The sequence below is a fragment of the Pedobacter sp. B4419 genome (assembly GCF_059693725.1).
In genome coordinates this window covers 1,050,024-1,107,694 of record NZ_JCASSL010000002.1, presented here as the reverse complement: position 1 = coordinate 1,107,694, position 57,671 = coordinate 1,050,024, and the positions used below count along the sequence as shown (strand labels likewise).

The window sequence follows — 57,671 nt, the reverse complement described above, 5'->3', positions numbered from 1 at the left end:
AATATGCAAATGGCAAATGGATGAAGGCCACGGTGATTCCCGACGACCAAAGTGGTTGGGGAAGTTTCTATACCTTGTATGAAGATAACCTCAAAAAACTGCGAGACATTGTAGAAGAAGCCGAAAAATCAACTTCGCCAAAAGGAAGCATCAAACAAAAAGTTGGCGATTATTATGCCAGTGGCATGGATACGGTAACCATCGAAAAACTAGGTGCCGAACCTTTAAAGCCTGTGTTGGCTAAAATAGAAGCTGCAAAAGACTATAAAGAATTGGTAAGCCTGCTAGCCGAATTGTCAAAAACCGACGAAGCAGGCATTTTGGGAATGGGCGTTGGTGCAGATGAAAAGAACAGCGTAAAAAATATCCTATCTTTTCGTCAATCGGGATTGTCGCTGCCAGAAAAAGAATACTATTTTAAAACAGACAGCACTACTAAAGTGGCAAGAGCTGGCTTTATAACCTTTGCTGCTAAACTGTTCAGCTTAACGGGCGTAGATACTGCCACTGCGACTAAAAATGCAAATGCCGTTTTGGCCCTCGAAACTGAGTTGGCGAAATCTCACCGTAGCCCAGAAGCGCTGAGAGATCCACAAAAGAACTATAACAAAATGACCGTTGCCCAATTGGGAGCTTTGGCGCCGAACCTTAATGTGCCATCGCTTTTTGCGGCCATGCAACTTAAAACCGATAGCGTTAACATTGGCCAGCCGGATTATTTTAAGACGCTAAGCGCCTTATTGGCAAGCCAGCCTTTAGCAGTTTGGAAAACCAAATTCAAATACGATTACATGGCCAGAAATGCAGGCTTGTTGAGCAAGGCTTTTGTTGATGCCTCTTTTGATTTCAATAAGATTTTTAATGGACAAAAGAAACAATCGGAGCGTTGGAAAAGATTGGTTAGTGGCATTGATGCCAACCTCGGCGATCTGCTGGGACAGCTTTATGTAGAAAAATATTTTACGCCAGAAGCCAAGCAAAGAATGGACGAATTGGTGAACAACCTGCAAAAGGTATTCGCCTCCAGAATTTCAAAACTCGATTGGATGAGTGCCGAAACCAAGACCAAAGCAACTCAAAAACTGAATGTCTTTTTGAAGAAAATAGGTTATACCAGCAAATGGAAAAGCTTTGACGATGTAGCCATTAACAAAGGCGATTACCTGGGCAATGCACGCAATGCCAGAATCCATGCCTACAATGAGGAGCTCAGTAAAATTGGCAAGCAGGTTGATAAAACCGAATGGGAGATGACGCCACCTACGGTAAATGCCTATTACAATGCAACGTTTAACGAAATTGTTTTTCCAGCGGGGATATTGCAATTCCCTTTCTTTGATGCCAAGGCAGATGACGCCATTAATTATGGTGCCATTGGTGCGGTAATCGGTCACGAAATGACCCACGGTTTTGACGACGAAGGCCGTCAGTACGATGCTGCAGGCAACATGAAAGACTGGTGGACTAAAGCGGATGCCGATCAGTTTAAAGCGAGGTCGGGCAAGGTAGAGGCATTATATAACGGCTTTACCTTGTTGGGCAATGAGCATGTAAACGGCAAGCTTACCTTGGGCGAAAACCTGGCCGATATTGGAGGCTTGGCTATTGCTTACGATGCCTTTAAATTGACCAAGCAAGGCAAGGAAGGAACCGAAAAAATTGATGGGTTTACCCCAGATCAGCGCTTCTTTTTAAGCTTTGCCCAAGTGTGGCGAATTAAAGACAGAGATGAAAACATGCGCGTTCGGATCAAAACAGATCCGCACTCTCCAGAAATGTTTAGGGTTAACGGTCCGGTTTATAATATGGAAGCATTTTATAAGGCTTTTAACATCCCTAAAACCGCTAAAATGTATGTAGCGCCTGAAAACAGGTTAGGTGTTTGGTAGGTAATCGATTGCGATATTATACAAAGAGCAGCATCATTCATTTGGTGCTGCTTTTTTTTGAAACATAAGCGGAGCAGCTTTGTTGTTAGGGTACAAGTTTTACCTTATGAACGTAAAAAGAATTTTTGGAACGATATTGACCATTTTAGGTATTATCGGACTGGTTTATGCAGGCATAGGCTTTGTAAACCATAGTGCTGGCTCACGTGGGTTAATCGTTTATGGTGTGATCGGAATAATCTTTTTTGTGTCTGGCATCGGACTGATCAAGAATACAAGAGACGAATCCTAGCTATTTGAGCTTGCGCTTGTGCCTGATAATCATAAATTGACTGGTGCCAACAAATAATCCGGCAAATGCAACAATCAGTTTAGAGTTGAGGTTGTCATCAGGGGCGGTAGCAATCATATAGCCTGCTGCAATGGCCAATGCAATCCCGGCAACGAATAGCATATAATGAACGATTAGGCCTTTCTTCATAGTGTTAGTTTTTTAACCTGATTTGATTATTTTCAAAGATAAGGTTATGCCCGGCAAAATCGATATCGGTCAGGGTCTTCATTTTGTCAAATGCGGTATGGTTCTCATCTACCGTCAATCTGTTTACCTTATCCTGCTTTACCGAAACGACATCGGCATATAAGAAATCGCCTTTGCTGTTAATTTTAAGCTGCAATAAAGGCGCAAAGCCATTCGGTCCTTTGAGACTGAACATGCCGTAGGTACAGAAATTACCCAGGCTATAGGCTATAAATTTGTTTTGGTATACCTCAACGGCGCGTGTTACATGCGGACCATGGCCCAGCACTACATCAGCACCTGCATCTATTACGCCATGGGCGAAGGCATAAACATTGCCTCTGTTTTCCTTAAAGAAGATTTCTGTTTTACGGGTTACGTGCTCAAAACGCGCTCCCTCGCCACCGCCGTGAAAAGATACGATCACAATATCAGCCTGCTTTTTCAGCTCTGCAACCAGTGCTTTGGCACTATCGATGTTTTTGATGGATACCGTATTCTCGTTAGGGGCAAAAGCACAAAAAGCATATTTAACGCTGTCTATTTCAAAGAGCTCGAAAGGCTTGTTCAATTGGCCGGCATAATGGATCTGCAACGAGTCTAATATTTTGGCGGTATTCTTGCGTCCTTTGGCATCGAAATCGCCTACGTGGTTATTGGCTATGCTCAACACGTTAAAACCTGCTTTTTGATAAATGCCGGCATAGCGATCAGGCATCCTGAAAGCAAAGCAGTTGTTAGGGTTAATGCCTTTGCATTTGTTAGAGTTTCCCGAATTGAGAAAACAGCCTTCCAAATTGCCAAATACGATATCGCCTTTTAAAAAAGTGTCTACCGCAGCAAAACTGTTTACCGCATCATCGGGTGGCAAATTGAGTTTGCTGGGAAAGGCAGATCCCAGCATCATATCGCCAACGGCCACAATGCTGAGGGTGTCTTTTATTTTTTTGGCTTTTAGGGTATCGGGTTTTTCCTGTTTTACTTCTGCCAGAGTTTTGCTTTGACAACTCATCAATACATAAGCGGCCAAGAGTGCTAAAAAAGCAATGCTGAGGAGTTTCTTCATGGGTATCTACAAAAAATCCCTCCCGACTTATCGGGAAGGATTGAATATTTTTAATCGGATGCCTAAGGCTATTCTTCGATAAATTCTTTGTTTGCCGGATCTAAAATCCGTCCGCCCTTATAAAAATAGCGGCTGTAATAAGGTTCGTTCAAATTGCTGATGCGTACGCCTTTTACCGAGGCATGTGCAAAACGGTTATCGCCCAAATAAACGCCTACGTGCGAAATGCTGCGGCTTTTGATTTTGAAGAAAACCAAGTCGCCTTCTTTCAGCTCGTCTCTCGATAAAGGATCAACCATGCTAAAAATATCACGCGAGTTGCGCAAGATGGTAGTATTAAAAACTTTATCGTAAATGGCTTTGGTAAAGGCTGAGCAATCGATTCCTTTTTTGGTATTTCCGCCGTAACGGTATGGGGTTCCGATCCACTCGTAGATAAATTTATACAATTTCAAGTTTGATGTCGCATCTACTGCTACACCCATTACCTGCGAGAAATATTGTGAGGCTAAGTTATCAGGATCTTCTAGTTTGGCTTCTTTTGGCTTATTGTTTTGTGCGAATGTGGCTGTAAAGCTGCTGAGGACGATAAGGCTAGAAAACAAAATCTTTTTAATCATGTTATACTGTTAAGTTTGGGTAAACGGGGACTTACACTTAAACGTACACCACATGGGCTTATTGTTAGGGTAGCAAAAATATGTCTTTTGCAAATGTTATCCAAATGTATTTCAGTTAAATGTAAAAGTTATTAACATTTCCTTTGTTTATCAGCGATGAAGCCACTTTCTTTAGGCCACTTTTGTTGATAATTCGTTTATGTTAAGCTAATTACTGCTCTTTTAGGTAACAATGCTGTAACATGTGGATAACCTAAAAGGGGCCAAAACGATAAAAGGGCTGGGTTTTATAAAATTTATGGCGAATCTTCTGGTTATTAATCGGCAACCGAATATTATTTTTTCATTTTTGATAATCGAGCATCAAAAAATAGGGTGAAAATCTCGACAGAAAAATATTAATGTCCCATTAAGCTAACTGGCAGTCTATATAAGTGTAATTCAGACACTAAAATGTTGCAAAATCCTTTATGTTTAGGGCTCGGCACAGATAATTTTACACTCGATGATGAGAGAAAATATAATAAAAAAATTAAATTTGCTCTCGTAAATAAAAATCAATACCCAAACATGAGTGCAGTAGAAATAAATAAGGATACCTATTTGAAGTGGTTTGAGTCGATGTTGCTGATGCGCAAGTTCGAAGAGAAGACCGGACAACTTTACGGACAGCAAAAAATACGCGGATTTTGTCACCTTTACATTGGCCAGGAAGCAGTAGTTGCCGGTGCCATTTCAGCAATGGAAAAAGGCGACTCAATGGTAACTGCTTATCGCGACCATGCCCATGCCTTGGCTTTAGGCGTTAGCGCCGATAGCATTATGGCCGAAATGTATGGCAAAGCTACAGGCTGCTCAAAAGGTAAAGGCGGTTCTATGCACATGTTCAGTAAAGAACATCATTTTTATGGTGGTCACGGTATCGTAGGTGGTCAAATTCCACTTGGAGCCGGTATCGCTTTTGCAGAAAAATACAAAGGTACTAAGCACGTAAATATCTGCTATATGGGCGATGGAGCCGTTCGTCAAGGTGCCTTGAACGAAGCCTTCAACATGGCTATGCTATGGAAATTGCCTGTAATTTTTGTTTGCGAAAACAATGGTTATGCCATGGGAACTTCGGTAGAACGTACCACCAACATGACAGATATCTATAAAATTGGTTTAGGTTTCGATATGCCATGTGCACCAGTTGATGGAATGGATCCTGTTGCAGTTCACAATGCGATGGACGAAGCTATCCAACGTGCTCGTGCAGGTGAAGGCCCAACCTTTTTGGAAATGAGAACTTACCGTTACCGCGGACACTCGATGTCTGATCCGGCAAAATACCGTACCAAAGACGAATTAGAAGAATATAAAGCTAAAGATCCAATCGAAAGCGTAAGAGAAGCTATTTTGAAAGAAAAATATGCCGATGAAAACTGGATCAACGAAATTGAAGAGAAAGTAAAAGGCATTGTAGAAGCATCTGTAAAATTTGCTGAAGACTCTCCATGGCCAGATGCATCGGAGCTTTACACAGATGTGTATGTGCAAACCGATTATCCTTACGTAAAAGATTAATTTTTAGAACGCATTTCATTAGATTTATATAGATGGCTGATATAGTAAGAATGCCTAAGATGAGCGACACCATGACCGAAGGGGTAATGGCGAAGTGGCATAAAAAAGTAGGCGATAAAGTAAAAAGCGGCGATGTTTTGGCCGAAGTGGAAACCGATAAGGCAACCATGGACTTAGAATCCTATTGGGATGGAACAATTCTGCACATCGGAGTTGAAGAAGGCAAAGCCGTTCCAATTGATGCCGTAATTGCCGTAATTGGTAAAGAGGGCGAAGACTATAAAGCTGCCTTGGCTGCAGAAGGTGGCGAGGCAAAAGCCGATGCGCCCAAAGCTGAGGCTCCAAAAGAAGAAGCAAAAGCGGAAGCCCCTGCACAAGGTGGTGGCCTAAGCGAAGAAGAGCTGAGCAAAAAAGGAGTAACGGTGATCCGTATGCCTTTGCTGAGCGATACCATGACCGAAGGCGTAATTGCCGAATGGCATAAAAAAGTAGGTGATAAAGTAAAAGACGACGATATCCTTGCCGACGTAGAAACCGATAAGGCTACGATGGAGGTAATGGGCTACGCTACGGGTACTTTGTTGCACATTGGTGTAAATAAAGGCGAAGCAGCCAAAGTTAATGGCATTATTGCCATTGTTGGTCCAGAAGGAACTGATATCTCTGGAATTTTGTCACAGGGCGATGCGCCACAAAAGGCGGAAAGTTCAAAATCAGAAAGTCCAAAGGCTGAAAGCTCAAAAGAGGCTGATGCACCGCAAAGCGAAGAAAAAGCACAAACAGTTTCGAATGCAAACGGAGGCCGTATCATTGCCTCGCCTTTGGCTAAGAAAATTGCACAAGAAAAAGGAATAGATTTAAGCCAGGTTTCGGGTAGTGCCGAAGGTGGCCGTATCATTAAAAAGGATATCGAAAACTTTAAAGCTTCGGCTGCGCCACAGGCAGAGGGTCAGAAGTCTGAAAGTTCGGCAGTAAAAGCAGCTCCAGCCATTCCTTCATTTGTTGGCGAAGAGAAGTTTAGCGAAAGACCAGTTACCCAAATGCGTAAGGCAATTAGCAGACGTTTATCTGAAAGCTTGTTCACTGCGCCGCATTTCTATGTAACCATGAGCATCGACATGGATCAAGCCATTGCTGCTCGTGCTAAAATGAACGATTTTGCTCCAGTTAAGATTTCCTTCAACGATTTAGTGGTAAAAGCAGTAGCGATTGCCTTGAAACAACATCCAGCTATTAATTCATCTTTCCAAGGCGATACCATCCGTACCAACGAACACGTACACGTAGGGGTGGCTGTAGCGGTTGACGAAGGCTTGTTGGTTCCGGTAATCCGTTTCGCTGATGGCAAATCATTGAGCCATATCTCTGCAGAAGTAAAAGACTTCGCCGGAAAAGCAAAATCTAAAAAACTGCAGCCAGCAGAAATGGAAGGTTCTACCTTTACCATCTCTAACTTGGGTATGTTTGGTGTTGACGAGTTTACGGCCATCATCAATACACCAAATGCCTGTATCTTGGCCGTAAGTGGCATTGCACAAGTACCAGTAGTTAAAAATGGCGCAGTGGTACCAGGAAATGTAATGAAAGTAACCCTAAGCTGCGATCACCGTGTGGTTGATGGCGCTACTGGTGCAGCTTTCTTGCAAACCCTAAAAGCATTGCTAGAAGAGCCAGTAAGGTTATTGGTTTAATCAAATTTGTCATCCTGAGCTTGTCGAAGGACGACGACAAGATAATAAAAAGGCTACCTGAAAAGGTGGCCTTTTTTGTTGGAAAAGACTTAAAAGCTAAGCGGATTTGTTATTTTTAGGTATGCCAAGTTATACCTAGCCTGTGTTGCCATGAATACCGATCTGTTTTTTCAAAAAATCCGTACTTATTACAATATTTCTGAGCAAACAGAACTGGCTTGTAAACATCTTTTGCGTCTTAAGAAATATAATAAAAACGAAAATTTTGTTACGGTTGGACAGCAGCCCAAAAAAATAGCTTTCGTGGTGGAAGGACTTCTTTCTCAAAATTACATGAGTGATGAAGGCAATGTGGTGATTAAATATTTTTTTCCAGAAGGACGAATCGCCGCCTCTTTAAGTGCAATGCTGGCTAACAAACCAAGCCAGTTTTACATCACCGCAATTGAAGATACCACAGTGCTGGAGTATGACTTTTTTGAATTTAAAAAGCTATTTGACCAGTTTCCAGATCTTGCCTTGTTTTATATCCGATATACCGAACTGCATTGGATTATAGAAAAGGAACCTTTGGAAGTGGCCTTCCGTACAGAAACCGCGGCCAAGCGCTATGACGATTTTCTTCAAAAATATCCCCAGTTGGTCAAAAGGCTGAAGAAGCATCACATCGCTTCGTATTTGGGTATCACGCCAACCCAATTGAGCCGAATATTTTTAGCCAATAAATAATTTTTCATTTCCTCAACATATGTAAAAGTTTAGTTTAAACAGGTGCCCCATCTTTGTGTCATCATTAACAATTTAAACTTAAAAAAAATGGCTACGAAAATTTTCATCAATCTTCCGGTAAGAGATCTGAACAAATCAATTTCTTTCTTTACCGAACTTGGGTTTAACTTCAACCCTCAATTTACCGACGATAAGGCAGGCTGTATGGTAGTAAGCGATAATATATTTGTAATGCTCTTAACCGAAAGCTATTTTCAGACGTTTACACCAAAGCAAGTTAGCGATGCGAAAAAAGCTACAGAAGTTTTAATCGCCCTCGATTCGAATTCGAAAGAAGAGCTGCAGCAATTGGTAGAAAAGGCAAAAGAACTGGGCGCTGCGATTAATACCGAAGCACAAGATCATGGCTGGATGTACCAACATGGCTTTGCTGATTTAGATGGACATCAATGGGAATTGGCCTATATGGATATGAACCAGCTTCCCAGCGAGTAATTTTTAAACCTAAAAAGATCAAAATGTCATTATACAATCCAAAATTCGATGAATATATTGCAAAGTCGGCCGATTTTGCGAAACCAATTATGGAATATTTGCGAGAACTCATCCATGAAACATGTCCAGCTGTTGAAGAAGTGATCAAATGGGGCATTCCACATTTCGATTATAATGGCGATATGATGTGTATCCTGGCAGGCTATAAGAATCATTGTTCGTTTAGCCTTTACAAAGCAGAACTGATGACTCATCCAAAGCTAAAGGAGAACCTTAAGCCTGAACAAAAGATGGGGAATATGGATAAATTAAAATCCCTTTCCGATTTGCCAGCCAAAGCAGTATTGGTAGCCTATCTACAGGAAGCGATGGCCTTGAATGACAACGGAGTAAAGAAGGTAAAGCCAAAAGCCGAAACTCCAAAGGTAATCGAGGTGCCCGATTATTTTAAGGAATGTTTGGATGCCCATCCATTGGCAAAAGAAGTTTTTGAAAGTAAATCTCCATCTTTTCGAAAAGACTATCTCGTTTGGATCATAGATGCAAAGACGGAAGCTACAAGGCAAAAAAGAATAGAGCAATCGCTAGAATGGATCGCAGCAGGAAAAGGCAGGTTCTGGCAATATAACAAGTGATTGGGTTGCTCTCATCCAACACTTCATGCCGGACTTGATTCAGCATCTTATCTTGAGATGAGATCCCGGATCAGGTCTGGGATGACGATTGAAGATAGGTTGGGGTTTTGTTTGCCGAAAAATACTAACTTTAGGTAAACCAACCCTATCTGATGATGAACGAATTAGCTACCCAACCCATCCAGCTCAATCAACGCACCGTAATTGTCGACATCTTAAGAGGCTGGGCGCTTTTTGGCGTAGTGCTCATGAACTATTACGATTTCTTTACGTTGGGCAGAAACTGGGAAACTTTTAAGCCCGACCTGCCCACTAATATCTTAATGTATACAGTAAGCTTTGTGTTCGCCGCCAAATCATGGACCATGCTCAGCATGCTTTTTGGCTATGGCTTTGCCGTGCTCATGAACAATGTAAGGAACAAAGGGCACAATCCTTACGGTTTTTTTGCTGGACGGATGTTCTGGCTCCTGGTATTGGCCTTGGTTAACAGTGCGATTTTCTTCGGTGATATTTTAAAGGATTATGCATTGTTGGGCCTGTTGTTGCTTTTCTTTTATCGAAGCTCCGCTAAAACGACCTTTATCGTCAGCATCATTTTGTTATTGTCTATTCCTGCCATAAGCTCTTTTATTTCCTCGTTAGGCGATACGGGTTGGAAGCGAATGACCGAACTCTTCCCTTTATACCGAAGCAACAACCTGTTGGATGTACTGTATTTCGGTCTCAAAGGCACCTGGTTTGCGCAAATTATCAGCAAGCCCTACCTATACACCGTACACGTGGTGATGTTCTGCTGTTTTTTATGGGGCTTTACCTTATATAAGATCAACTTTTTTGACCAGTTGGCCAGCAAGGTAAAATACATCAAAAGAACTTTTTGGATTTCACTAGGCATCGCCCTATTGCTTACCGCCTTCTTTATGGTAAGCCAGCACTTTAAATGGCAAGGCATTGGCAAATATTATAACATGCGTTATTGGGTAGTACTCAGCACCATGCTGTTCATCAGTTCGGCTATTTGCTGGCTCTATGTTGCAGGCAACTGTAAGCGGTTCTTTGCCAGCATGGCCATTATGGGCAAAATGACATTGACCAATTACATGACACAAAACCTGATTGGCTTATTTGTTTTTTCTGGTTTCGGATTGGGCATTTGGAACACGAGACCAATCTGGTTTTACCTGTTGCTGGCCATTGTAGTTTATACCTTGCAGGTTTATTTTAGCAAATGGTGGCTCGCTCGCTATAACTACGGCCCTATCGAATGGATTTGGCGCCAGCTCAGCTACAGAAAACGCTTGCCGTTAAGGAAATAATCCCTATCGGCGAAAAACACCTACAATAACGTTAATGGATAAAGAAGACTAAAACAGTAAATTAGTTATAAATAACCAACACCAAATAAACAGATGAAAAGACTAACCTTTGCCCTTATGGCGGTTGTTGCTTTGAGCAGCTGCAAGCAATCGGGCCAATCGGGTACCACAACCGAGAATAAGAATTTCGCAACGCTTTGCGAGCAATATTATGAAGATGGTTTAAAACTGGCACCATTAAATGCCACTTTTGCTGGCGATAACCGTTACAACGATCTCTTGCCAAACGATGGATCGCAGGCTTACATCGCAGAATCTAAAAAATTCAACGAACGCTTTCTGGATAGCTTAACCCATTATGATCGAGAAAAACTAAGTGACAATGATAAGCTGTCTTTCGATTTTATGAAAGACCAATTAGAAATAAACATAGAAGGCTTTAAATACCATTCAGAGTACCTGCCTTTTAACCAGATGGTGGCGCTGCCGCTAGTCATTGGTCAGTTGGGTTCGGGTACAGGTGCCCAACCATTTAAAACTGTTAAAGATTATGCCGATTGGCTCAAAAGGGTTTCGGCCTTTTCAATTTGGGCAGATACAGCTATTGGGAATTTTAAAAAAGGAATGCAGGCAGGTGTGGTATTGCCAAAGGCCCTTGTGGTTAAAATGATCCCGCAGATGCAGGGAATGGTGGTAAGCAATCCAGAACAAAGTCTTTTTTACGGACCGGTAAAACTGACGCCAAAAGATTTTAGCGATGCCGACAAAAAGAAAATTACCGATGAATATAAAAATGCCATCACCACTGTAATTATACCTGCCTACAAAAAACTGGGCGATTTTCTGCAAAACGAATACCTGCCAAAAACAAGGGCTACCTCGGGATTTTCTGCCTTGCCAAATGGTGCCGAATGGTACGCTTATTTGGTTAAACAGCAAACAACCACCACCAAAACGCCTGAAGAAATTTATCAGACTGGCTTAAAAGAAGTGGCCAGGATAAAAGGACAGATGGACAGCATTAAGAACCAGACGGGCTTTAAGGGCGATTTGAAGGCTTTCTTCGAGTACATGAAGACCGATCCAAAATTCATGCCTTACAAAACGCCTCATGAGGTTTTGGCTGCTTTTGAAAACATTCACGAACGCATGAAGCCGAACCTGAAAAAAATGTTTGATCATGAACCTAAAACACCTTTCGAGATCAGGCAAACCGAGGCATTTAGAGCCGCTTCTGCCAGTGCCGAATACAACCAGGGTTCTGCCGATGGCAAGCGTCCGGGTATTTTTTATGTGCCTATTTTAGATGCCAAAAAATTTAACATTACCTCTGGCATGGAATCGCTTTTCTTGCACGAGGCTATTCCAGGTCATCATTACCAGATTTCGTTAACCCAAGAAAATACTTCATTGCCAAAGTTCCGCAGGTTTGGCTTCCATAATGCCTATGTAGAAGGCTGGGCTTTGTACTGTGAGTCGCTGGGCAAGGAATTGGGCCTTTACCAAGATCCTTACCAACATATGGGGGCCTTGGGCGATGAAATGCACCGTGCCATCCGTTTAGTAGTTGATGTGGCCATCCATACCAAAAACATGAGCCGCGAAGAGGCCATCAAATACATGATGGACAATGAAGCCATTAGCGAAGAAGGAGCTACGGCAGAAATCGAGCGTTACATGGGCATGCCGGCACAAGCCTTGGGCTATAAAACCGGTGCCATGAAAATAAGAGAATTGAGAACCAAATATGAAAAGGAATTGGGTGCCAAGTTCAAGCTGTCGGCCTTCCATACCGAAGTGCTTAAAGATGGTTCCTTGCCATTAAGCGTTTTCGAGGCCAAGATGAATGCTTGGGCTGCTAAACAGTAAGTTAGTTAGCAGTTGGCAGTTACAGTTTACAGTCACTTGCGAGGTTTTTAAAACTTCGCAAGTGTTTTTTGATCGTTCATTAGGCATTGGTTCATTGGCTGATTAGAGGGTTGGTCAAATCCAATTCCATCTTCCATTTTACCTCTTCCATCTCACACCCCTTCGCTATAGACTTCAGACTTCGGACTTAAGACTATTGACTTTTTTTGTACTTTTGTGCCATGTCTATTACCAAGCCAAGTCTGCCAAGTGGCACCAGAGATTTTTCGCCGCAAGAAATGGTGAAACGCAACTATATTTTTGATACCATTAAAACCGTATTCAGAAAATATGGCTATGCCGAAATACAAACCCCGAGCATGGAACAACTGACTACTTTAACCGGTAAGTATGGCGATGAAGGTGATAAACTAATCTTTAAAATTCTGAAGAGTGGAGATTTTTTGAAAAAAGTCGACGAAAAGCTCTGGGCAGCTAAAAACTCTTTGCTAACCATTCCAAAGATTTCCGAAAAAGCCCTTCGCTATGATTTAACTGTTCCTTTTGCGCGTTACGTGGTGATGCACCAAAACGATATCGCTTTCCCTTTTAAGCGCTTTCAGGTACAGCCGGTTTGGCGCGCAGATAAGCCACAAAGAGGACGTTACCGCGAGTTTTATCAGTGCGATGCCGATGTAGTTGGCTCTCCGTCTTTGTTAAACGAGGCAGAGTTTGTGCTCATCTACCACGAAGCATTGAGCAATTTAGGGCTGAAGGATTTTAACATTAAAATCAATAACCGCAAGATCCTTTCGGGCATTGCCGAAATAATTGGCAAGCCAGAACTGATCGTGGATATGACCGTAGCCATTGACAAGCTAGACAAGATCGGTTTGGATGGCGTAAGCAAAGAATTGCTGGTGCGTGGCTTTACCGAAGCTGATATCGAGCAATTGAAACCAGTTATTTTGTTGCAAGGTTCTAATGTGGAGAAGTTGGAAAGCTTGAAATCAGTCTTGGCCAATTCGGCTACAGGCTTAAAAGGCATTGAAGAGATCGAAACCGTTTTCAGTTACGTCTCCAAACTCCAAGCTGCAAACTCCAAAGTTAGCACTCAACTCGAGCTTGATATCACCCTGGCAAGGGGCCTTAACTACTATACTGGCTGTATTTTCGAGGTGAAAACCAACGAAGTAGCGATGGGCAGCATTGGTGGCGGTGGCCGTTATGATGATTTAACCGGTATGTTCGGCCTGAAAGATCTAACGGGTGTGGGCATCTCATTTGGTGCCGACCGCATTTACGATGTACTCGAAGAACTGAACCTCTTCCCTGCAACAGCTGCACAAGGAACCAAGGTATTAATTAGTAATTTTGATGAAGTTGCAGAATTGTATGCTTTGCCTATTTTGCAACAATTAAGAGCCTCTGGTATTGCAACGGAACTTTACCCGGCATCGGCCAAGCTTAAAAAACAATTGGGCTATGCCGATTCGAAAAATATTCCTTTTGTGATCCTAATTGGGGCCGATGAAATGCAACACGGTAAACTGACCCTGAAAGACATGAATAGTGGGGAACAGCAACAATTGGATGTGGCATCGATTATTGAGAAACTGACCTAAGAATGCGTCATGCTGGATATCGATCCCGGCATCTATCCCGAACACTTTGCTTCCGCCTCCTAGCCGGCGGGGCCAGTCCTTTTGTCTTGAAACAAAAGTGACCAAAAATTCAAGGCTTCAAACCTTTGTCGCAAATCCTAAACCTCCGCTTTGATGGTGCAAGGTCAAGTCGTGTGAAAGTCATTGGTTAGCTTGTGTTACTACAGCACTTCTGCGTCCTTGCTTATTTTTAGCAAAGTGTGAGGTAGTGCAATGCTTCGGTTTGCCTTTTCTTCCAAAGCTTTGCATGCCACATAGCGAAGTGATAATGGTTGTGCGATAACATAAAAGCCCGTTCATAGTAGCATAGATAGCCCTGTTCCAAACCCGATTGACAGCGGTAGTTTTGAGCGAAGCGAAAAAACTTTAGCAAAAAGCGGGACTGTCGATCAAATGAAATGCTTCCTTTGCTTTTCCATAACAGTTCAACCCATATGGACGGGATCAAAATTACCACCTTAGACGTTTAAGAATGGCTAATGATTACCCATAAACTCAGATGGCCTAAGATGTCTTAGGTGGTGAAAAACGTCTATGCCTTATTTGTTCGCCATAAATTTATTGAGGTTGTCCATGGCTTGGTCTTTCACTTTTTGGTGTACATAGCTTGTCCAGCCCAGCAACCAGCCACTTAAGCCCAAAGCCTGTCTGGCCCATGTGTAAAAGCCAAACTTGTCGGTATGCTTTACAATTTTGCCGTTTGCCAATTCGAAGCTGGCATCAATGCGGTTCACTACTTTGTTGCCGGTAGCAGAAAAAATATAATAGGCATCCCAATGGGCCTTGCCTTGGTGTTCATCGGCACTTACTTGGCTAAATTCTATGCTGAAATCTTTTGCCTTCGAGAGGAGCATCTCCCACATGGCCTTTACCTGTTCGGCGTTGAGGTTTTGAAATACAGGATCGCTAAAAGTAGCATTATCGGCATAACAAGCCTGCATGCCTTTGTAATCCTTGTTCTTAAAACAAGTATAAAAATGCTCGATTAATTGTTGGTTGGGATTCATATACCTAAAGTTACGGAAAATGAATCAGCGAAAAAACTAATAGGTTTTGCCGGCCAAAATGCCTTCGATCTTGTCTAAAAGGTCGTCGATGTCAAAAGGCTTAGCCAAAAATCCATTCGGTTTATAAGGGCCATGCTGAATGGTTTTGTCGGTATACTTGGCCGAAATCATCAAAACGGGAATAGCTTCCGTCTTTTCGTTGGTGCGTAACTGCTGCAATAATTCCCTCCCGTCGGCATCAGGTAACATAATGTCGAGGATCATGAGGTCTGGCTGAAAGGCATTGATATGCTCCATCATATTTGCGCTTTTGCTCAAGCCCGAAACTTTATAGGCCTCGCTCTGCAGAATTAAAGTAATCACGTCTAAAATGGCATGATTATCTTCTATAACCAGTACTTTCTTGTATTGTTTATGGCTTTTTGTCAACGTTTAATTAGGGATAATGATGATTTAACAAAGATATTAATGTGCCACAGATTTTCAGCATAAATTTTTGTAGAAAATATGGTAAATTTATTGTCAGATCAGCAAGGCTGGCAAACATTTAAGCGCGAAATCATCTTTATTAAAAAAACAATTTATATGAAAAGAAATGCAACAGCCGTTTGGAATGGCACTGGAAAAGACGGAAAAGGTACGTTGACTACGCAAAGCGGAACCTTAAACCAAACCCAATATTCTTTTAAAAGCCGTTTTGAAGAAGGGGTAGGAACCAATCCCGAGGAGTTGGTAGCAGCGGCACATTCGGGGTGTTTTACCATGAAACTGAGTTTCAACATCTCTGCAGAAGGTATTACTCCCGACGAAATTACCACCAAGGCTACCGTAGATCTTAACCCCGAAAAAGGCGAAATCGTAAACATCCATTTAGCGGTACAGGTAAAAGCTGAAGGTTTATCGAAAGAGAAGTTTGATGAGCTGGTTGCCGATGCCAAAGCCAACTGTCCGATTTCTAAATTATTGAACACAGATATTACGATTGAAGCCGTTTTGCTTTAAGGTAAATCAACCTGATATTGAAGCCAATCCCTTAATCCGGATTGGCTTTTTTGTTAAAGAACGTTAAATTTTAGTGACGGTAACTAAAAATGCAGGTGCTCGTTAGGAAGCGAGGCAAATATTGCTAACTTTGGTTCTACGCGAATTTAATTATGAAGAAAATTTTTACTCTTTCCCTCTTTTTATTGTTCAGTACTGTGGCCTTTTCACAAAATGTGATTAGCCTTTTTGGCAAAGCCGGACAGTTTTTTGAATTGCTAGAGGCCGAAAAATATACCGAAGCACACCAGTTTTTTGCCGAAACCGAACAGGCCAAAATCTCGGCAGATAACCTTAAAGAACTTTGGGCAAACATTAAGCTTAAATTTGGTGCAGTAAAATCGGTTGATCCGGTTCGCAGCAAGGTACAGGGCGAATATTATGCGGTAAGCTGCGATGGCGAGTTCGAAAAGGACAAACAAGAGTTTATGTTGGTGTTTAACAAGGCCGAGAAGCTGGTTGGAATTTTTATGCCACCAAAAGCAGCGGCTTATGTGTTGCCAACCTATGCAGCCGATACCACTTTATATCAGGAAAAACAGGTCTACCTAGAAACAGGAAAGCACCAATTGGCAGCTATTGTAACCGTTCCAAAAAAAGCAAGCAATTTCCCAATCGTAGTATTGGTGCACGGTTCTGGACCAAGCGATATGGATGAAACCGTTGGGCCAAATAAACCATTAAAAGACATTGCTTTGGGCTTAGCCGCTAAAGGCATAGCCTCGGTACGTTATGTTAAGCGGACGCTGATTTATTCGGGTGAATTTAATGGTGCCTTTACCGTAAAAGAAGAAGTAACCGATGATGCCTTATCTGCCATTGCTTTGGCCAAAACAGTTAAAGGAGCAGACCTTAAAAATATCTACTTGTTGGGACACAGCCTTGGTGGCATGCTGGCACCGCGCTTAAGTACCTTGGCACCTGATGTAAAGGGCTTGATTATGTTGGCTGCGCCATCGAGAAAGCTAACAGATGTAATTGTAGAGCAAAATAATTACATGTATACACTTTCTAAAGATACCACCGAAGCCGGTAAAAAAGGCATGCAGGAAGTACAGAAAATGTTGGCGCAAACTAGGTTGACCAAACTGGATAAAATGAAGCCAGATTCGCTGATCCTTGGCTTGCCAGCCTCTTATTGGATAGACCTGAACAATTACGACCAGGTGGCTACAGCTAAAAAACTAACCAAGCGCCTTTTTATAGCACAAGGTGGAAACGATTTTCAGGTTACCCAAAACGATTACAATTTGTGGAACGTGAGTTTGGGCAAAAAGCCAAATGTACATATCAAACTCTACCCAGAACTGAACCATTTGCTGAGCGTGCAAACGGCTAAGGGAGATCTTTCGCAATACCAAACACCAGCCAATGTTTCAGAACAATTGGTTACGGATATTGCCACTTGGATTAAGGGTAAGTAGAAGAAATTTGCGTATAGCGCTAGGCGTTTCATGTAAAGCGTTTACCTAGCGCTATACGCAGTACTACTAGAATCTGTAGTCTCTATACGCTATTCGCAATACGCTGTACTAATAAATCTCATCAAGCATCTTTATTGTCCATTGTTCCCAATTGGCTACTTTAAAAGCATAGTTTAATTTGGTGGGCAGGTTAATGCTTTCTACTTGTTTCCAAGCCAGCTTTTCATTCAAAAATTCTGGGATAGCCATGCCGTTAACCAAACAGGCCTTGGTATAAAATTCAGCCCTGCTGGGATGGAACGGCGACACCGCATGATAGGTATGGCCAAAAGCCTTTTGCCTAATCAATTCTAAACTGATTTGGATACAGTCATCAAGATGGATTAAATTAATCGGCGCATCACCATTGGTAATTTCCTTCCGGCCGGCAAAATGTTTGGACAGGTTTCTATTGGGGCCAAATAGTCCTCCAAAACGGATAATGGTGGTTGTAAAAGCTGGATTTTGTTTGAGCAGTTCCTCTGCCCCCAACAAGGCATTCCCTGCCGGACTATTGGGTTGTGGAACGATGGTTTCGTCTACCACAAAATTGCCATCTTGATAAATTCCTGTAGAACCGATGAAGACGACTTGTTTAACAGTTGATTTCGCAACAGTTTGACCAATGGCATCTATTTTATGAAGGTAGTCTTCAGGCTGCGGCAAATTGCGCTTGGGCGGGATGCTGATGAAGAGGATGTCGCTTTGAAAGAAATCATCGATAGAAACGTTGTTTGCCGAATCAAAATTAATTAGGTAAGGTTCAATTCCAGCTTCGCTTAAAAGATCGAGCTTTGCCGGGCTTGTGGTAGAGCCTTTCACTTCATAACCTTGGTTACTTAAGTTTTTGGCCAAGGCAAGGCCGTACCAGCCACAGCCTAAAATACTGATTTTTTCTTGCTTCATTCGGGATTTATCCATCGCTCGGTAAAGGTAAGGCATTAATTTCGGCTGTGCATAGGGCAACTATTTTTTATTGAATTTCCGCTGACAAAGATTTGCAGACAGACCATCGCTTTGTGTAAGGATATGTTTAATTTTAACGAGAAAACTTAAAACAAAAAAAGATGAAATTTACAATCAAATCAATGCTATTGCTTTTCGTGGCAGTAGGTCTGTGTACGCAATTGCAAGCACAGGGCCTTAAATTGCCACAGGCCAGTAGCGGCCAAACCATTGTCCAAGACTTTGGTTTAGGTAAAATTACCCTCACTTATTCGAGGCCAAATACTAAAGGCCGTAAAATTTTTGGTGCACTAGAACCTTTTAATGTAGTTTGGCGTACAGGTGCAAACAGTGCTACGACCATTAAATTTACCGATGCCGTAAAAATCGAGGGCAAAGACATCCCGGCAGGAGAGTACGGTGTATTTACCATTCCCGGCAAAACAGAGTGGACTTTTATCCTAAACAAAACTTCGAAACAGTGGGGCGCCTATGAGTACAAAGAAGCTGACGATATTTTGCGTGTAAAAGTAAAACCGATGCAGTTGAAAGATAAGGTAGAAACTTTCACCATGCAGTTTGCCGATGTTACTCCAACTGCCGGCCAATTGCACATCATGTGGGAAAATACAGCCTTGGCCATCAACATTACCACCTCGATCGATGCGCAGGTAATGGCCAATATTGCAGAGGCGATGAAAGGCGAGAAAAAACCTTATATGCCGGCGGCCTTATATTACTATGATAACGGTAAAGATTTGGCAACTGCACTCAACTGGATGAACGAAGCTGAGAAAGCCGACGGAAAAGCACCATGGGTTAAACTTTGGAAAGGTCGTATCCAATTGAAAATGGGCGATAAAGCTGGCGCGCAGGCTACTGCACAAGCGGGAATTACTGCGGCAACAGAAATGAAAAACGACGAGTATATTCGCTTAAACTCAGAACTCCTAGCGCTAGCGAAGAAATAGTCTAGTCATTACTTTATATAACGAATACCTACGAATTTTTTAAAAATCGTAGGTATTTTTCTTAACCATAAACTGGATCAAATAAGCCAGGATCACCACCAACAAACAGCCGATTAGGTTGAGCCATAAATAGGCCACAACCTCTTTAAAGCCTAAAATACAAACTACGATCTCGGCTAAAATAGCGGCGATGAAAACGGCTCTTCCTCCTACTTTTTTCAAGTAAAAAGCCACTAGGAATACGCCTAGAATAGTTCCATAGATGTAAGAGCCTAAGATGTTTACAGCTTCTATCAGGTTGCCGATCTTGCTGGTGTACAAGGCCATGGCTATACAAACTACTCCCCAGCCTATAGTGGCCCAACGCGAAGCCTTTACATACTGCTGATCGTTGGCATTTTTATTCATCAGTCTTTTGTAGATGTCGACCACGCTGGTGGAAGCTAAAGAGTTAAGTGCACTGGCCGTCGAACCCATCGAGGCCAAGAAAATAATGGCGATGAGCAAACCAATCAAGCCTTTGGGCAGGTATTGGGTTACAAAACTCAAAAAGATATAGTTATTGTCGTTGGTGCTTGCTTTTTCGTCGTTCTTCAGCATCAGGGTCTTTAAATCTTCGCGGATTTTCTTGCTTTCGTCATCGGCTTTTTTTACCGCAATGCGTTGCTCATCAATAGCTGCCTGATCTTTATTCGCTAAGGCCTTGTCAAGTTTTTCAACCTCAATTCTCTTGCTTTTAAAAGTTTGGTCGTAAGCCGATTGGATTTGTTGCAATTCTCCCTTGTAAGGACTTTCTTTCAATTTGTTTAGCTCATAGCTGTTGAAAAACAAAGGTGCCTTGTTGTATTGATAAAAGGTGAAAACCAAGATGCCAATGAGCAAAATCAAGAACTGCATCGGAATTTTAACCAAGCCATTCATCAGCAGGCCTAGGCGGCTTTGCCCAACAGACGATCCTGTGAGGTAACGCCCTACCTGGCTCTGATCGGTACCGAAGTAAGACAGCTGCAGAAAGAAGCCACCAATTAGTCCGCTCCACACATTATATTGGTTGTTCCAGTCGAAATGAAAATCTATAGCGTTTGTTCGGCCCATTTTGCCCGCAATAGAAATAGCCTTGCCAAATCCAACGCTATCTGGCAATAAATGCACTACCATTACTCCTGCTATGAATAAGCCACAAAAGATAATGCTCATCTGCAACAATTGCGTGTAAGATACGGCTTTGGTGCCTCCGTAAACGGTATAAAAAATCACCAGTCCGCCAATAAACAAGGTGGTGTAAGTGGTGTCGATATCGAGAATGGTGGACAGGATAATAGAAGGTGCGTAAATGGTAATCCCTGTTGAGAGTCCGCGTTGCACCAAGAATAGGAAAGCCGTTAAAGCCCGTGTTTTAAGGTCGAAACGCTGTTCGAGGTATTCGTAGGCCGTATATACCTTTAGCCGATGGAAAATAGGCACAAAGGTAATACAGAGCACAATCATGGCTAATGGCAAGCCAAAATAGAATTGCACAAAGCTCATCCCTGATGAATAGGCCAAGCCGGGTGCCGAGAGAAAAGTAATGGCACTGGCTTGTGTGGCCATTACCGAAAGGCATACGGTGTACCAAGGCAGGCTCTGGTTGCCCAACAAATAGGCTTGCATGCTTTGTGGACCACGGCTTTTATAAACCCCGTAACCTACAATGAGCAGCAAAGTGCCCAATAATACCGACCAATCAATTGCGCTCATTTAAAATATTGGGTAAAGGCGTAAAACAAGGCAATGAGCAAAACGAGCCAAACCACCAACAGGATATAGAATTGTTTCCAGGTTTTAACAAAGGGAGGAAGGTCGTTGTGTTCTTCTTTCATGTTAAGGCTGTTTTGGAGCTAATAAATTGGCAAATAAGCGATAGGCACCCGGTACACCAGCAGGCAGTTCTCTAAAGAAAACCAATGAAGTGTAAACGAATTTTCCCTTGCCATAATCGGTTACTAACAAAGAACCGTCGCTGGCACTTTCGCCAGGATCGTTCATGCTTAAAATGGCAGCATATTTAGGATCGATGTCGGTGGCGAAATAAATACCCCTTTCTTGTACCCATCCTTCAAAATCCTTGCTGGTTATTTTATTGGGATAATTCAATGCCGGATGATTTGGCAGAATGAATTTCACAGCCGCATTTTCATCGGTTACCCGCTTGTTGGCCAGTTTAAATGGGTAAGGTCCTAAATTGCCGATCTTTAAATTGGTATTTACATTGTACTGGGCCACCAAGGTTCCGCCATTTTGCACATAAGCCATCAATTTAGGCTGTAAGGTTTTGGCATCGTCGTTAATGTTGTATAAACGTACCCCCGTTACAATCGCATCGAAACCTGAAAGATCGCTGTTGAGCACCTGTGCCGTACTGAGATGGGTTACTTCATAACCAATCTGTTTCAACGCATCGGCCACTAAATCGCCGGCACCATCAATATAGGCAATACGTTTGCCTACAATTTTAAGGTCTACTTTTTCTAAACGCGCACTGGCCTCAGGGAAAATGGTGATGTTTGGAATATGCTCGTAGCTAATCGTCTTCAAGCCTCTGCCTGTGCTGTTGTTTACTTGAAGCAAGAACTGGCCGCTGGTGGTTGCGCCATCTGGCGTAATGACGAAACTGATCAGCTGTTCGTCTCCTTTTTTATCCAGCTTAAAGTTAATGGCTTGCGGATTGCTTTTCCAGCCGGTAGGCAATTCGGGCTTAATAGTACCTGTATTATTGTTTCTAAAGCTCTTCAGCAATACCGAAATGGTTCGTGGGGTATTTCCGTTAAAGAGATATGCTTTTTCGCTCAGCGTGGCGGTAACAGTCGGCGCAATCACCAGGTTTTGATACACTTCTCCGCGAATAGGGTCGGTAGATTTAAAAGTAACAGGTATACTTAGGTTGATTTTTTCGCCATCGATGTCAATTACGGCATTTACACGAAGCCTTTTTCTGTTTTCTGGATAACCCACATCTTCTTGAGAAGCGATGCGGTATTGCCCAATCGGGTGGTTTTCGGCAAGCCAATAAGGTTGCGTAATATCGTCGTTGCTGCTGGCCAGTTTAAAGCTGAAATTCGAGTTTTTGTTGGGTTGCAGCTGACGTGTTCCCTGATCGGCCGTGTTAACCGTTATTTTGATAGGCATTGTTGTATTGCCCCTATAAATTGCACTGTAATTTACGGTGATGCTATCGCCAGCTGCGTAAGCGTTTTCTGTGGCATTGGCATCGGCCCAAAAGCCTGCGCAAGCTAAGATCAGCTCATCAAGCAACTGATGGTTAAACGATTTGTCTTTTGTCAGTTTTCTGAGCTTAATCAATTCAGGTAGCGATTTAAAAGGTGCATCAACCTGATAGTTCTTCTGGAGTTGCGCTAATACATCCACAATGGCCTTGTCTTGTACCTTAATATCGATGCCATCAAATAAATCAGTTTTGGCTGGCTCGCCAGCGGTATGACTGAAATACTCTAAAGCCTCGCCACGTTGCAAGGTAGAGCCAAATCCCTGGCTTTTATGGTTGGTACGGCTAATGGCTGCTATTTCCCCGTAGCTCTTGCCCAATAGAGGGTTGAACAATCCGACATCTATTTTGAGTTGATCGGGTGCCGTGGTATTGGTGCTTCCAAAATTAAACGTGTTCCACAAAATGCGCTTGGCCTGCCATACTTTGACATATTTGAGCTGTTCTGGAAAACGTTTGGGATCTGCAGCGGCACTAAAAGCCTCGTGGGCTAAAATGGCCGAACCCGAATGGTGTCCATGTCCGGCACGGGCATCTTCAGGAAAACGGGTAATGATTACATCAGGCTGGAATTTGCGGATGGTCCAAACCACATCAGCCAAAATCTGGTCTTTGCCCCAAATCTGAAAGGCTTCTTCCGAAGTTTTAGAAAAACCAAAATCATTGGCGCGGGTAAAGAACTGCTCGGCGCCATCGGTTCTACGGGCAGCCAATAACTCCTGTGTCCTGATCAGGCCCAACAGTTCGGCCTGTTCGTTGCCAATCAGGTTTTGTCCGCCATCGCCACGGGTAAGCGACAAGTAGCCGGTTCGTACTTTAACTTCTTTGGCTAAGTAAGCCAATAAACGGGTATTTTCATCATCGGGGTGGGCAGCAATGTAAAGCACGCTTCCCTTTACGCCCAATTTGTTAAGGCCCGATGCAATCTCGGCTGCATTGAGCTGTGGCATTTGCGCATTGGCCATAAAAGGCCATGCCAAGAGTAAAATCAAATATGCTCTTAGGTTCATAAGGTTTGGTTGTCGGTCTAAATTACTTAAATTTTCTAGATGTGGGATAACAGATAGGAGATGTGAGATTAGACTGATAGTTTTCATTACTGAATTGTTACAAATTAGACTGTAGACTTCCCGACTCTTGCCTAAGTTTATACCTTTGCCATTAAATAAGCGTTAATCAATCATGAACAAAATAAGTTTTTTTCTCCTGCTGCTGATCGGTTTATCATCTTGTGGCATTAATAAACAGGCGCAACAGATCAAAGCGCTAGAAAAGTGTGATTATAGGCTCATTGATGCTACCCAAATTAGTTTGGCCGGTACCGATGTAAGGAAGCTGGTGAACGAGCAATCTGTGAATTTAGTCAATATACCAGCCTTAGCCTTGGGCTATTTGAGGAAAGACATCCCGCTTCGGGCAACCTTGAACCTCGAAATCAGCAATCCATCCAATACCTTGGCCGCTATCAATAATTTCGAATATAAAATATTGATCAACCAGCAAGAAGTTGCCACCGGTACGGTAGACCAACGGGTGAGCATAGATGCGGGCCAGCGTATACAGGTGCCGGTACAGCTGAACGCCAATGTGTATCAGTTTATTTCGAACAGCAAAATATTGGGCGATATCGGAACCTTCCTGTCCAGTGCATCCAAAGGAGAAGAAAAGAAGGGCATGGTTACGCTAAAAATCAAACCTTCCATTTTGGTAGGTGGCAATTTGGTGAAATACCCAGGTTATATTACTATAGATAAGGAAGTGAGCAGCAAAATACTGTTATAAAAACTAATTTTGTAGTTGATTGTTTGTCAGTGGTTTAGCTGTTTGCTAAACTATCGGAATTGATTATATTTAGTCAACTAAAAACTAGATATATGAAAATAGTCAAAATTATTGTTTGCGTCCTTTTTGGACTGATGTTCATCAATGCTGGGCTTAATAAGTTCTTCAATTACATGCCCATGAAAGAACCTACCAAAGAACAAATGGAAGTTTTTGGCGCCTTTATGAAACTCACTTGGCTCATGCCTTTGGTGGGGATTGTTGAAATTATAGGCGGTCTGCTTTTTGCCATACCAAAAACCCGCGCTTTAGGAGCTATTGTTATTTTGCCAGTGATGGTTGGCATTTTGGCTCATGCCCTGACAATGGATCAATCGGTGCTGCCGATGGTTGGTGTGTTGGCACTGATTAACCTGTGGATGATTGGCGACAACTGGAACAGGTATAAGCCAATGGTTGCTTAATTGTGAACTAGCCTAATTCTTCTTGCCGTTTTCTACGCTTTTGATCTCTTCTGTACGGTCTTTCTTAAAGTCGAAGTTTTTAAATTCGGGTGTAGAGGGAAGGGCAAGGGTAAAGCTGTTCAATACATCCACTTCAATAACAATATTGCTGGCGGTTACTTCAATGAGGTGGCCACCAGCAGTTTTGTCTTCCGCCAAAAAATGAAAATGATAACCGCTAATGTGCGGTCCCTCCATATAGCCTGGTAGCCTGTAACCAACCAAATCACCTTTAATCGCATTGAACTCAAAGAAATGCTGCAAATCTAGCATGGCAGCCAATGGCTGATAAGGTTTGTCTTTTACTGGCGGAAAGGCCCTCGTCTTTACATATTTAAAATCGCCTTTGATATGGATGGCATAAATGCCGTTCTGATTGGTTAGTAAGCTGTCCAAATACTGAAATAGCTGCGCTTTGCTTAAGGCTCTATTCGGCGTGTAGGTTTGTTTGGCCTTAAAAAAGCAGACCACAGCATAAGGGGTTTTTTCGGCATCGCCTACTAAGCTTGTTTGGCCAGTAGCCTGTGTCTTGTATATTTTTCCATCCAACACAATCAATTCGCCATCGAGCATGGCCGGTGCGCCAATGCCAAAATCGCCATGCCTGTGCAGGTCTTTATAGGAATACCAATCTTCGTACAGACCCCCAATAAATCCTGCGGCATGGCCGGCACTAAATAAATTGCCAGTATCGTTTTGTTGGGCTTTAGCGGTAAAGCAGCTACAATAAAGGAGCAGGGCGATCAAATAGCGAAAGAGAGTTGGAGCGTGCATAAATCATAAATTTGAGTAAGGCTAAATTAGCGATTAGCATGATCAGATTTGCTATCGAATTAGGAATCCGTCACATTTAAAAAGACTTTCGTCACATTTTTAAAAATCATTTCTTTTGATTTTCCATTTTTAGCCAAATGTTAAAAAATTTGGAAGTTTCATTATTTACGAATACTTTCGTATTACGAACGCATTCGTAGATCACAACAATTTTGATACAAAACTATTTTTATAGTTTTTGTTTGCAACATTTAAAATAAGCCTATGTCTTATCTGTAATTAAATTTTATGAAACCGCCCAAAATAAACTATAAATAATGAAAAAAACCTTACTAATTATTGCGCTTACTTTCACCTCTGTTCTTGCCTTTGCACAGAAAGGAAGCATTAGCGGTGTGCTGATCGACAGTGCCAACCAAAAAACAACGCTAAATTATGCAACTGTATCTGTGTACAAAGCCAATGACACCGTGCTGCACACTTATCGCTTATCTGATGATAAAGGAATATTTAAGATCCCAAGCTTAGAAACCGGCATTAAATACCGTTTGGTGGTTAATGCTTGGATGTACAATGTTTTTCGCAAGGAGGTAACCCTAACAGCAGCAGAACCCAACCTTAATTTAGGAAACCTTTTGCTGTCTGAAAAGCGGAATAACCTGAACGAGGTGGTGATCCTATCAGAACGCCCGCCGATTATGGTGCGCAAAGATACCATTGAGTTTAATGCCGAATCGTTTAAAACATTGCCTACGGCTGTGGTGGAAGATTTGCTGAAAAAACTGCCAGGCGTATCTATCGCCAATGATGGCTCTATTCAGGTGAACGGCAAAACGGTAAGCAAGATTTTGGTAGATGGCAAAGAGTTTTTCGGGGGTGACCAGCAGATTGCGACAAAGAACTTGCCAGCTAATATTATCGATAAAATCCAGGTAAACGATGATCCAGAAGCAAAGCGCCGCGACCCAGATTTGTTGGCAGGCAATACCCCGCAAATCATCAACCTTAAACTTAAAAAAGCCATCAAAAAAGGTGCCTTCGGTAAGTTTTATGGCGGTGGCGGGCCCAACGAATTATATGAAGCCGGTGCCATCATGAACTTTTTTAGAGATACCACCCAAGTAAGTGTTTTGGCCTATGGCAACAATGTGAATAAACCAGGCTTTAGTATCGGCGATGTATCACGTATAGGTGGTTTTTCTAGAGCGGGTATCAACTCTGTAATGATCAACTCTGATGGGGGATTTTCTTTGAATAACATTTCTTTTGGTGGTACGCCAAGTGGTGTGCAGACTTCTGCAGGTGCTGGCGCCAACTTCAATACCCTGACTAAAAAAGGAATTAAAATTAACGGTAAGTATTTCTTCGGTTACAGCAATACTTTGATCGATCAGCTGGTTGACATAGAACAGAATTTTGGCAACAATAAGTTGTTTACCAATAATAATCTCGATCAGCGCAACAAGGGCTATAACCATAATATCGGAGCAAGGATGGAATGGAAAATCGACAGTTTGACCAATTTGACGATCGAACCAACCATAACCATCAATCAATTGCGCAATAAGAGCATGCAGCTTACACAAAGCAGAAATACAAATGGAGATTTATCGAACGATGGGGTAACCAATAACCGTTTGAAAGGCGATAATACCGAATATTACATTTCTTCTAATTTATGGAAGGATTTTAAAAAGCCGGGGCGCTCGTTAAATACAACTTTTAACCTCACCAAGCGCGAAAACCTGAGCGATAACTTTACAGCTGCGGTCAACAATTTTTATGCATCGCCTGCAACAACAACCACACTCGATCAGTTGAGGGACAATAACATCAAAACCTTTAATGCCTATCTCAGCTCTAACTATGCGGAGCCGATCAGCAAAAAGCTGAACCTGAACGTAAGTGTAAGCGGCAATTACCTCGATAACGAAAATGCCTTGGTTACCTTTTACAAAAATCCGCTGAACCAGGCTTACGATATTGAGCAGGCTAACTTATCCGAAACAGTAAACCAGAGCGGTTTTAAAACCAACACGCGTGCCAGTTTAAGGTGGAGGATTAACACTAATTGGGGCATACAGCCAGGTGTGGTTTTCAATACGATCGATTTGAAAAACAGCTTCAGAAACTATCCTTCGTTTGAACAGCATTTTCAGTTCATCGCACCTTCGTTATTGATCAAGTACAAGGAATTCAGCATCAGCTATAATCCTTCATTTAGGGAGCCCGATGTAAAATATATTCAGCCTGTGGCCAATAATACCGATCCGTTGTTTAAGCAGGAAGGAAATGCAAATCTTTTACCTGCCAAAACCTACCAGGTGAACGCCAACTTCTATAAATATGATACCAAGCGTTTCTTGAGCTATAATTTCAACCTCAACGGCAGCGTACAGGATAATGCTGTAATCATGTCGAGAACAATTACCGATAATGATGTGCAGATCAATACGCCGATTAACGCCGATGGCATCTGGCAGTTTAACGGAAATGCCAATGTAGGCAAAGACTTTAAAACAGGTAAAAATACATTTACCATAGGAGGTGGATTTTGGTCTAACTTTACCCGCAACATCGTAATGGTTGACAACAACAAAAGCTATGCGCGCAACCTATCGATCTCGCCATCTCTTAGAGGAAGGATTAACCTGAACGATAAATTTGAGTTAGGCGAAACCTATTATGTAGCTTTTAACAAAAGCACATACGATAGCGACTACTATAAAGACCTGAGCTTCCAAACCCATTACAGCGAAACAGAACTGATTTTGCGTTTGCCGAAGAAAATGGTTTGGGAAACTACTTACCGTATCCAATACAATACCCAAACGGTGGCGGGTTATAACAATACCATCAAACTTTGGAATGCGGCTCTTACTTTCTTGTTCCTGAAAAACGATAGGGCACAATTGAAATTTGCGATAAATGATATCCTGAATACCAATACCCGAAGGAATATCAATATCAGCGAAAACTTTATCCGCGATACACAAACCAATAACCTGGGTCGCCATGGCTTGGTAACCTTAACCTACAACATCCAAAACTTTGGTGGCAAAGTAGGAGGCAAGGATAATTTCTTTAGATTTTAAGATGGGTAAAAGTGAACTTCGCAGGTGTAATACTGATAATTTAATTGTAGGCCGATTTGGAGCGCAAAGTTATTGCAACGATTAAAGGCACTCCGGCTTTCCGCTGTATCTTTTTTGCTCTCGAGCAAAAAAGGATGCCGCTACAATCTGGGCTATTTAACCCGAGACAGTGCACTGAACAAACACTTGCGAAGCCTTACAAATTTCACAAATGTCTCTAAACAAAAACATCCGATGGTTTTAACCATCGGATGTTTTTGTTATTAGTCTATTTTCTCTCCTTTTTGGAGTTTTTCTCTGCGGTGTTCCTGCCATAGGTAATGCAACAGGGTATTTAAAACCACGGCATTCCAATTGTCGTGCAAACTTAAGGTGGCAATCTTATTGTAAGAACCGATTCCTTCCAGGTGCAGGTTGCCTTTTTTCTGGAAATACCTTACGTCAGACCAAGGGATGATCTGGGTTTTGGTCTTGCCGAAAAACCAGGCCTTATAGCTTACTGTAAAACCTTCCCAATTGAATTTTGCCGTTCCCAGTTCTATGGTCTGCTTTTCGTTTAGCGCATCGATATAATCGTTAACCAGGCGCTTTTTGATGTACTGCCACAAACCCGACATAATGTAGTAATAGGTATGGTCTTCGGCCAATAATTCGCCAGCCTGGGTGCTGTTGAACTGGATGTTAAGCGTGCGGCCATCTTTGGATTTTACGTCAATCAGGTATTTTTTATACTTCGGTTTTTTAACGGTGCCCACTAACGATACACCGTATTTTACGGCAACCACATCTGCACATGCAATTTTGATTTGGTTTACTTCTATAAAATCGGCATTGATTTTAACTTTTTGGCCAGAGGAAGGTATAACGATGTCTACGTCGAAATTGTGGTTTTGCATGGAGCCGAATATATGATTTTTAATTAAAAATTAACAAGCACAAAAAGACACATTTTAAAAAAATAATGAGCGGTTTGGCTACTTGATGTTTTTTGTAACGTGAGGTTTGTAAGTATCGGTTCTTACTGTGGCATTAAGCTCATGCAGAATATTGTAAAGCCCAAAATTGGTGCGGTTAATATAGATAAAATGCTTTACCCCACGGGCTTGCTTAAACTCTGGCATTTTAGCTATTTTCTCTCCATACTGATACAAGGCAGTGAAAAACTCCACTTTGCTAAAGTCAAACGTAGGCGCGGTATAAGGTTTGGCAAACAAGCTGATCATTTCCTTATAGGCCTTGTAATAGAACTCCACTTGCGCTTCGCTATCGTTTGGCAAAATCATTTCGAGCTGGCGAAAAGCTTTGATGGTGGCTTCTTTGTCGTCGAACAGATCGGTAGAAGTTAGCGAGAAGAAAGGTTCGTAAAAATCATCTGGCATTTCTTTGATGCAACCGAAATCTATCACGCCCAGTTTGTCGTCTTGGGTAATGAGGAAATTGCCAGGATGCGGATCGGCATGTACAGCCCTCAATTCGTGTTGCTGAAAATTATAGAAATCCCAAAGTGCCTGTCCTATTTTGTTTCTGAGTTCTTGAGACGGATTGGTTTGAAGAAATTCTTTCAGGTGCATGCCTTCAATCCAATCCATGGTAATGATCCGGTTGCCCGATAGTTCGGGATAATAGGTTGGAAAAACCACGTCGGTTAATTGGCTGCAGGCCTTGGAGAATTGGATGGAACGACGCACTTCCAATTCGTAATCGGTTTCTTCGAGCAGGCGTTCTTCAACTTCCTTAATGTAGATGTTCAGCTCTTTTTCGCTCATGCCTAACAGGCGAAAGGCAAAAGGCTTAACAAGTTTGAGGTCTGAAGAAATGCTGTCGCCCACACCTGGGTATTGGATCTTTACGGCTAGTTTTTTGCCATTGAGCATCGCCTCATGCACCTGCCCAATAGAAGCAGCATGGGTAGATCTGATGTTGAATTTATCGTAGATGCGCTCTGGCGTTTTGCCGAAGTTTTTGGTAAATGTTCTTACAATGAGCGGACCAGAAAGCGGTGGTGCATTGTATTGCGATTGCGTAAATTTATCTACGTAAGCCCTAGGCAGGATGTTTTTGTCCATGCTGAGCATTTGCGCAATTTTTAAGGCAGAGCCTTTCAGCTCGCTTAGCGAATTGTAAATATCTGAGGCATTGTCTTCGTTCAGTTCATCGCGACTCAATGCCGGATTAAATAGTTTCTTGGAGTAGTGCTTGATATAGTTGCCGCCGATCTGGAATCCGGTTTTAACAAATTTTGCCGAACGCTCTACCTTGGTGGTAGGCATGCTTTCTTGTGCTTTCATGGTTATTAAAACCTCATCTTTTCTTTAAACCTGCTGTTTTGGGAAAGGAACTTTCCATATTCGAACAAATTGTCGATCGGAGAACGCTGAAACAAATCGAAGGTAACCTGAATGCCTTTTTCGATAGCCTCATCGGTTTTTTCGAAATCATTGCTGTCATCGTCTACCCAAAAATTAAGGATAAACCCAAACTGGATCCATAAAGCATCTTTGTATCTTTTGCTAAAGAACTTGCGTTCGGCCAGTTCGCCACTTTCCAAGCCCTCGTTAATGGTTTGTTCGGCAAAGTTTTCGAAAACAGATTTGGCGCCGATCAGTACATCTGGTGTACCTAATCTGCGGCCATGTTTTTTCAGGCTGTAAATCACAAAGCTGCGGTGGCCTTTAAGCAGTTCCACATAACTGTAAAAGAAAGACAGAACCTTTTCTCTCGAAGTATATTGTAGCCAGTGTTCCTGTTGCCCTATTTCATGGATGGCTTCTGAGGTCAGTTCAAACCAGATGTTCTTTTCGATGCTGTTGAACGATGCATAGAAGGAATAGAAATCAGCCTCTGTTATTTTTAATTTTTTAACAAAACTATACACTGATTTGGGTTGCTCGTCATGCGTCAATACATAGTCGATATAACCCTTTTGAATTTGCGCTGCAGTTGCCATTCTTTTTTATTTAAATAACGTAAAAAGACCAGGTGTGTTTTATCACCACATCAAATTTAATGCTTTATTTATCATGCTTTTGCAATAAAAGAAGCTTGCAAATAAACTAAGAAGATAACAAGGAACACCAAGGATATTGTTCAACTGCAAACCGAAAATCGTTAACTGTTTTTGCCACCTAGCCCCGATAACAGCGGCAGCCCCGAGGAACGAGGGCTATAGCGGATAGCGGCCCCGACTTTCATAGCAGCAGAAATGGGCGCTCCAAACCTTAATCAATAGAATGATTAATTGTCAACCACCCCGCCCAGTGGGCACCCCTCCAAAGGAGGGGAATGGTTAACCGCCAATTGTAAACTTAGAACCGAAGACCAGTAGCGGTTACTCCTTCAATCCTAGGCGATGTGCCCTTAAGGTATCTTTAGCGATATCATAACCCGCATCGGCATGTCTGATTACACCCATGGCCGGATCGTTGTGTAATACACGTTTAATGCGCGCTGCGGCATCTTCCGTTCCATCGGCTACAATCACCATTCCCGCATGGATTGAATAACCAATTCCTACGCCTCCGCCATGGTGCAGCGACACCCAACTGGCGCCACCTGCAGTGTTGATCAATGCGTTTAAGATCGGCCAATCGGCAACGGCATCAGAGCCATCTAGCATGGCTTCGGTTTCGCGGTTTGGTGAGGCTACTGAACCTGTATCCAAATGATCGCGGCCGATCACGATAGGCGCTTTTACCTTTCCTTCGGCCACCAATTGATTGAAGGCTAAACCAGTCTTTTCTCTTTCGCCTTGGCCCAGCCAGCAAATGCGTGCCGGCAAACCCTGAAAAGCAATACGTTCTTGTGCCATGGTAATCCATCGGTGCAGGCTTTCATTCTTTGGGAAAAGAGAAAGGATCAATTTGTCTGTTTCATAAATATCCTGCGGATCGCCACTTAAGGCTGCCCAACGGAATGGTCCTTTGCCCTCGCAAAAAAGCGGACGGATATAGGCGGGTACAAAGCCAGGGAAATCGAAGGCATTGGTTACGCCAACTTCCAAGGCACGGCCCCTTAGGTTGTTGCCATAATCGAAAGTAATGGCGCCACGCTTTTGCAGTTCGAGCATCTGGGTTACGTGCTTGGCCATGGTGGCATAAGAACGTTTCACATATTCTTCTGGATTGCTGCTGCGCAAATCAGCGGCTTCGGCTACGCTCAATCCCTCTGGGAAATAACCAATCAACGGATCGTGTGCCGAAGTTTGGTCGGTTAAGGTATCTGGAGTAATGTTTCTGTCGATGAGTCTTTGCAACAGCTCAACAGCATTGCAAACTACCCCAATAGATAGGGTCTTGTTTTCTTTTTGATATTGGACGGCACGGTCAATGGCTTCGTCTATATCGTAGGCAATTTCATCAATATACCTGGTTTCTAAACGCTTTTTGATGCGCCATTCTTCTACATCAGCTGCCAAACAAACGCCTTGGTTCATGGTAATGGCCAAAGGTTGCGCCCCGCCCATGCCGCCTAAACCGGCGGTTACATTGAGTTTGCCTTTAAGGTTTCCATCAAAATGTTTCTTGGCCAAAGCTGCATAGGTTTCGTAGGTGCCTTGTACAATGCCTTGCGAACCGATATAGATCCACGAGCCGGCCGTCATTTGGCCGTACATCATCAGGCCTTTGTCTTCGAGTTCGTCAAAATGTTGCTGGGTTGCCCATTTAGGCACCAATTGCGAGTTCGAAATCAAAACGCGAGGTGCATCTTTATGGGTAGGCAAAACGCCTACCGGCTTGCCCGATTGGATGAGCAAGGTTTCGTCTTCTTCTAAATTTTTTAACGCTTTTATAATCAGTACCAAAGCTTCTTTGTTGCGTGCAGCCTTGCCGCGTCCGCCGTAAACGATCAAGTCTTCTGGGCGTTCGGCAACGTCTGGGTCGAGGTTGTTCAACAGCATGCGCAAGGCGGCTTCTTGAACCCAGCCTTTGCAATTCAGTTGGCTTCCGGTTGGTGTTTGGCTTACTTTAAGGTTTAAACCTTCTAATGTATCTGTGGTCATATCAAGGCAATGTTACAATTTCAAATGTAGGAATTTTATGTTATTTGCTTAGGTTTGTGATGAAATTGAAAAAGAAGCGTCAACATATCCACCAAATTATTTCCTTGGTTATGCTATGGGTGTTCTCCCTAGCCATTACACCTTGGAGCGCTTTGCATCACCATGAGCAAGTTCCAGAAGTTGCTGTAGAAAAACATTGTACCCACAAGGTGCACCTGAAAACACAGCAGGAGACCTGTTTAATCTGTGCTGCCCATTTCGAGAAGAATTATACCCGCATAGATCATTCCTACATTACTTACTTAAGCAGTAAGCTAATAACAAGAAATATTTCGTCAATCAGCAGTTCTTATGCCGCATTGATCAGTACCTCCCTCAGAGGCCCCCCAGCTTTTTCATAAGTTACCATTCTGTCGCATCGGCTTAATTGATGCCAATTAACAATTTTTACTTCATCGATAAATGGGCCAATTATGGCTATTGCTCATTTATTAAAAATACAGCACATTATGAAAAAGATACACCTTTTATTGGTTGTACTATTAGCATTTTTTACGGCTCCTGCCTTGGCCGCAACGATGGCAGATTTTAAAGGGAAAGTAGTGGATGCCTCTACGAAAGAACCACTTTCTGGGGCAACCGTTTATATTTCGGACCTGAAAGCAACCACCACCACCAACGCCAATGGCGAATTTAGCTTTAGCAATATCCCTACCCGTGGCAAATTTTTGGTTGAAGTACGCTACGTAGGCTACAAAACCGCCTCTCAACAGGTTGATTTGGCTGCTGGTACCTCAATTGTATTCGCCTTAGAGCCATCGGTAATTGAAAGTGCCGAGGTAGTAATTACCGGAACACCTTACAGTTCGAACAACAAAACCAATAGTTTGGCGGTAGTGTCAATCAGTCGCGAGAAATTGGCGCAGGCTGCCGGTACCAACATCGTTGATGCAATTGCCAAAGTACCGGGCGTTTCGCAGGTAACTACTGGCGGTGCCATTTCTAAGCCTTCTATCCGTGGTTTAGGTTATAACCGCGTGTTGACCATTGTTGATGGTGCCAGAGAAGAAGCACAGCAATGGGGCGATGAGCATGGTGTGGAAGTTGATCAGTTCTCGGCGGCACGTATCGAGGTGTTGAAAGGCCCAGCAAGTTTGCTTTATGGCTCCGACGCTTTGGGTGGCGTAATCAACATCATCGACGATTTAGTGCCTGCCTCTGGCGATTTTAACGGTAATTTCACTACCAACTATAATACCAACAACGGCTTAACCGCTTCGTCATTAATGATGCAGGGCAATAGCAACGGATTGGTTTACCGTGGCCGTGTTTCTTATAAAAATGCCTATGGTTTTGGCTATAAAGACCATACCGTTCCTAATTCTGGCTTTAATGAAACCAATTTGAGCGGCATGATCGGCTTGAATAAAACCTGGGGCTATGCACACCTGAATTTATCGAGGTTCAATACCAATATTGGTTTGGTAGAAGAAGGTCCAAATGATAATGGAGATTATTTAGACGAAGATGGCAACGTGATTTCGAACAGCGATGCGAAAAAGAGAACATTGAATTTGCCGTTCCAAAATATCAACCACTACAGGGCAGCCTTAAATAGTAATATCCTTTTAGGTGGCGGACAATTGAAAACCACTTTGGCCTTTCAAAGAAACATTCGCAAAGAGTTTGAAGAAAGCGCAACCGAACCTGGTTTGTACCTGAACCTGAACTCTTATACCTATGATGTGAAATATTCTTTCGCCAATAACGGCGTTTGGGAACCAACCATTGGGGTACAGGGCATGCACCAGACCAATGCCAACAGTGGCGACGAGTTCTTGATCCCTGATTATACCAGCGATAACATTGGTGCTTTTGCCTATTTGAAACGTAATTTTGCCAAAGGAGCCATTAATGCAGGTATCCGCTACGACCATAAGAATATTGATGGCAAAGATTTGTTTGATGAAGAGGGCAATCAGGTATTTACAGGCTTCAACAATAAGTTCTCCAATGTTTCTGGATCGATTGGCTTTGCCTTCGAAATCGCAAAGAACCTTAATTTAAAAGGAAATGCAGGTTCTGGTTTCAGGGCACCGAACATTGCCGAGCTAGGCGCTAATGGCCGTCACGAAGGTACGTTCAGGTACGAAGTGGGCAATAGCGATTTGAAACAGGAAACCAGTTTGCAGTTTGATTTAGGCTTAGAGTACAATGCCGAAAAAGTAACCCTGGGCTTAAATGCTTATAGCAATAAGATCTATAACTACATCTACCCTGGCAACTTCAATAACGAAACCATCAATTATCAGGAAGAAGACGGAAGCACTACCGTATTGCCTTTGTACCGTTATGTGCAAACCGATGCGCTATTGTTGGGTGGCGAGGCTTCTGTTGATTTTCACTTGATCAAAGCATTGCACTTCGAGAATACCTTTGCTTATGTAAAGGGAACCAACCAGGCTACCGATGCACCATTGCCTTTTATTCCGGCAGCTAGCCTAAACAACGAGCTTCGTTTTGAGCCACAGATCAAAGGCTTAAAAGATAGCTACATCAAAATCGGACTGACCAACGTATTTAAACAAGATCGTTTTGACAGCTTCGAGACCGAAACCGATGGCTATACTTTAATAGATGCCGGTGTAGGCACTTCGATAAAAACGAAAAAAGGAAAGATCAATTTATGGGTTACTGGCCAAAACTTGGGCAACAAGCTGTATTATAACCACCTGAGCAGGTACAAGCCGGCAGGTATCTATAATCCAGGCCGCAATGTAAGCTTCGGTATCAGCGTACCATTATTATAAAAAATAGGTTTAGGTTAATTACCCGCCCCGGTTCAGCGAAAGCGAACTGGGGTTTTTTGTTTGTTAATGGTCTAACACAGCATTTCAAGCTTTATTATGTTTACCACATAGGCACATAGGTTTATAGTTCGCCACGATTTCTTTTTGCACTCTGTTGTCCCCCTTTGGAGGGGGCAGGGGGAGGAAATTAAGATACTTCACCATTTAAGACAACTGAGTCATTTTAGGCTTATTATTATGTCTACCACATAGGCACATAGGTTTATGGTTCGCCGTAGTCTCTTTTATGCGCCCTGTTGTCCCCCTTTGGAGGGGGAGGGGGAGGAAATTAAGAGACTTCACCATTTAAGACAACTGGGTTCATTTTAGGCTTATTATTATGTCTACCACATAGGCACATAGGTTTATCGTTCGCCGTGGTCTCTTTTATGCGCCCTGTTGTCCGGGGGAAAGGGTAGGAAATTAAGTTTTTTTGAAGCGCTCACTTCTGCGGCTATGAAAGTTCGTCCCGCTAGCCGCTATAGCCCTCGTACCTAGGGGCTGCCGCTATTATCGGGGCTAGACGGCAAAAGCAGTTCACAGTTTTCGGTTTGCAATTCTCGGCTTACAGTTCACAGTTTAGCAATTGAAAAATAAGCTTAAATGTCCAGTTGATCAAAATCTATATCCCTAACTAGTAAAATTAAATATGCATTTCTGTCGCTTAAAGCCACTTTATGCAAAATATTTGAAAATAAATTTGGAGTTGAATAACCGTATTAATACTTTAGTGTATTATTTAACTAATACAGTAGAGTATGATAAAGATAAACAACCTGAATTTTGGTTACAGCAAGAACCGACCATTGTTCAGTAATATGAGCATGCAACTGAGCACTGGGCACATTTATGGGCTATTGGGCAAAAATGGTGCAGGCAAATCGAGCTTGCTAAAAAACCTGGCCGGATTGGTTTACGCCCAAAGCGGTACCTTAGATGTATTTGGCTTTGATCCCGCCAAGAGACAACCTGCCCTGTTAGAGCAGATCTGCTTTATTCCGGAAGAATTTTATTTGCCAGCAGTTAAAGTAGATGCTTACGTAAAAGCAAATGCAGCTTTCTATCCAAATTTCGACCACACCTATTTTACTTCGCTATTGGCCGAGTTTGATATCCCTGTTGGACAAAAACTAATCAACATGTCTTACGGCCAAAAGAAAAAAGTAATCATTTCCTTTGGATTGGCTACACAGGCCAAACTGGTCATCATGGATGAGCCTACCAATGGATTGGATATTCCTTCTAAAGCGCAGTTCCGTAAAATTATGGCTTCTGTGTTAACCGAAGACCGTTGCATCGTTATTTCTACCCACCAAGTAAGAGATTTAGACAACCTGATCGATACCGTGATCATGCTCGACGAAAACAGCGTAGCCTTAAAGGCCTCGATCGATGAGATCACCAACAAGCTTTGCTTTAAACGTGTAAAAGAACTTGATGAAACGGTAATCTATGCAGAGCCTTCATTGTCTGGTTACAATGCAGTATTGCCAAACTATCATCAAGAAGATAGCAAGCTCGATATCGAACTTTTGTTCAACGCGGTATTGACAGAGAAAAATAAATTAAAACCAATTTTCAACTAAAACTTAAGCAACATGAACAACACTTTCAATCTACAGCGTTTTGGTCTTTTGCTTAAAAGACAGTGGCTAGAATTTGGCAAGATTTTTTTAATCACGCTTGTGGTGGCCCTAGGTATTTTTATTGCCTTTTATGGTTTTAATATCTTTCCTACGGATCCTTATTTTAGCTCGGATAAATTGAATTTTAGAGAGCCTCTATTTTTGGTATTTGGCTTTTTATTCATTAGTGTAATTGCGAGCACCTACTTCGCACACCTGGGTCAGAAATCTAAGGCAGTAATTGATTTGATGATCCCCGCCTCTACGTTCGAAAAGTTTTTTGCAGGCGTTCTTTTCACAGGCGTTATCGCATCGGCTAGTTTTCTATTGCTGTTTTGTTTAACAGACCTGGTTTTTGTAGCTTATGTAAAAGATCATTACCACATCGTTTCTACAACGGTGACCGAACAAAGCGATATTGTTTCGCGCAATGATGTAAACTACTTTTTTGCGAAGAACAATCCTAACCAATTCAAGGCACTTTATTTGGTTCCATTCTTTGTAACCAGCGTATTTCTGTTAGGCTCGATCTATTTTAACAAGTTCCACTACATTAAAACAGCAATTGCAGTTATGATATTTTCGGGTATCTGGAGCTACATTGTTTTTAAAACGGGAGAAATGGTTTTTAAAGGAAGAATGGCCATGAGCCACAACATAAACAGTGGAAAGGATTCTGCAGAGTTTTGGGTGTTTCTGGGCCTATTGTTGCTTACGCTTGTGATTTGGAGCATCACCTATGTGCGCCTAAAAGAAAAAGAGGTTTAATTTTTAATCGGTACAGACATGGAATTTAGAGATAACAAGGCAATATACCTTCAGATCGCAGAGTACGTTTGCGAGCATATCCTGTTGGGCAAATGGGCAGCCGATCAAAAAATACCCTCGGTGAGGGAAATGGCGGTAGAGCTTGAGGTAAACCCAAATACGGTAATGCGCACTTACGAGCTGCTGCAAAACAGAAATATCATCAACAACAAAAGAGGCATTGGTTTTTTCATTGCCGATGATGCCATTGCGAGTGTAAAAGACTACAGAAAAGGCCAGTTTATGGCTGATGAATTGCCATCGGTATTCAGAAACATTTATTTGCTGGGCATCGGTTTCGATGAATTGCAAACCCGCTACAACACTTTTGTTAAAGAAACTTTTAATGCTTAAAGAGATGAAGACAAGTAATAAATTATTAATCGCATTTGCTGCAGCGCTGATCCTTTTACCGATAATAGGTATGGTTTATGTCTCGCAGGCATTGTATACCGACTCAAAAAACTGGTCGGCGGAAGCCAAAAAAGACAATAGCTTTAGCGTAGCTTCCAATAACATGACGAGCAAAGAACTGCCGTCGTTCCAATCGGTAAATATTGCCAATGGAAAAGGGATGTATTTTAACATCCGCTTGATCAAAGATGCCAAGTTTGGTGTAAAGATCCCTGATCAGTTTAAAGACATCGTAAAATTTAATGTAGATGCGCAAGGCAAGCTACAAGTTGAACTGACAGCCAATGAAAGTCACAACAACAATTACATTTCTTTGTTGGTTTATGCTCCAGAAACCAAGGCTATCAGTATTGCAGAGGCAGATGGACTAGGGTTAAATGCCAACACTGATTCGTTGGCCATTGATCTTAAAAAAGTCGGTCGTTTAACTTTTGATTCAGAAACGGCAATCAATAAATTAAGCGTGGCTACCGAAGATGTGAACGAAGTAGCTATCGAAAAAGAGGTTGTCAAAGTACTGCACCTGAATTTGAAAAATACAAACTTTGTAAGCGAATGGTCTTCTTATCAGGAGCTGAATATTGCCACTGCAGGTAATTCGAATATTACGGTAAATGGCGACGACCGCGATGGACCAAGATTTAGCATTACCAATTTGATCATCAATACGACTGGCAAAGGCAATGTAAGTATCAACAATATGCCCATTGGTAATTGTTCGGGTTCATTTTCTGATCAAACTACGGTACAGATGCCAGCCGTTAACCTGAAACAATTATTTAAATAATCTCAATAAAAATCTATGAAAACTTTGATCACCATTTTATTTGTATGCCTAAGTTCTTTCGCTTTTGCGCAACAGCTTAACGACAAGATGAAAGAGGCTTTTAAAACCGATAATGGCGAAGCTGTTTTGGCAGAAATCAAAGCCCAAAAGGCAAGCATTAATGATTGCTTTACTGTTGAGGAAACAACTTATGGACTCCTTGCCGTTAGCATTAAAATGCAAAGGCCACAAATCTTTAATGCATTACTTGCGGCCAAGCCCGATTTAGATAAGGTGTGTAACGGTAAAAGCCCTTTAATGTATGCGGCCAAATATGGTCAGCTAGATTTTGCAAAAGCTTTGGTAAAAGCGGGTGCAAATGTGGCGGTAGCCAATAAAGATGGCGAAACCGCATTAGACTATGCGGTTAAATACGAGAAAAAAGAAGTTCAGGCTTTTTTGGCATCGATCAAAACAACAAAATAAACAATTGTCAAGTTGAGCTTGTGGCGGTATAACGTTGCAGGCTCAACTTTAATAAACCCACCCAAAATGATACTATTGTTGCTCGTATTTATTGTAATCTGCGAACTGCTTTAATTACAGTGCGGTTTCGCGCATAAAGCGGATAGAAGCCTGAATGTCTTTGGCCAATAACCTGTCTGCATCGTTAAACGAAACCGTTTTGCGGTAGTTGCCTACCAGTTCCTCAAGTTGAGGCGAAGATTTTTCTGGCCTCCTCAATTCTAGCGCCTGACTTGCCGTAAGCAATTCTATAGCCAAAATCCTTTCCAGGTTGTCGCATACCCGTAAGCATTTGGTAGCGGCATTGGCACCCATGCTCACATGATCTTCCTGTCCGTTGCTGCTTACAATGCTATCAACAGAAGCTGGTGTACACAACTGTTTGTTTTCGCTGGCAATAGAGGCGGCGGTATATTGCGTAATCATCAATCCCGAGTTTAATCCTGCATTTTTAACCAAGAACGGTGGCAAGCCCCTGCTCCCTGAAATCAATTGGAATGTTCTCCTTTCGGAAATCGAACCTATCTCTGCCAAGGCGATGCATAAAAAGTCTAAGGTGAGTGCCAAAGGCTGCCCGTGGAAATTACCTGCCGAAATGATCCTGTCTTCATCTGGAAAAACATTGGGATTATCGGTAACCGAATTGATCTCGGTTTCGAAAACAGACTTGATATAGTTGATGCTGTCTTTGCTAGCGCCATGTACCTGGGGCACGCATCTGAATGAATAAGGATCTTGTGTTTGTTTGCCGCTTCTGGCAATCAGTTCGCTGCCTTCTAGCCAATTTTGTATATTTTTGGCAGTGGCCAATTGGCCTTTATGTGGCCTGATCTGATGGCTTAAATCTAAAAACGGATCAATGCGGCAGTCAAAGGCATCTAAAGCAATTGCCGTAATGGCATCGGCCCAAGCGCTCAAACTTTCTGCCTTTAAAAGACAATAACAGCCATAGGCACTCATAAACTGGGTGCCATTAATCAGCGCCAAACCCTCTTTGCTCTGCAAGGTAAGGCTGGTCCAGCCCAGTTCTTTGTAAAGTGATCCGGTACTTATCTTTTGGTTTTTGTACCAAACTTCACCTTCGCCGATTAAGGGCAATGCCAAATGGGCCAACGGCGCTAAATCGCCTGAAGCGCCTAAAGAACCTTGGGTATAAATGACCGGCAATATATCGTGGTTGTAAAAATCGACCAAGCGTTCTACCGTGCTTAAGGCAACTGCCGAATGGCCATAGCTTAAGGACTGGATCTTCAACAACAGCATGAGTTTTACGATAGGCAGAGGCACTTCTGCACCGGTACCACAGGCATGAGAAAGCAAGAGGTTGTGTTGCAACTGCGTTAAATGGGCCGAATCAACTTTTACGTTTTGGAGATAGCCAAAGCCGGTATTGATGCCGTAAATCGGATCTTCATTATCGTTCAACTTGTCATCAAGGTACTTGCGGCATTTTTCAATGCGGGCAACAGCCAAGCTAGAAAGGCTAATGCTTTTTTGTTCGCTGATGAGTTGTTGGATAACGGCCAATGATAACTGTTGGGCGCCGATTTCGTAATTTGCCATGGGTCTTATATTTGGTGCCCAAAAGTATAAATAATGCTTAATTTAACACAATCCATTCCTACGATTGTTCGTTAATTAGTTAAAATCCCTTTCCTCAATGAAGAAGTCCTACTTATTGGCCATTCTGTTTATTACCTTTGCGTTTCATGCCCTTGCACAAAAACAAGATACGCTTTCCATCACCCTCGAAAACGTAAAATATCCCTATCCTGTAAAATACCTCAACCTTAAAGCCGAAGGGCAGGATATTAAAATGGCCTACATGGATATCGCAGCAAGTACAAATGCCAACGGCCGTACAGTAATGCTGTTTCATGGTAAAAACTTCGGAGGCTATTATTGGACGAACGTGATCAAGGCCTTGAGTGCTCAGGGTTTTAGGGTAGTAGTGCCCGATCAGATTGGCTTTGGCAAATCGTCTAAACCTTTTATCCATTATAGTTTTCATCAGCTGGCCAAGTGGAACAAACAATTGCTAGATACCTTGGGCATCCAAAAAACCACGGTCATGGGCCATTCAATGGGAGGTATGCTGGCCGTTCGTTTTGCCCTGTTGTTCCCGACGCAAACAGAAAAGCTGTTGCTAGAAAATCCAATCGGATTGGAAGATTATCGCACCTTTGTGCCCTATGTAAGTACGGAGATGCAGTACCAAACCGAGTTGAAGTCTACAGCCCAAAGCATTAAGAAATATTACCAAAGCTCTTATTTTGTACAATGGAAACCCGAATATGACGAACTGGTGCGCATTGCAGCGGGTGTAACTTTTAGCAGCGATTATCCGCGTTGGGCAAAGGTGGCTGCCATGACTTTTACCATGATTTATGAGCAACCCATCATTTATGAATTGGCCAACCTAAAAGTGCCCACTGTTTTGTTGATCGGGAAAGAGGACAAAACTATTGTGGGCAAAGGCCTGCTCAGTGCCGATGAACAAGCCAAGCATGGACAGTACAAGATTTTGGGCAAAGCCGCCGCACAGCAAATTTCAGGTAGCAAATTAATCGAATTCGAAGGCTCCGGGCATATTCCGCACTTGGAAATTCCAAAGGAGTTTTTGGATGCTTTGCTGAAAAATATTTAGGACCACCCCGCCCTTTGGGCACCCCTCCAGAGGAGGGGAATTATTTGCAATCCACTAAGTAATTATCAGAAGTGGTGTTTATTCAGGATTAAAGCCAGTTCGGCTGAAGGGATTCGCCATGCTGAACACCGATCCAGCATCTATCTCGAGTTAGATCCTGGACCAAGTCCGGGAGTATGCCGCTCCAATTCGGGCTATTTTATTTGAGCCAGTGCAACGGAACATAGTTGCAGGGAATTGGTTTCCTAAACCTGATGGAAGCGAGCACGCAGTAAAGCGGACAGCAGGACTCTATTTGCTATGGAATACTGACATTTCCTTTTCAAAAACGAATAATGCCTTTATTGGTGTTCTTCACCAACATGTTGTTAGAACCACAGATTGAGAACCACCCCGCCCTTAAGGTGAATGGATTTGCTAAACAATTAGCCTTCCAAAATCTCCAGTTGTGTAATGATGTCCTCCTCGGTAATCGGGTAAGGCACATCGTTCACAATATTTTGATAAACGGCTTCGAACAAGCCTGTATAATCTCCCTTTTGCGAAGGAATAAAAGTAGTTTCCCTACCACCATCGGCAGTTACTATGGTTAACTTGCCTTCGTTGCCAGGATATTCCAAGCCATATTTTTCATCGCTTGGCTTAATGCCTTTTAATAATTGTTCTTCCTGTACATCGGCATGGTTCTTTAAAAACGAACCTTGCATGCCATTGAGCACAAACGCGTGTTGAATATCAGCCACCAACATGCTGGCCGTAAGAAAAACGTTAAGTTCGTTCGGATAGCTCAACTGAATGGCAAAATAATCGTCCACCTTGGTATTTGCCCTGTTTCTGCTCAATACTTTATGAAAGCTTTTGGGCTTGCCAAACAGGCTAATGGCCTGGTCTAACAAATGCGGACCCAAATCATACTGCAATCCACTGGCAGCTATGGGCTCTTCTTTAAAGGTTTTTGGACCAATTTCATTGCGGTAGCGGTCGTAACGAAAGTGAACTTCTACCAATTTGCCTAATGCGCCACTTTCAATAATGCTTTTCACTGAGTTGAAACCGCTGTCGTATCTTCTGTTTTGGTAAACCAATGCCTTTTTGCCTACGCTCTTGGCCAATTCAAATAGTTCTTTGGCTTGGGCGCTCGTTGCTGTAAAAGGTTTTTCTACCAAAATATGCTTGCCTGCCTGTAGGGCCTGCTTGGCATAATCGTAATGCGTATAATTGGGTGTATTGATGATTACCAGTTCAATCGAATCATCGGCAATCAATTCGTCAATGCTGCTGTAGCTGGTTACCGATGGATAATCGTTAGCAGCTTGTTTATGATTGCGCTCGGTTACGGCCTGTAAATGGAAGCCAGGGTGCGTACTTACAAAAGGGGCATGGAAAACCTTGCCCGACATGCCATAGGCCAAAAGACCAGTGTTGATTTTGCGGTTCATCTTACAAAGCTAAAAAATTGACGTAGATGTGCGTTATCAATGGGCAATGAAAGCACTATAAATGTATATTTGTGCATGAAACCAGCAGAAATACATGCCAAATGGAAAGTTTTGCAGGAGCGGATCGCTAAAGAATTCGATTCGGAATTGCCGGATCTAAAAGTAATGCTCTTTTTGATCGGCGTTCAGGAGCTGGGACAGGGGCCACGGAAATACAGCAAAAGGCAAAAGGAAGAACTGATGCACATTGCTACCTGTAGGCTCATGAGCGAGATGGGTTTTTATGAGCTTGAAGGCTTAGACCAGGATGGTTGGCCACATTGGAAACTCGTTAAGCCGGTTCCGCCTTACGCGATGATGGAACAGGAATTATTGCTCAAATCGTTAGCGATCGCCTATTTTGCAGACATCTATGAGTAATGCTCATTATGGCAAAAAATAAAAGCCTCCCGAACTTGCTTCGGGAGGCTTTATGTTATATTATAGGTAAATAGAAATTTCTATTTGATTAGCCTGCTTTTTGAGCTTCTTTTTTCAATTGATCGTTGGCTACGATCACGATTTCTACCCTACGATTAGCGGCTCTGCCATCTTCAGTTGCGTTATCGGCAATTGGCTCTGCAAAACCTTTACCAACTGGAATTAAACGTGCAGCTGGTACACCTTGAGAAACGGCATAAGCTTTAACAGCTGCTGCTCTTTTTTCTGAAAGGGTCATGTTATATACTTCAGTACCACGACTATCGGTATGGCCGATTACTTTAATGTCGGTACCTGGATATTGGTTAAGCGATGAAGCCAAGCTTTGGATATTTTGTTTAGCCGCATCTTTCAAAGCAAATTTATCGAAGTCGAAAAGGATACCGCTGTCAAATTTAACGATGATACCTTCGCCTTCACGGATAACTTCGGCATTTGGAATAGCATTCTGGATTTCTGCAGCTTGCTTATCCATACGTTTACCTATGAAACCACCTGCTGTACCACCTACAGCCGCACCAATAATGGCACCTACTGCAGTATTACCTGCTTTTTTACCAATAATACCACCGATTACACCACCGGCAGCCGCACCAATACCTGCACCTTTTTGCGTATTAGTTAAACTGTCGCAACCTTGAAAAGTCATTGCGCCTATAGCAAACGCTACACTTAATGTTGCTATTTTGAATCTTGAAGTCATCATTTTACAAATGTTTTGATTTAATTATCTGTTAATTATTCAAAGGTAATGCCAATTCTGCAATCTCACAGAAATTTAAGTTCAATTTTTTGATTATCGATTGTTTTAGACGTTTTAATGGTGTTGTCTTTAAAAACAAAGGTCAATCCATAACTTTATCCAGTTACAGATTGACCATAATTGTATACATTTTTGTTACACGCTATTCTGAAAAGTAGGCTTCCAGTTCTTTCAGCGTATTTTCGTCTGTTTTAAAGTCTTTGATCACAATTCCCTTTTCCAATAAAATGATCCTGTCGCAAACATCGGTTACGTGATTCAAATCGTGGCTCGAAATCAAGGTGGTTAAACGGTGACTGGCTTTTAGGGTTTTGATCAATGTTTTGAGCCTGATCTGCGTAGTCGGATCCAAATTCGCAAATGGCTCGTCCAGCACCAGCAACTCTGGTTTTTGCATCAATGCGGCTGCGATACCCACTTTGTTCTGGTTGCCTTTGGAGAAATCGCGGATGTACTTGCCACGACTTAAAATCTCTCCATTAAAAAATTCTTCGTATTGTTTCAGGTAATCGGCTACATGGGCTGCGGTGAGGTTATGCAGGCTGCCAATAAAAATAAAATATTCTTCAGGCGTCAGGTAGTCGATCAAAAAGCCTTCGTCAAGGTAAGAAGCGGTATAGTCTTTCCATTTATCGGTCGATGCCACATTCTCGTTTTTGGAAAGTACTTCGCCGCTATCGGGCCTGATCAGGTCTAGCATCATTCTGAAAAGCGTGGTTTTGCCTGCGCCGTTATTGCCTACAAGACCAATGGTTTCTCCATCGCGAATAACAAGATCCTGAATATTAACTACGGTACGGCCTCCGTAGGATTTCTGTAATTTTATAATTTCTAACATATCTTATTCCCTAAAGCCTTCGGCTATTTTATAACGTTTTTGTTCAAATCTTTTAACAATATAATTGATCCAGAAGCCACGCATCAGCAACATGATCAGTCCGAATAACGAAACAACGAACAATCCTAGGTATGGTTTGTCCATGTAGCCGAAAGGCACATACAGCAAAATCGGGGTAAACACATACGGAAATATGAGCAACCACTGGGTAGCCCCTGTGCCTTGGTAATTGAAACTGGCCGATTTGGTAATGTCTAGGCGCTTATAATTTAAGGTGGCCAAATAAAGCACCACTACAGTTCCAAAGCCAATATTGTACAGATAGGCTGCGAGGTGCAGGAGCAAGAGCTTCGGACTGATAAAGCCGTAAAAACTGGCTAACAAGGTTATAATAGTACAAGAAATGGTAAACAGTAAAAACTTGGCCTTGATAAAGTCCTTAAAGTTGATCTTGTTGCTCAGCAAACCATCAAAATGGGCACTTTGCCATGCAAACATAAACTGTCCGTAAATAATGATCGATATACCTGTCATGAAAATGGCGCCAAACATCATTTGTCCAAAAGCATCCCGGTCTATGGCTTTTTCCTTGTAAAAAATGAAGCCGTAAAACAAAAACAAGAAGCTCATTAAAACTGAAGAACGAGGGCGCTTGTGACGCAGAATGAGTTTCAGTTCTAGGGCTGCCAACTCGCCAACCCTACCGAAGCGGTTGAGGAAAGCATAGTCTGTACTTACCTTTTTCTCCTGTCCAGCGCTCAGCTCTTCGGCATAGAGGTTGTTGCGCAAGTAAGTAGAGTTGAACTTGAACATGGCGAAGGCCAAAATGGTAAAGGCAAAGCCTATGTAAGGATACAATACCAATTTGCTAAACACATAGTTTGCCGCAGCCATTACAGAAATAATCTTGTAATAGTCTAACGCTGCAAATCCGGCAAAAATAGCTAGTCCAACTACGGTGTACCAGATGTTGGCAATCGATTTCCTTTTAATGTACAGCGCTAAAAAGTTATTGAAAACCATGAGCGAAAGGATAGAAACAATGTACATCAAAAGTGTAAACGCACCATTGGTTGGCCCAATCTTAATCAGGCAAAAAGGAAAAAAGATAAAGAAAGGCCATAGGTTAAAAGCCGAAAACAGCGCTTTTACATTAAGAAACTGAATGATCTTGCTCTTTTGAATTCTTAGGTGCAAATAAGGGATAATGCTCAATGTAGGCAGTTCTTGTAGCTGCAATCGCATGATCAGGTCAAATGCAAAGTAATAAAAGATCAGCCCGTTAAAGCTTGTAATGGCATCTTGGCCGGGGAATACCTGTGGCAGGAATTTGGTCAAGCCAAAGCCCAGTACTGCCGCAACGGCCAGAAAATAGAGCATGAAAAAGCCCAATAAAATCTGTGCGGCCACACTGCCAGCCTTGTTACGGCTGCGCCAGAAACCTTTCCATTGGTGATTAATAAAGATTGATAACATTGTTTAGGGTTGTCGCTTATTGGTGAGTTGTAAACGTATATATAAGAATTCTATTTGACTAGCTTGACCCAGCCAACAGCATGGCCGTTGTCTTGGTAATTGTTGTTTTTGTATTTATGCGTGTGTACAGCAATTATAAGGATAAAAATTGAGTTCATCTCATCGATTTTATCTCAAAATCGCTGCATATATCAAAAGAAACTGGCTAAGAAATCTACTTGTCGATTTATTGGTAACTGAAAAAAATCAGCTAGGGAGGCTTAATAATTATATTTGTCTTTCCAATTCTGCTTCAGTTTTTCTCTTAATTTTTCCTCTGCCGGATTTTTGCCCGGATCATAGAGCTTGGTGCCACTCAGCTCTTCTGGAAAATATTCCTGTTGAGAAAAATTGCCTTCGTAACTGTGCGAATATTGATAGTCTTTGCCATAGCCGATGTTTTTCATCAGTTTGGTTGGGGCATTGCGGATATGCAAAGGAACGGGCAGGTTGCCGGTTTGCTTCACCAAGGCCTGCGCTTTGTTAATGGCTTCGTAGGAGGCGTTGCTTTTCGCAGATGAAGCTAAATAAGTTACACATTGCGATAAAATAATCCGTGCTTCGGGGTAGCCGATTACATTTACAGCCGAAAAACAGTTGTTCGCCAATAACAGCGCATTCGGATTGGCATTGCCAATATCTTCTGAAGAAAGAATAACCAGCCTGCGTGCAATGAACAAAGGATCTTCGCCGCCTTCTATCATCCGGGCCAGCCAATAAACGGCCGCATTGGGATCGCTTCCGCGGATAGATTTGATAAATGCCGAAATGATATCGTAATGCTGTTCGCCTGCCTTATCATACAAAGCCAGGTTTTGTTGGGCATGTGCCAGTACGTTTTCGTTGGTGAGCGTTATTTTGTCGCCACCAATCCCATTAACGGCAATTTCGAGCACGTTTAAAAGCTTGCGTGCATCGCCACCAGACAAGCGGATCAAAGCTTCATGTTCTTTGATCTTGATCTGCTTTTCTTTGAGGATTTCGTCTTTCTTAATGGCGGTTTCTAACAAAGAAGCCAATTCTTCTTCGGTAAGCGCCTTTAAAATATAGACTTGGCATCGCGAGAGCAAAGCGGAAATGACTTCAAAAGAAGGATTTTCTGTGGTGGCACCAATCAAGGTCACCAAACCCCGCTCTACCGCACCCAATAAACTGTCTTGCTGCGATTTGCTAAAGCGGTGGATCTCATCAATAAACAGAATCGGCATACCCATGAAACTGTCTTTTAGCGCAGCGGCACGGTCAATTACATCACGAATATCCTTTACGCCCGAATTGATCGCGCTCAGGTTAAAAAACGGACGATCTAGGCTATGCGAGATGATAGAGGCCAAAGTGGTTTTGCCTACGCCTGGAGGTCCCCAGAAAATCATGGAGGGCAATCGGCCACTTTCAATCGCCTTGCGCAAAACCGCATCTGGACCAACCAAATGCTTTTGCCCGACATATTCGTCCAGGTTTTGTGGACGCATCCGTTCTGCTAATGGAGCTGAGTTCTGCATAGCCTAAAGGTATAGAATTTGAAGTAAAAACTATAGAACAATTGGCAATTGCAAGTAGTTTGCCGATTTTAATTGGCGGCTGGTTTTGGCTTTTTCTTGAAGAACTTCTTTTTCTTTTTGTAAGGTTTGTGCTCGCCTGGCGCTTCTTCTTTTGGGGCTTCGCCCAAATGTTCGGGCAAAGGCATGCGGTCTATCTGACGCTCAATCAGTTTTTCGATATTGGCCAGCTTGCGCTTGTCCTTGCCGTTAACCAAGGTAATGGCCGTGCCGGTAGTGGCAGCCCTTGCCGTTCTGCCAATTCTGTGGATATAGTCTTCGGCATCGTGAGGGGCATCGTAATTGATCACCAGGTCAATTCCGGTAACATCAATCCCGCGGCTCAATACATCGGTGCCGATCAGTACATTGAGTTTGCTGTTCTTAAAATCGAGCATAATGGATTCGCGTTCTTTCTGCTCTAAATCGCTATGAAACGAAGCTACTTTTAAGCCCAGTTTTTTAAACACTTTGCCCAGCTCTTTTACTTTTTCTTTTCGCCCTGCAAAAACAATAATCCGGTTATAAGTGGCCGATTTTAATATTTCTGTAAGCAAAGCTACTTTCTGCTCATCGTGTATGAGGTAAACCTGTTGGTTAATGCCTTCGGCAGGTTTCGAAATCGAGATGTTGATCTGCTCAGGATCGGTTAGCAGGTTGCTGGCCAGTTTCCTGATTTTAGGCGGCATGGTGGCCGAAAACATTACGGTTTGGCGGTCCTTTGGCAGGTAGCCCACAATTTTCATGATGTCTTCGTAAAAGCCCATGTCCAGCATCCTGTCGGCCTCATCCAGCACCAAATAATGCAATTGGTCCATCTTAAGCAAACCCGATGAAAGGTGCGCGATCAAACGGCCAGGGGTGGCAATGATAATGTCAACGCCTTCGCGCATCGATCTTTTTTGTTGTTCGTAGGCTACGCCATCGCCACCGCCATAAACGGTAAGTGAGCTGATGTTGGTAAAATACGAGAGTGCCTCTACCTGCAAATCGATCTGTTGGGCCAGTTCGCGGGTAGGAGCCAATATTAAGGTGGTATTGTGCCTTTCGTGATTTTCGGTAAGCATGTTCATGATCGGCAGCAAATAGGCACCTGTTTTTCCTGTTCCGGTTTGGGCGCAGGCAATCAGGTCCTTTTTAGCTAAAATTAATGGAATGGCTTGTTGTTGTATGGGCGTTGCATTGCGAAAGCCCATGGCCAGTAAACCCTCTAAAAGTTCGGGGTTGAAGTTAAAATCGTTAAAATCCAAATGTTGATGTGTAAAATACTGGATAAAAGTACCTTAAATTATGGCCAAAAGCAAATCAAGCGCTTGTTCAAATTGTTGTTTTTGTGTTAATAATCACTTTATATACGTTTGTTTTCTTTGTGAAATAAATGATTGTTTTAAAAGAGGCGATCAGGAATCATAAAGCTTAAATATAAAGGGTACACAAATTAATATAATCAAGGGCCATGCCGAAAGGGATGGCTTTTTTATTAATTTTACGTTGTGAAAGCCGTTGCTCTGCTCTTATCGTTAATTGTGCTTACCCTTACGGTAACGCCATGCTGTGCATTCGAAAACGAAGAAGCATGCGCTTTGGAGCAAAAGCAAAGCAATGAAAAGCATGCAGATAAAGAAGAGTGTTGCAAAGATTGTTCGCCCTTTTATACCTGTGGCACCTGTGTTGGCTTTGTATTGGCAGAGCACCAGTTTGTAGAAATTACCCAACCAGAAATTAAGCTTCCAATTTACAACAGCATTTATTTAACCCGCGAAATTGGCGAGTTTTATCCTGCTGTTTGGCAGCCTCCAAAATTAAGTTAGTCTTTTCTCAGGTTATAAAGCCATTTAACTTAATTACAACTATATCTTATTAAAATGAAGAAACTCATTATGGTTTTGGCCGTAGTGTGCTGTGTATTTACAGCGGCTGCCCAAAACACATTTAAAGCAATAATTAAAAACGCAAAAACAAATGAGCCACTCGCTGGTGCCAGTGTACAGGTCCTAAATACAAAGATTGGCGCAGTGGCCGATAGCACTGGGCTGGTTGTACTCAATGAGGTGCCTGGAGGCCAACAGCTTGTTCAGTTTAGTTTTATAGGCTACCAAAGCCGAATAGATACCTTGGTTTTTCCTGTGGTACAAACTACACCGATGCTGGTTTTGCTCGAGCCTGCAGCAACAGATGAAGAGCTGGAAGAAGTAGTAGTTTCAGCCACCCGAAGTAGCCGGACCATTGCCAATATTCCAACAAGGGTTGAGGTAATTGCCGGCGAAGAGCTCGATGAAAAGGGCAATATGAAACCTGGTGATATCCGCATGTTGCTGGCCGAAAGCACTGGTATTCAAACACAGCAAACCTCAGCTACCAGTGGCAATTCGAGCATCCGCATTCAAGGTTTAGACGGCAAATACACGCAGGTAATCCGTGATGGATTTCCCCTGTACAGCGGCTTTTCTGGCGGATTGGGACTGCTGCAAATCGCCCCTTTAGATTTGCAACAGGTTGAGGTGATCAAAGGGTCATCATCTACCTTGTATGGTGGTGGCGCCATTGCAGGCTTGGTTAATTTGGTGTCTAAAAAGCCAACCGAAGAACGCCAGCTTAATTTTTTGCTCAACGGAACTTCGGCCCTAGGGCTTGATGCCAGTGGTTTTTATGCCCAAAAATTTGAAAAAATCGGCTTAACGGTTTATGGTGCCTATAATAAAGGAACCGCTTATGATCCTACTTCCATCGGGTTAACCGCCATTCCTAAGTTCAATAGGTTTACCTTAAACCCCAAGCTTTTTGTGTATTTGAATGAAGCTACACAGCTTTCGGTAGGACTGAATACCGTAACAGAGAAACGCATTGGTGGAGATTTGGAATACATCAAGGGAAATGGAAGTCCTGCGCTTAGCTATTTCGAAGAAAACAAAACCAATCGCTATAGCACACAGGTAGAGCTGAGCCATCAGTTTAACGATAAAGAAAAACTGGTGCTGCGCAATTCGGTAAGTTATTACGATCGGAGCATCGCTTTGCCGGGCTATCTTTTTTCTGGTTTGCAGCTCTCTACTTATAGCGAAGCTAATTATGCGGCAAATGGAGAAAAGACCGATTGGGTAGCAGGAGTTAATTTGCTGACAGATCATTTTAAAGAAGACCAAAACAGCAATCTGGCATTGAGGAGCTATAACTACACAACAATTGGAGCCTTTGTACAGCATACCTGGAATACAATAGAAAAGTTCAGCATTGAATCGGGGATGCGTGGCGATTACCATAACGAATATGGCTTCTTTTGGTTGCCAAAGGTTTCTTTGCTCTTTAAAATAAACGAGCAACTTTCTACGCGTTTAGGTGGCGGACTGGGTTACAAGGCGCCAAGCGTGTTTACCGAAGATGCAGAGCGCATACAATTCAGAAATGTATTGCCCCTCGATGTAGCCAATACAAAGGCCGAACGTTCTTATGGGGCCAATTATGATGTCAACTACCGGGCCGCATTTTTCGATGATAAATTAGGCTTTAGCATTAACCAGCTATTTTTCTTTACCCGAATCAATAAGCCTATTTTATTGATGCCTACCGGCAACAATTGGACTTATGTACAACCCAATGGCCACATCAATACCAAAGGGATGGAAACCAATGTAAAGCTGACCTATAGCGATTTCAAATTATTTGTAGGCTATACCTTGGCCGATGTGAACCAGCGTGCCAACAACAATTCGAGTGCCTATCCATTGGTTTCTAAACATCGCCTCAATAATGTGTTGATGTACGAAGTAGAAGACGAGTGGAAGATTGGGGCAGAAGCCTATTATTTTAGCAGGCAAAAACTCAATGACGGGACCTTTGGAAAAAGCTATTGGACGGCTGGTCTCATGGCCGAAAAACTTTGGGAACACTTCTCTATTTTTATCAATTTTGAGAACCTGACCGATACCCGCCAAACCAAATTCGATTCGATTTTTACAGGAAGCATCACCAACCCAACATTTAGGGATATTTATGCACCTGTTGATGGTTTTGTAATTAATGGAGGAATAAAACTGAAACTCTAATTGTTTAGAGCCCAGTCCGTGTCAATAAATAAAAAAGCCACAGATGAACAGATTATCAATCTGCTGATCTGTGGCTAACTCCATAGACCTTGGTTACTCCCAAAATCCCTGTACCTTGATGCTTTTGGTTGGGGCTTCAATCTGCTTGATCCTTTTGCGGAGCTGTACGCAGGTTGGAATATGCCCTGTAATGTAAACCGTAGCCGTATCCAGGTTGTTGTTTTCGGCCCAGTTGGCCAATGCGCTGTAGCCACCAAAATCGTGTTTGGGAACCGCCCGCATCTCCCAGTTCAGGTATTGGCTAAACTCTTGGCGATGGCTTTCATGTTCAATGGCAATTGCTCCTTTTATGCTTCTTTCGTTGGCCAGCTGCTGTAACGCCAAGTAATGACCAATGCTGCTCATATCGCCGAGGCTTACCATGAGTCCGTTGCGTACCGGCTGGTGAAAGGTAGCGCCCACGCCCACATAAGTAATGGTATCGCCTTTTTTGAGCTGGCTTACCCACTGGCTTCCGGGGCCTTGGTGCTGGGCATCGATAAATAAAGTGCAAGTGCTGGTTTCTGCATCCCACCAAGCTGGGGTATAATCGCGGTAAACCCCTTCGGCTACCTTAACCTTAATATGTTGTACCCTATCCCAGCCCTGCATGTTCATGCCTGGAAAATGAACGTCGATCTCAAAAAATGTAGCAGGGTTCCAAGCCCTCACTTCAAGCACCTTTCCGCTTTTGCCAAAGGCAGATTCGAGTAAGGAAATTACTTTCTTTTTTAATGCAATCATCGTTAAAAATTTGATGTACAAATCAAGTCAGAAAGCCTTGGGCAAACAATAGTTAAAACGCGGGAAGTGTTGGACTATTCGCGGTGGTCTCTGCGAAATTGCTGTGGCGATTGCCCTACAACTTTACTAAAGAGTCTGGAGAAATAGGCATGGTCTGGATAACCTAAAACATGGGCAATTTCCTTAATGCTGTTTGGTGTATAAAAAAGCAGTCTTTTAGCCTCCATCATTATTTCCTGCTGTATCCACCTGCTTACCGCGAAACCTGTTTGTTGCTTTACTGCTTCGTTTAAATAGGTGGTAGAAATGTGGAGCAGGCTGGCATATTCGCTTGGACTTTTAATTGTCTTAAAACTTTTGCGCAACAAAACCCTAAAAGCCCTGGTAATCACAATTGGACGCAAATCTGTTTGGGCTGTCGTGTTTGTCGACGTTAAAAAAGCGGAAGCAAAAAAGCCTACACAAGTATCGATAAGCGAATGCATGAGCTGCTGCTGAAACTTGAGTTCATGCTGCTCGTTGCATACCCCGTCTAACAGTGAAAGTGTATGGTTCAGTTGTTGGGCAATTTCAGCAGTTGGACTAATGGGTTCTTGCACCAAAATCATTTCTTCGAAAACGGTGCGATAGCTTTCTGCAATGCGCTCTGGCGACAAAGCCAAAAACCAGCCTGTACAGTTTTCGTTGGAGATGACTTGATGCACTTGTCCCGGCAGGAGAAAAAACAGCCAGCTTCCCGCACGCTTGAGCCGTTTAAAATCGAGCATGAGCTCGCTAGAGCCTTCCTGCTGGAAGAAAAAAAGATAATGGTCGTCGCGGTGCGGCCCATAAATGTCCTCATCGCCCTTTTCGATTGGCTTCAGATCAGCAACATCAGAGAAATGACGGATTTCTATGCCCGACTTGTTGATGTCGTTGAGCGAATAAATAGGGATGTGTGGAACGGGCATGGCGCAAATATAATCGAACTTAACAACATGAAAAAAGCGTCTCGACTTAGCCGAAACGCTTTTCTTTAACTAATGGTTAGGTATGCTTTGCCTGCCCTACACGGATCGCCCGTTCACAGGACTTTTGTTTCTCTTTTTTGATAGAACAAGCTAGCAAGAATTTGGTTTTAATTGGTGAAATTTTTATTAACAAATCAACAATTTTATTTTAAGGCCTAAAGCTTGGGGTTTTGGGCCTAAGCTCAGCCTGTTTTTATCCTTATTTCTTTTTGTCGGCATAGCCAAATACCTTTTGCAAAAGCGGGGTAGAGCGGGCGCTGATATTGCCCCTGATTTTAAGTTCTTCTTGTGCTACCTGTATAAACATGCCATCAATGGCTTTTTGGGCAACATAGCTCGAAAGGTCTGTATTAACCGGTTTTACCAAAGGCAGTTTGTTATAGGCCGTAGCGGCATCGCCCCAATATTTGGTGGCGCCAACTTTGCCCAGGCTGCTGTTAATTACGGGTTTAAATTTTTCCATCAGCTGTGCCGTGGTTACCCTTTTAAAATATTGTGTAGCGGCATCTTTATCGCCCAACAGGATATTCGTAGCATCGGCGATGGTCATCTGTTTTACGGCCGAAAGAAAAATAGGCTTGGCCTCTTTGGCTGCGTCTTCGGCAGCGCGGTTAATGCTCAATATCACATTGTCGGCCAGCGAATTTAAGCCTATGCCCCTCAGTGTCTTTTCTACCTTTTGTGCTTCTGGCGGAAAAAGGATTTTAACGGCCAAATTGCCAAAGAACCCATCTTTTGCCGAAAGCTTGTCGGCGCCCTGCGAAGTTCCTATTTCCAATGCCTGTTTAATGCCTTGGCCAATTTCTAGGGCAGTTGGGTTGCCACCGGTAGGAATTTGCTTTAAAATATTGCCAATTTTCGATTGGCTCTGCACATCGCAGCTGCTGAGGCTAAGTAGGGCCAGAGCGGTAAAAAATAAACCTAATTTTTTCATCTTTTCAATTTTTAAAGAGCGGAAAAGATGGGTGGTTAGCGTTGATATGCAGTATCCTTCCCATCATCGTTTCTATTGGCAATATTAAGCAAATCTTTTGCCATTAATTAGGGAAACGCCGGATTGGCTTTATAAAATTTTTGTTCGTTTTGAGCTATTGCTTTGCTAAATACTGGACAACCAATCAATGTTTGTAATTGAATATAATTTGGGTTCATGTTATCCAGCATAGCTGTAGAGGCCTTGCATTTTAAACCCGATAGCATGAAAAGCCCGGAGCCGAGTTGCGAAGCGAGGACTTGTAAGGATAGCGGGGCTGAATTAAGCGAAGAGCGCCAGCCTTGCTTTGCAATAAATAGCGTAAACGGATGACTTTATTTTTCGCAACCAACTATTATCACATGGCTTGGGTCGATTACATCCACTTCGAGTTTGACTTCATAATTCTTCGCTCTGGTTAAAGTAACTGTTTGTGTTTTGTAGCCCAAGTAAGAAATCGTTATAAACTTGTCGCGTTTGTCGAGTTCAATCTTGAATTTGCCGTTGCTATCGGTTATCGCCCTGGCATTGCTGGGCAAAGCACGGATACTTGCCGATGGTATGCCCGATTTGTCTGCTTTGTCAATTACCGATCCGCTAATGGTTTTGGTGGTCGACTCCTTGAACCCAAATACGATGAACAAGGCCAAAATAGGGATCAATAATCTTTTCATGAGCTGCAGGTTTTACTGGATGATGACAGCTTTCTCAGATTTCCATAGCCACAACGGAAAATATTTTTTATAATTGGGTAAGATTTAGCAGCTGCCCA

General features: G+C 42.6%; 51 protein-coding genes (1 of these 51 only partly in view). 26 read left to right on the top strand and 25 right to left on the bottom strand.

Features of this window, described 5'->3' with window-relative positions; genetic code table 11:
* Both AC570H_RS16325 and AC570H_RS16320 read left to right on the top strand, forming a co-directional pair.
* Positions 1-1,889 carry the 3' portion of a M13 family metallopeptidase gene (locus AC570H_RS16325; RefSeq protein ID WP_497356721.1) on the top strand. The gene continues 145 nt to the left of window position 1, outside the view, so only the last 1,889 of its 2,034 coding nucleotides appear in the window; its start codon lies off the left edge, out of view; its stop codon occupies positions 1,887-1,889.
* A 106-nt stretch (positions 1,890-1,995) separates the two neighbouring features.
* Positions 1,996-2,181 (top strand): hypothetical protein, encoded by a 186-nt coding sequence (locus AC570H_RS16320; RefSeq protein ID WP_497356719.1) that lies wholly within the window; start codon positions 1,996-1,998, stop codon positions 2,179-2,181.
* Here AC570H_RS16320 and AC570H_RS16315 read toward each other — a convergent pair whose 3' ends face one another.
* From AC570H_RS16315 to AC570H_RS16305, 3 genes are all read right to left on the bottom strand, one after another.
* The gene (locus AC570H_RS16315; RefSeq protein WP_497356717.1) at positions 2,182-2,370 is read right to left on the bottom strand and encodes a hypothetical protein; all 189 of its coding nucleotides are present in this window, start codon (positions 2,368-2,370) and stop codon (positions 2,182-2,184) included.
* A gap of 4 nt (positions 2,371-2,374) precedes the next feature.
* Positions 2,375-3,475, bottom strand: coding sequence for a CapA family protein (locus tag AC570H_RS16310; protein WP_497356715.1), 1,101 nt, complete (start codon positions 3,473-3,475; stop codon positions 2,375-2,377).
* Between the two features lie 68 nt (positions 3,476-3,543).
* A complete protein-coding gene (locus AC570H_RS16305) occupies positions 3,544-4,095 on the bottom strand; it encodes a C40 family peptidase (RefSeq protein WP_497356713.1) in 552 nt (183 codons plus the stop codon).
* 570 nt (positions 4,096-4,665) lie between these two features.
* On the opposite strand from AC570H_RS16305, the gene pdhA reads away from it, so the two are divergent.
* The 8 genes from pdhA to hisS all read left to right on the top strand — a co-directional run bounded on the left by pdhA (position 4,666) and on the right by hisS (position 14,003).
* Positions 4,666-5,661 carry a pyruvate dehydrogenase (acetyl-transferring) E1 component subunit alpha gene (pdhA, locus tag AC570H_RS16300; protein ID WP_497356711.1) on the top strand — a complete coding sequence of 332 codons (996 nt, stop codon included), beginning with the start codon at positions 4,666-4,668 and terminating at the stop codon, positions 5,659-5,661.
* 32 nt (positions 5,662-5,693) lie between these two features.
* Positions 5,694-7,352 carry a dihydrolipoyl dehydrogenase family protein gene (locus tag AC570H_RS16295; protein ID WP_497356709.1) on the top strand — a complete coding sequence of 553 codons (1,659 nt, stop codon included), beginning with the start codon at positions 5,694-5,696 and terminating at the stop codon, positions 7,350-7,352.
* A 150-nt stretch (positions 7,353-7,502) separates the two neighbouring features.
* Positions 7,503-8,081, top strand: a complete 579-nt coding sequence (locus AC570H_RS16290; protein ID WP_497356707.1) for a Crp/Fnr family transcriptional regulator — start codon at positions 7,503-7,505, stop codon at positions 8,079-8,081.
* Between the two features lie 87 nt (positions 8,082-8,168).
* Positions 8,169-8,576, top strand: a complete 408-nt coding sequence (locus tag AC570H_RS16285) for a VOC family protein (protein WP_497356705.1) — start codon at positions 8,169-8,171, stop codon at positions 8,574-8,576.
* A gap of 23 nt (positions 8,577-8,599) precedes the next feature.
* The gene (locus tag AC570H_RS16280; RefSeq protein WP_497356703.1) at positions 8,600-9,211 is read left to right on the top strand and encodes a YdeI/OmpD-associated family protein; all 612 of its coding nucleotides are present in this window, start codon (positions 8,600-8,602) and stop codon (positions 9,209-9,211) included.
* 152 nt (positions 9,212-9,363) lie between these two features.
* Complete coding sequence (locus AC570H_RS16275; RefSeq protein WP_497356701.1) at positions 9,364-10,530, top strand: DUF418 domain-containing protein; 1,167 nt, start codon at positions 9,364-9,366, stop codon at positions 10,528-10,530.
* 93 nt (positions 10,531-10,623) lie between these two features.
* Positions 10,624-12,399 carry a DUF885 domain-containing protein gene (locus AC570H_RS16270; RefSeq protein ID WP_497356699.1) on the top strand — a complete coding sequence of 592 codons (1,776 nt, stop codon included), beginning with the start codon at positions 10,624-10,626 and terminating at the stop codon, positions 12,397-12,399.
* A gap of 221 nt (positions 12,400-12,620) precedes the next feature.
* Positions 12,621-14,003, top strand: a complete 1,383-nt coding sequence (gene hisS, locus AC570H_RS16265; protein WP_497356697.1) for a histidine--tRNA ligase — start codon at positions 12,621-12,623, stop codon at positions 14,001-14,003.
* Between the two features lie 578 nt (positions 14,004-14,581).
* On the opposite strand, the gene AC570H_RS16260 is transcribed toward hisS, so the two are convergent.
* Both AC570H_RS16260 and AC570H_RS16255 read right to left on the bottom strand, forming a co-directional pair.
* A complete protein-coding gene (locus AC570H_RS16260; RefSeq protein WP_497356695.1) occupies positions 14,582-15,049 on the bottom strand; it encodes a nuclear transport factor 2 family protein in 468 nt (155 codons plus the stop codon).
* A gap of 36 nt (positions 15,050-15,085) precedes the next feature.
* Positions 15,086-15,478 (bottom strand): response regulator transcription factor, encoded by a 393-nt coding sequence (locus AC570H_RS16255; protein ID WP_497356693.1) that lies wholly within the window; start codon positions 15,476-15,478, stop codon positions 15,086-15,088.
* Positions 15,479-15,634: 156 nt separating this feature from the next.
* Between AC570H_RS16255 and AC570H_RS16250 the strand changes: the two genes are divergently transcribed.
* Both AC570H_RS16250 and AC570H_RS16245 read left to right on the top strand, forming a co-directional pair.
* Positions 15,635-16,051 carry an OsmC family protein gene (locus AC570H_RS16250; RefSeq protein ID WP_497356692.1) on the top strand — a complete coding sequence of 139 codons (417 nt, stop codon included), beginning with the start codon at positions 15,635-15,637 and terminating at the stop codon, positions 16,049-16,051.
* 152 nt (positions 16,052-16,203) lie between these two features.
* Positions 16,204-17,514, top strand: coding sequence for a DUF3887 domain-containing protein (locus AC570H_RS16245; protein ID WP_497356690.1), 1,311 nt, complete (start codon positions 16,204-16,206; stop codon positions 17,512-17,514).
* Between the two features lie 108 nt (positions 17,515-17,622).
* Here the strand turns inward: AC570H_RS16245 and AC570H_RS16240 are convergent, their stop codons facing one another.
* Positions 17,623-18,459 carry an NAD-dependent epimerase/dehydratase family protein gene (locus AC570H_RS16240; protein WP_497356688.1) on the bottom strand — a complete coding sequence of 279 codons (837 nt, stop codon included), beginning with the start codon at positions 18,457-18,459 and terminating at the stop codon, positions 17,623-17,625.
* 161 nt (positions 18,460-18,620) lie between these two features.
* Between AC570H_RS16240 and AC570H_RS16235 the strand changes: the two genes are divergently transcribed.
* Positions 18,621-19,469, top strand: a complete 849-nt coding sequence (locus AC570H_RS16235; protein ID WP_497356686.1) for a DUF2911 domain-containing protein — start codon at positions 18,621-18,623, stop codon at positions 19,467-19,469.
* A 39-nt stretch (positions 19,470-19,508) separates the two neighbouring features.
* Here AC570H_RS16235 and AC570H_RS16230 read toward each other — a convergent pair whose 3' ends face one another.
* From AC570H_RS16230 to AC570H_RS16220, 3 genes are read right to left on the bottom strand one after another with little or no spacing between them, the layout of a single operon-like run.
* A complete protein-coding gene (locus AC570H_RS16230) occupies positions 19,509-21,206 on the bottom strand; it encodes a sodium:solute symporter family protein (protein ID WP_497356684.1) in 1,698 nt (565 codons plus the stop codon).
* Complete coding sequence (locus AC570H_RS16225) at positions 21,203-21,328, bottom strand: hypothetical protein (RefSeq protein ID WP_497356683.1); 126 nt, start codon at positions 21,326-21,328, stop codon at positions 21,203-21,205. Before AC570H_RS16225 ends, AC570H_RS16230 begins: the two co-directional genes overlap by 4 nt.
* Position 21,329: 1 nt before the next feature.
* Entirely contained in the window at positions 21,330-23,741 is a 2,412-nt protein-coding gene (locus tag AC570H_RS16220; protein ID WP_497356681.1) for a PIG-L family deacetylase, read from the bottom strand.
* Between the two features lie 172 nt (positions 23,742-23,913).
* Between AC570H_RS16220 and AC570H_RS16215 the strand changes: the two genes are divergently transcribed.
* Together AC570H_RS16215 and AC570H_RS16210 are read left to right on the top strand one after the other, a co-directional pair.
* Positions 23,914-24,513, top strand: coding sequence for a hypothetical protein (locus AC570H_RS16215; protein ID WP_497356679.1), 600 nt, complete (start codon positions 23,914-23,916; stop codon positions 24,511-24,513).
* Positions 24,514-24,605: 92 nt separating this feature from the next.
* Positions 24,606-24,977 (top strand): MauE/DoxX family redox-associated membrane protein, encoded by a 372-nt coding sequence (locus AC570H_RS16210; protein ID WP_497356677.1) that lies wholly within the window; start codon positions 24,606-24,608, stop codon positions 24,975-24,977.
* Between the two features lie 12 nt (positions 24,978-24,989).
* Here the strand turns inward: AC570H_RS16210 and budA are convergent, their stop codons facing one another.
* A complete protein-coding gene (budA, locus tag AC570H_RS16205) occupies positions 24,990-25,790 on the bottom strand; it encodes an acetolactate decarboxylase (RefSeq protein ID WP_497356675.1) in 801 nt (266 codons plus the stop codon).
* 317 nt (positions 25,791-26,107) lie between these two features.
* On the opposite strand from budA, the gene AC570H_RS16200 reads away from it, so the two are divergent.
* Entirely contained in the window at positions 26,108-28,885 is a 2,778-nt protein-coding gene (locus AC570H_RS16200; RefSeq protein ID WP_497356673.1) for an outer membrane beta-barrel protein, read from the top strand.
* A 263-nt stretch (positions 28,886-29,148) separates the two neighbouring features.
* Here the strand turns inward: AC570H_RS16200 and AC570H_RS16195 are convergent, their stop codons facing one another.
* From AC570H_RS16195 to hutU, 4 genes are all read right to left on the bottom strand, one after another.
* Positions 29,149-29,781, bottom strand: a complete 633-nt coding sequence (locus tag AC570H_RS16195; RefSeq protein ID WP_497356671.1) for a hypothetical protein — start codon at positions 29,779-29,781, stop codon at positions 29,149-29,151.
* Between the two features lie 78 nt (positions 29,782-29,859).
* Positions 29,860-31,173: an ABC1 kinase family protein gene (locus AC570H_RS16190; protein ID WP_497356669.1), complete on the bottom strand. Its 1,314-nt coding sequence runs from the start codon at positions 31,171-31,173 to the stop codon at positions 29,860-29,862.
* 5 nt (positions 31,174-31,178) lie between these two features.
* Positions 31,179-31,832, bottom strand: a complete 654-nt coding sequence (locus AC570H_RS16185; protein ID WP_497356667.1) for a TetR family transcriptional regulator C-terminal domain-containing protein — start codon at positions 31,830-31,832, stop codon at positions 31,179-31,181.
* Between the two features lie 381 nt (positions 31,833-32,213).
* A complete protein-coding gene (gene hutU, locus AC570H_RS16180) occupies positions 32,214-33,884 on the bottom strand; it encodes a urocanate hydratase (protein ID WP_497356665.1) in 1,671 nt (556 codons plus the stop codon).
* A 509-nt stretch (positions 33,885-34,393) separates the two neighbouring features.
* On the opposite strand from hutU, the gene AC570H_RS16175 reads away from it, so the two are divergent.
* From AC570H_RS16175 to AC570H_RS16150, 6 genes are all read left to right on the top strand, one after another.
* Positions 34,394-36,694 (top strand): TonB-dependent receptor, encoded by a 2,301-nt coding sequence (locus AC570H_RS16175; RefSeq protein ID WP_497356663.1) that lies wholly within the window; start codon positions 34,394-34,396, stop codon positions 36,692-36,694.
* Positions 36,695-37,491: 797 nt separating this feature from the next.
* Positions 37,492-38,319, top strand: a complete 828-nt coding sequence (locus tag AC570H_RS16170) for an ABC transporter ATP-binding protein (protein WP_497356661.1) — start codon at positions 37,492-37,494, stop codon at positions 38,317-38,319.
* A 12-nt stretch (positions 38,320-38,331) separates the two neighbouring features.
* On the top strand, positions 38,332-39,126 hold the full coding sequence (locus AC570H_RS16165; RefSeq protein WP_497356659.1) for a hypothetical protein: 795 nt from the start codon (positions 38,332-38,334) through the stop codon (positions 39,124-39,126).
* A gap of 18 nt (positions 39,127-39,144) precedes the next feature.
* A complete protein-coding gene (locus AC570H_RS16160; RefSeq protein WP_497356657.1) occupies positions 39,145-39,519 on the top strand; it encodes a GntR family transcriptional regulator in 375 nt (124 codons plus the stop codon).
* 4 nt (positions 39,520-39,523) lie between these two features.
* The gene (locus AC570H_RS16155; protein WP_497356655.1) at positions 39,524-40,366 is read left to right on the top strand and encodes a hypothetical protein; all 843 of its coding nucleotides are present in this window, start codon (positions 39,524-39,526) and stop codon (positions 40,364-40,366) included.
* 15 nt (positions 40,367-40,381) lie between these two features.
* On the top strand, positions 40,382-40,831 hold the full coding sequence (locus AC570H_RS16150; protein WP_497356653.1) for an ankyrin repeat domain-containing protein: 450 nt from the start codon (positions 40,382-40,384) through the stop codon (positions 40,829-40,831).
* 114 nt (positions 40,832-40,945) lie between these two features.
* On the opposite strand, the gene hutH is transcribed toward AC570H_RS16150, so the two are convergent.
* On the bottom strand, positions 40,946-42,433 hold the full coding sequence (gene hutH / locus AC570H_RS16145; protein ID WP_497356651.1) for a histidine ammonia-lyase: 1,488 nt from the start codon (positions 42,431-42,433) through the stop codon (positions 40,946-40,948).
* Positions 42,434-42,530: 97 nt separating this feature from the next.
* Here hutH and AC570H_RS16140 point away from each other — a divergent pair, with 97 nt between their 5' ends.
* Positions 42,531-43,517, top strand: coding sequence for an alpha/beta fold hydrolase (locus AC570H_RS16140; RefSeq protein ID WP_497356649.1), 987 nt, complete (start codon positions 42,531-42,533; stop codon positions 43,515-43,517).
* Between the two features lie 425 nt (positions 43,518-43,942).
* Here the strand turns inward: AC570H_RS16140 and AC570H_RS16135 are convergent, their stop codons facing one another.
* The gene (locus AC570H_RS16135) at positions 43,943-44,956 is read right to left on the bottom strand and encodes a Gfo/Idh/MocA family oxidoreductase (protein WP_497356647.1); all 1,014 of its coding nucleotides are present in this window, start codon (positions 44,954-44,956) and stop codon (positions 43,943-43,945) included.
* 75 nt (positions 44,957-45,031) lie between these two features.
* Between AC570H_RS16135 and AC570H_RS16130 the strand changes: the two genes are divergently transcribed.
* Positions 45,032-45,376, top strand: a complete 345-nt coding sequence (locus AC570H_RS16130) for a hypothetical protein (RefSeq protein ID WP_497356645.1) — start codon at positions 45,032-45,034, stop codon at positions 45,374-45,376.
* An 88-nt stretch (positions 45,377-45,464) separates the two neighbouring features.
* Here the strand turns inward: AC570H_RS16130 and AC570H_RS16125 are convergent, their stop codons facing one another.
* The 5 genes from AC570H_RS16125 to AC570H_RS16105 form a co-directional block, all read right to left on the bottom strand.
* Positions 45,465-46,142, bottom strand: coding sequence for a YiaD family glycine zipper/OmpA-like lipoprotein (locus AC570H_RS16125; protein WP_497356643.1), 678 nt, complete (start codon positions 46,140-46,142; stop codon positions 45,465-45,467).
* Between the two features lie 199 nt (positions 46,143-46,341).
* A complete protein-coding gene (locus AC570H_RS16120) occupies positions 46,342-47,037 on the bottom strand; it encodes an ABC transporter ATP-binding protein (RefSeq protein ID WP_497356641.1) in 696 nt (231 codons plus the stop codon).
* Positions 47,038-47,040: 3 nt separating this feature from the next.
* Complete coding sequence (locus AC570H_RS16115) at positions 47,041-48,513, bottom strand: DUF5687 family protein (RefSeq protein ID WP_497356639.1); 1,473 nt, start codon at positions 48,511-48,513, stop codon at positions 47,041-47,043.
* Positions 48,514-48,773: 260 nt separating this feature from the next.
* Positions 48,774-50,054: a replication-associated recombination protein A gene (locus tag AC570H_RS16110; RefSeq protein ID WP_497356637.1), complete on the bottom strand. Its 1,281-nt coding sequence runs from the start codon at positions 50,052-50,054 to the stop codon at positions 48,774-48,776.
* A 68-nt stretch (positions 50,055-50,122) separates the two neighbouring features.
* Complete coding sequence (locus tag AC570H_RS16105; RefSeq protein WP_497356635.1) at positions 50,123-51,340, bottom strand: DEAD/DEAH box helicase; 1,218 nt, start codon at positions 51,338-51,340, stop codon at positions 50,123-50,125.
* A 243-nt stretch (positions 51,341-51,583) separates the two neighbouring features.
* Here AC570H_RS16105 and AC570H_RS16100 point away from each other — a divergent pair, with 243 nt between their 5' ends.
* Together AC570H_RS16100 and AC570H_RS16095 are read left to right on the top strand one after the other, a co-directional pair.
* Entirely contained in the window at positions 51,584-51,901 is a 318-nt protein-coding gene (locus AC570H_RS16100) for a DUF6660 family protein (RefSeq protein ID WP_497356633.1), read from the top strand.
* 54 nt (positions 51,902-51,955) lie between these two features.
* On the top strand, positions 51,956-54,133 hold the full coding sequence (locus AC570H_RS16095; RefSeq protein WP_497356631.1) for a TonB-dependent receptor: 2,178 nt from the start codon (positions 51,956-51,958) through the stop codon (positions 54,131-54,133).
* Positions 54,134-54,226: 93 nt separating this feature from the next.
* On the opposite strand, the gene AC570H_RS16090 is transcribed toward AC570H_RS16095, so the two are convergent.
* From AC570H_RS16090 to AC570H_RS16075, 4 genes are all read right to left on the bottom strand, one after another.
* A complete protein-coding gene (locus AC570H_RS16090) occupies positions 54,227-54,916 on the bottom strand; it encodes an SIP domain-containing protein (RefSeq protein WP_497356629.1) in 690 nt (229 codons plus the stop codon).
* Between the two features lie 74 nt (positions 54,917-54,990).
* A complete protein-coding gene (locus AC570H_RS16085) occupies positions 54,991-55,866 on the bottom strand; it encodes an AraC family transcriptional regulator (RefSeq protein WP_497356627.1) in 876 nt (291 codons plus the stop codon).
* 259 nt (positions 55,867-56,125) lie between these two features.
* Positions 56,126-56,860: a DUF4197 domain-containing protein gene (locus AC570H_RS16080; protein ID WP_497356625.1), complete on the bottom strand. Its 735-nt coding sequence runs from the start codon at positions 56,858-56,860 to the stop codon at positions 56,126-56,128.
* Positions 56,861-57,234: 374 nt separating this feature from the next.
* Positions 57,235-57,573 (bottom strand): carboxypeptidase-like regulatory domain-containing protein, encoded by a 339-nt coding sequence (locus tag AC570H_RS16075; RefSeq protein ID WP_497356623.1) that lies wholly within the window; start codon positions 57,571-57,573, stop codon positions 57,235-57,237.
* Positions 57,574-57,671: the final 98 nt, after the last annotated feature.

What these genes read in the sequence shown, in the direction of transcription:
- AC570H_RS16130 (WP_497356645.1), top strand. Translation starts at nt 45,032, where the DNA reads ATGAAACCAGCAGAAATACATGCCAAATGGAAAGTTTTGCAGGAGCGG.
- AC570H_RS16290 (WP_497356707.1), top strand. Translation starts at nt 7,503, where the DNA reads ATGAATACCGATCTGTTTTTTCAAAAAATCCGTACTTATTACAATATT.
- AC570H_RS16215 (WP_497356679.1), top strand. Translation starts at nt 23,914, where the DNA reads ATGAACAAAATAAGTTTTTTTCTCCTGCTGCTGATCGGTTTATCATCT.
- AC570H_RS16190 (WP_497356669.1), bottom strand. Translation starts at nt 31,173, where the DNA reads ATGAAAGCACAAGAAAGCATGCCTACCACCAAGGTAGAGCGTTCGGCA.
- AC570H_RS16315 (WP_497356717.1), bottom strand. Translation starts at nt 2,370, where the DNA reads ATGAAGAAAGGCCTAATCGTTCATTATATGCTATTCGTTGCCGGGATT.
- AC570H_RS16080 (WP_497356625.1), bottom strand. Translation starts at nt 56,860, where the DNA reads ATGAAAAAATTAGGTTTATTTTTTACCGCTCTGGCCCTACTTAGCCTC.
- AC570H_RS16305 (WP_497356713.1), bottom strand. Translation starts at nt 4,095, where the DNA reads ATGATTAAAAAGATTTTGTTTTCTAGCCTTATCGTCCTCAGCAGCTTT.
- AC570H_RS16110 (WP_497356637.1), bottom strand. Translation starts at nt 50,054, where the DNA reads ATGCAGAACTCAGCTCCATTAGCAGAACGGATGCGTCCACAAAACCTG.
- AC570H_RS16220 (WP_497356681.1), bottom strand. Translation starts at nt 23,741, where the DNA reads ATGAACCTAAGAGCATATTTGATTTTACTCTTGGCATGGCCTTTTATG.
- AC570H_RS16090 (WP_497356629.1), bottom strand. Translation starts at nt 54,916, where the DNA reads ATGATTGCATTAAAAAAGAAAGTAATTTCCTTACTCGAATCTGCCTTT.
- AC570H_RS16175 (WP_497356663.1), top strand. Translation starts at nt 34,394, where the DNA reads ATGAAAAAGATACACCTTTTATTGGTTGTACTATTAGCATTTTTTACG.
- AC570H_RS16260 (WP_497356695.1), bottom strand. Translation starts at nt 15,049, where the DNA reads ATGAATCCCAACCAACAATTAATCGAGCATTTTTATACTTGTTTTAAG.
- AC570H_RS16120 (WP_497356641.1), bottom strand. Translation starts at nt 47,037, where the DNA reads ATGTTAGAAATTATAAAATTACAGAAATCCTACGGAGGCCGTACCGTA.
- AC570H_RS16275 (WP_497356701.1), top strand. Translation starts at nt 9,364, where the DNA reads ATGATGAACGAATTAGCTACCCAACCCATCCAGCTCAATCAACGCACC.
- AC570H_RS16285 (WP_497356705.1), top strand. Translation starts at nt 8,169, where the DNA reads ATGGCTACGAAAATTTTCATCAATCTTCCGGTAAGAGATCTGAACAAA.
- AC570H_RS16240 (WP_497356688.1), bottom strand. Translation starts at nt 18,459, where the DNA reads ATGAAGCAAGAAAAAATCAGTATTTTAGGCTGTGGCTGGTACGGCCTT.
- AC570H_RS16270 (WP_497356699.1), top strand. Translation starts at nt 10,624, where the DNA reads ATGAAAAGACTAACCTTTGCCCTTATGGCGGTTGTTGCTTTGAGCAGC.
- AC570H_RS16200 (WP_497356673.1), top strand. Translation starts at nt 26,108, where the DNA reads ATGAAAAAAACCTTACTAATTATTGCGCTTACTTTCACCTCTGTTCTT.
- hutU (WP_497356665.1), bottom strand. Translation starts at nt 33,884, where the DNA reads ATGACCACAGATACATTAGAAGGTTTAAACCTTAAAGTAAGCCAAACA.
- AC570H_RS16115 (WP_497356639.1), bottom strand. Translation starts at nt 48,513, where the DNA reads ATGTTATCAATCTTTATTAATCACCAATGGAAAGGTTTCTGGCGCAGC.
- hisS (WP_497356697.1), top strand. Translation starts at nt 12,621, where the DNA reads ATGTCTATTACCAAGCCAAGTCTGCCAAGTGGCACCAGAGATTTTTCG.
- AC570H_RS16320 (WP_497356719.1), top strand. Translation starts at nt 1,996, where the DNA reads ATGAACGTAAAAAGAATTTTTGGAACGATATTGACCATTTTAGGTATT.
- hutH (WP_497356651.1), bottom strand. Translation starts at nt 42,433, where the DNA reads ATGGCAAATTACGAAATCGGCGCCCAACAGTTATCATTGGCCGTTATC.
- AC570H_RS16210 (WP_497356677.1), top strand. Translation starts at nt 24,606, where the DNA reads ATGAAAATAGTCAAAATTATTGTTTGCGTCCTTTTTGGACTGATGTTC.
- AC570H_RS16160 (WP_497356657.1), top strand. Translation starts at nt 39,145, where the DNA reads ATGGAATTTAGAGATAACAAGGCAATATACCTTCAGATCGCAGAGTAC.
- AC570H_RS16280 (WP_497356703.1), top strand. Translation starts at nt 8,600, where the DNA reads ATGTCATTATACAATCCAAAATTCGATGAATATATTGCAAAGTCGGCC.
- AC570H_RS16125 (WP_497356643.1), bottom strand. Translation starts at nt 46,142, where the DNA reads ATGATGACTTCAAGATTCAAAATAGCAACATTAAGTGTAGCGTTTGCT.
- AC570H_RS16150 (WP_497356653.1), top strand. Translation starts at nt 40,382, where the DNA reads ATGAAAACTTTGATCACCATTTTATTTGTATGCCTAAGTTCTTTCGCT.
- AC570H_RS16140 (WP_497356649.1), top strand. Translation starts at nt 42,531, where the DNA reads ATGAAGAAGTCCTACTTATTGGCCATTCTGTTTATTACCTTTGCGTTT.
- AC570H_RS16230 (WP_497356684.1), bottom strand. Translation starts at nt 21,206, where the DNA reads ATGAGCGCAATTGATTGGTCGGTATTATTGGGCACTTTGCTGCTCATT.
- AC570H_RS16135 (WP_497356647.1), bottom strand. Translation starts at nt 44,956, where the DNA reads ATGAACCGCAAAATCAACACTGGTCTTTTGGCCTATGGCATGTCGGGC.
- AC570H_RS16075 (WP_497356623.1), bottom strand. Translation starts at nt 57,573, where the DNA reads ATGAAAAGATTATTGATCCCTATTTTGGCCTTGTTCATCGTATTTGGG.
- AC570H_RS16155 (WP_497356655.1), top strand. Translation starts at nt 39,524, where the DNA reads ATGAAGACAAGTAATAAATTATTAATCGCATTTGCTGCAGCGCTGATC.
- pdhA (WP_497356711.1), top strand. Translation starts at nt 4,666, where the DNA reads ATGAGTGCAGTAGAAATAAATAAGGATACCTATTTGAAGTGGTTTGAG.
- AC570H_RS16250 (WP_497356692.1), top strand. Translation starts at nt 15,635, where the DNA reads ATGAAAAGAAATGCAACAGCCGTTTGGAATGGCACTGGAAAAGACGGA.
- AC570H_RS16170 (WP_497356661.1), top strand. Translation starts at nt 37,492, where the DNA reads ATGATAAAGATAAACAACCTGAATTTTGGTTACAGCAAGAACCGACCA.
- budA (WP_497356675.1), bottom strand. Translation starts at nt 25,790, where the DNA reads ATGCACGCTCCAACTCTCTTTCGCTATTTGATCGCCCTGCTCCTTTAT.
- AC570H_RS16295 (WP_497356709.1), top strand. Translation starts at nt 5,694, where the DNA reads ATGGCTGATATAGTAAGAATGCCTAAGATGAGCGACACCATGACCGAA.
- AC570H_RS16235 (WP_497356686.1), top strand. Translation starts at nt 18,621, where the DNA reads ATGAAATTTACAATCAAATCAATGCTATTGCTTTTCGTGGCAGTAGGT.
- AC570H_RS16225 (WP_497356683.1), bottom strand. Translation starts at nt 21,328, where the DNA reads ATGAAAGAAGAACACAACGACCTTCCTCCCTTTGTTAAAACCTGGAAA.
- AC570H_RS16195 (WP_497356671.1), bottom strand. Translation starts at nt 29,781, where the DNA reads ATGCAAAACCACAATTTCGACGTAGACATCGTTATACCTTCCTCTGGC.
- AC570H_RS16310 (WP_497356715.1), bottom strand. Translation starts at nt 3,475, where the DNA reads ATGAAGAAACTCCTCAGCATTGCTTTTTTAGCACTCTTGGCCGCTTAT.
- AC570H_RS16085 (WP_497356627.1), bottom strand. Translation starts at nt 55,866, where the DNA reads ATGCCCGTTCCACACATCCCTATTTATTCGCTCAACGACATCAACAAG.
- AC570H_RS16095 (WP_497356631.1), top strand. Translation starts at nt 51,956, where the DNA reads ATGAAGAAACTCATTATGGTTTTGGCCGTAGTGTGCTGTGTATTTACA.
- AC570H_RS16245 (WP_497356690.1), top strand. Translation starts at nt 16,204, where the DNA reads ATGAAGAAAATTTTTACTCTTTCCCTCTTTTTATTGTTCAGTACTGTG.
- AC570H_RS16185 (WP_497356667.1), bottom strand. Translation starts at nt 31,832, where the DNA reads ATGGCAACTGCAGCGCAAATTCAAAAGGGTTATATCGACTATGTATTG.
- AC570H_RS16165 (WP_497356659.1), top strand. Translation starts at nt 38,332, where the DNA reads ATGAACAACACTTTCAATCTACAGCGTTTTGGTCTTTTGCTTAAAAGA.